We start from the raw sequence: 53349 nt of genomic DNA on the forward strand, positions 1-53349 counted from the left end.
CGGCGGCGTAAGCGCCGTGGACGTCGGACGCGGCCAGGTCCGCCATGCGCGCCTTCACCTCTGCGCCGCCCTGATTGTAGCGGTCGATGAAGCTGGGATCGCGGCTGGCGACATAGCCTCGCATGGCGTTCTGCTGCTCGACGGCGGCGGCCATCAGGCGGTCAGATGCCTTCATCACCTCGCGCGAGGTCATGTCCGCCGCGTCGGCGCGCTGCAGAGAGGCGACACACCACAGAACGATCAGGGTCGCCGCGCCGCATGCGGCGATCACCGCCATGAAGGACAGGATAAGCTTCTTGGGGACCGACAGGTTCTGCAACATGACTTCAGACTCGGGGGAGGTTCAGCCTCGCCCATAGCCCGCGCTTGTTCGACAAAGTGTTAGCGCCCCCCTCCGGGCATCTACTTAGTCGCGGTCACAGAGCCTTCAGCACCACCGACAGCGCGGTGCACAGGAGATAGACTGCGAAGGCCCGGCGCAAAATCTTGCGGTCCAACCGGTGCGCCAGCCGCGCGCCATAGGGGGCGGTCAGCGCCGTCAGCAGCCCCATGATCACCGCCGCCGGCACGTTGACATAGCCCAGAGACAGCGGCGGGCGTCCCGGCGCGTCCCATCCGAAGAAGGCGAACCCCAGCGCCGCCGCGGCGCCGATAGCCAGACCGAACCCCGAGGCCGTCGCCACGGCCTGATGAATCGGCCGCCCGCACAGGGTCATCGTCATACCGCCGAAGCTGCCGCCGCCTACGCCCATCATGGCCGACAGCAGGCCTATCGTCGTGCCGACGCCGCGCCGCCCCCAGCCTGTCGGCAGGTCTTTCCTCAGCGTGAAACGCTCGGGCATCAGTCCCATCTGCGCCGACACCAGCAACAGACAGACGCCATAGACGACCGCCAGCCCCTCCATGGAGGTGACGCCTGCCACGGCGGCGCCGACCAGGCCGCCGAACGCCACCCACGGCGTCCAGGTCTTCAGCACCTGTTCGTCCACCGCCCCATGCGCCCGGTGCGTCGCCAGCGATCTCAGCGAGGTGGCGACAATGGTCAGAAGCGACGTGCCGATGGCGACATGCAGATTGCTCTCGCCGCCCACGCCCAGCACCGAGAAGGCGTAGAAAAGGGCCGGCACCAGCACCGTCCCCCCGCCCACGCCGAACAGACCGCCGATCACCCCGGCGATGGCCCCGGCTCCAACGAGCGCGGCGAGCATCAGGGCGAGTTCAGACAGGGGGAGAGTCATGCGCCTTCGCTTAGCGGCCCGGCCCGCCAGCGTCAGCCCCATTTCGTCCGCTTAAGCCGACTGAGGCCGTGATGAGCGGCAGAGGATCAGGCCGCCTTGCGCGCCTCGGCCTCTCGCACGGCGTCGACCGCGCGATCCACCACCTCCAACCCCGCGCCGGGCTTCACGCCCTCGACCGTCAGGATGCGGCGAAAGGCGCGCGCGCCCGCACGGCCGTGCATCAGCCCCAGCATGTGCCGGGTCATGCTGGCCAGATTGGCGCCTTCGTCCAGCCGGCCCGCCATATAGGGGCGATAACGCTCCAGCGCCTCGAACACATCAACGTCCGGCGTCGTCTCGCCGAAGATGCGGCGGTCCACCTGCCCCATCAGGGCCGGTTCATGATAGGCGGCGCGGCCCAGCATCACGCCGTCCAACTGCACCCCGTCGTCGGCCTTGAGATGCGCCTCGGCCTGATCCAGGTCGCCGATCCCGCCGTTGATGCAGATGGTCAGATGCGGACGCTCGCGCTTCAGCCGGCGCACCAGGGCATAGTCCAGCGGCGGCACGTCGCGGTTCTCCTTGGGCGACAGACCCTTCAGCCAGGCCTTGCGCGCATGGACGATGAAATGGGTGATCCCCGCCGCCGACGAGGCGTCGACCGTGGCGAACAGGCTTTCCTGCGGGTCCTGGTCATCGACGCCGATGCGGCATTTGACGGTGGCGGGCACGCTGACCGCCTCCTTGATCGCCGCCATGCAGTCGGCCACCAGCTCCGGCTCGCGCATCAGGCAGGCGCCGAACTTGCCCGACTGCACCCGGTCCGACGGACAGCCGACGTTCAGATTGATCTCATCGTAGCCGTAGGCCTCGCCGATCTTCGCAGCCTCGGCCAGTTGTACGGGATCAGACCCGCCCAGTTGCAGCGCCACCGGATGCTCGACCTGGTCGAACCCCAGCAGGCGGTCGCGATCGCCGTGGATCACCGCCGGCGCCGTCACCATCTCCGTATACAGCAGGGCGCGCGTGCTCAGGGCACGGTGGAACGCCCGACAATTGCGGTCGGTCCAGTCCATCATGGGCGCCACGGACAGTCTATGAGCTTGATATATAAACATTTTTTTCAGTAAAATCAAAAGTTTGGCAGGCGACCTGCGCACTCGAACTTGCGACGTTTTCTCCGAGATTTCGACACCTCGGTTCGCACAGGGCGCGCACGAGATGGCGACGTACTTGAAACTCCCGTCAGGAACGTGGCCAGTCCAGGTGAGACGAAAGGGTCGCTATATAAGCCAGACCTTCGTCAAACGCGATGACGCGCGCCGATGGGCCACCGAAGCCGAGGGGCGGATCGATCGCGCTGAGACGCCTGCCCCCTCTCAGTCAGCCCGGCTTCGCGTTTTCGGTGAGGACGGCGCCAGCTCTGACGTCCGTTCCCGCCCGATTGGAGAGATCGGCTGATTCCAGCGTGCGTTCTCTGATTGGGGCAAGCGCGTTGGTCATGACCGCCGCCGTCCCCTTGGACAGCGGCGGCCCTCGGAGCTGGCTCAGAAGTTGAGGCGCAGCCCGATCATGTAGCGTGACCCGAACGTCTCGTACTCGGACACGCGATCGGCTTCGCCCTGATAGCGGATACCGGCCTCGTTCAGCAGGTTGTTGGCGTTGAAGTAGATCTCGGCGTTGTCGTTGAAGGCATAGCTCGCCTTAAAGTCCAACCGGCCGACCTCGTCCCAGAAGCTGTCGCCCAGGATGTCGCCGCCGCCCACGGCCTCGAGCCACTCCGAGCGGTGCTGCCAGCTGATCCGCGACGAGAACCCGTATCGTTCATAGGACAGGGCCAGGTTGTAGATCACGTCCGACGCGCCCGGCAGGCCGACCGTGCGTCCGTCCGGCGTCGTCGCCTCCGACTCGTTCAGCGTCAGATTGGCCCGCGCGCCAAAACCACCGACCCAGTCCGGAAGGCTCAGGGGTTCGACATAGGCGTCCATTGTCTGGGCGACCGAGAACTCCAGGCCGCGGATGAAGCCCTCGCCGCCATTGTCGACGGTCGAGAAGGCGTACTCAGACCGGTCGACGTCGGGCGTGTTCAGAATGTCCCGACCAAAGCGCGGCAGCCGCACGTCGAACAGGACGTCGCTCAGGTCCTTGTAATAGGCCCCGATCGACAGGAAGCTGCCATCGGGACGGTACCATTCGAAATAGGCGTCCAGGCCGATCGCCTTTTCAGGACCGGCGGCGGGGTTGCCGCCGCTGATGCTTTCGCTGGTGTCGCTGATCGAGAAGTTAGGGCGCAGGTCGCGATAGTCAGGCCGCGCGGCGCCGGTGTTGGCCGACAGGCGCAGCTTCATCTCGTCGTTCAGGTCCCAGTTCAGGTGCACGCTGGGGAAGGCCTGGAGATTGCTGTCCGAGACCTGAACCAGGCCCCAGACGCCGCCTTGCTGAACGTTGGCCTCGCCCTCAGATATTGGCCTGCTCAGGAGGCGTGGTCGCGGGGATGCCGGCCGCCGGAGCTCCGCCATCGGTCAGTGCGTCTGGAGCGACGCCGCAACCCACGCCGTAGCAGGTCATGGAAAGCGACCCCATGCTGTAGCCGTGAACCAGGGTCTGGGCCCGCCCCTCCCCGGCCGCCGCGACCCCGGCCGTATAGAGCAGCGGAATGAAGTGATCGGGTGTCGGCACGGCCAGGTCGTAGTCGGGATGTTCCGTCAGCTTCAGGATATCCTCCGGCGCCTGCGCCATCTGCTCGATCGCCGCCTCGTCGAACCGCTGGGCCCAGTCGAAGCCGGCCTCGGGCTGATCCCAGCGCACCTGGTGCAGATTGTGCACGACATTGCCGCTGCCGATGATCATCACGCCGCGGTCGCGCAACGTCCCCAGGCGGGCGGCCAGCTCCAGGTGATAATCAAGCGGCTTGAGCGCATTGATCGACAGTTGCACAACCGGAATGTCGGCTTCGGGATAGAGGTGCGCCAGGACGCTCCACGCGCCATGATCAAAGCCCCACTGGTCGCGATCCAGGCCGACCCATTGCGGCTTGACCGCCTCGACGATCTCGCCGGCCAGATCAGGCGCGCCTGGCGCGGGATAGTCGAAATCGAAGAGCGCCTGCGGAAAGCCGTAGAAGTCATGGATGGTGCGCGGCCGGGCCATGGCGGTCACCGCCGTAGCGCCGAAGAACCAGTGGGCGGACACCATCAGTATGGCTTTTGGACGCTCCAGCGTGCTCCCCAGATCGCGCCACGCCTGAGTGTAACGGTTCTCCTCGAGGGTGTTCATGGGGCTGCCGTGACCGATGAACAGGGCCGGACTTTTCATGACGCGTCTCCATGGCGAGGACCAGGAGGATAGGACCGAGACGCCCCCCAGGGAAAGGGCCGCACGACCCCATCCTGTCAGGCCGCCGGGAACCGCCGCGCGATGAAGTCGACGAAGCTGCTCAGTTTCTGAGTGCGGCGACGGTCGGGCGCGGTCAGGACATGCATCGGCCGCGCGGCGTGGGTCCAATCGGGCAGCAGAGGAACCAGCCGTCCAGCGGCTATGTCCGCGTCCAGCAGGATGCGCGGCTGCAGGATGACGCCCAGCCCGCCCAACGCCGCCATGCGCAGGGCGTGGCCCATGTCGGCGGTCAAGGGGCCGTGCACCTCGACCGCCTCGACCTCGCCGTCAGGGCCGTGGAACACCCACTGGTCGCGCGGCATCCAGTGGGCGAAACCAAGACAGTCGTGCTTGACCAGATCGGCCGGCCTCTGCGGCGCCCTTCGCTGGACCAGATAAGCGGGCGCGGCGCACAGAGCCATCTCATAGGGCCGGATCGCCCGGGCGCGCAGGGACGTGTCCGACAACTCGCCGATGCGGATCACCGCGTCGTAGCCCTCATCGACCAGATCCACCATCCGGTCAGAAATGGTCAGCTCGACCGCCACCTCGGGATGAGCCCGCAGATAGTCCGGCAGGGCCTCGGCCAGGCTGGTGCTGCCGAAAGTCACCGGCGCATTGACCCGCAACAGACCGCGCGGAGCGCCCTGGCTCTCGGCCGCCAGGTTTTCAGCCGCCTCGACCTCGGACAGGATGCTGCGGCAGCGATCGAGGTACGCCACCCCAATGTCGGTCAGGCTTTGGCGCCTTGTGGTGCGCCGGATCAGGGTGACCTGAAGCCGCTCCTCCAGGGCGCGGATATGTTTCGCCACCATGGCGGGCGACACCCCCAGTTCCGTCGCCGCTGCAACGAAGGAGCCGAGTTCGGCGACGCGCACGAAGACCTGCATGCTGGTCAGGCGATCCATGATTGAATACCCAGCGTTGTCAATCATCCAATGAAACAGCCATTAAAGCCGCACATCAATCGGATTACATCTTCATCCGAGCATCGACCCCCAGTTTTGAGAGGCACCGAGATGACCACGACCAAACGCGCCTTGGGCGGATCGAGCCTGACGCTCTCGCCCCTGGTGTTCGGCGGCAACGTCTTCGGCTGGACTGCAGACAAGGCCCGCTCGTTCGCCCTTCTTGACCGGTTCGCCGAGGCCGGCTTCGAAACCATCGACACCGCCGATGTCTATTCCACCTGGGTCCCGGGCAACGCCGGCGGCGAATCCGAGGCCATCATCGGCGAATGGATGAAGGCGCGCGGCAATCGCGACCAGATCAATCTGATCACCAAGGTCGGGATGCAGATGCCCGACGGCCAGGGCCTGTCGGCGGCGTGGATCGAGCAAGCGGTCGAGGCGTCGCTGCGCCGACTGCAGACTGATCGCATCGACCTGTATTTCTCGCACGTCTTCGACGAGGTCGCGCCGGTCGAGGAAACGCTGTCCGCCTATGACCGCCTGATCAAGGCCGGCAAGGTGCGCGCCATCGGCGCCTCGAACCATACGGCCGAACAACTGGCGACGGCGCTGAAGGCGGCCGCTGACAACGGCCTGCCCCGCTATGAGGCGCTGCAGCCGCAATACAACCTCTACGACCGCGACGGTTATGATGGCGCTCTGCGCGATCTGGCGCTGCGCGAAGGCCTGGGCGTCATCACCTATTACAGCCTGGCCAGCGGCTTCCTGACCGGCAAATACCGTAGCCAGGCGGACCTGGGCAAAAGCCCGCGCGGCGGCGGCGTGGCCGGATATCTGAACGAACGGGGCCTCAGAGTTCTCGCCGCTCTGGACGCGGTCGCCGCCGAGCATCAGGCGACCCCGGCCGAGATCGCCCTGGCCTGGTTGATCGCCCGCGAAGGCGTCACCGCCCCGATCGCCAGCGCCACCAGCCTTGAACAGCTGGATGGCCTGATCCGTTCGACCCAGATCACCCTGACCGCCGGGGACATCACCCGGCTCGATCAGGCCAGCGCGGCCTGAAGGAGACGTGACCATGCAGATCAATCTTGAAGGCAAACGCGCGGTTGTCACCGGCTCGACCGCCGGCATCGGTTTCGCCATCGCCAAGGGTTTGGCCGAAGCCGGGGCCCAGGTGACGGTCAGCGGCCGCACCCAGGCGGCGGTCGACAAGGTCGTCGCCGCGCTCAACGCCGCCCTGCCCTCGCCGCGGGTCACCGGCGTCGCCGCTGACCTGTCGACGGCCGAAGGCTCGGCGACCATGATCGCCGCCGTTCCGGAAGCGGACATCCTGGTCAACAACCTCGGCATCTACGACGCCAAGCCGGTGTTCGATCTGGAGGACGCGGACTGGGAGCACGTCTTCAACGTCAACGTCACCACCGCCGCCCGACTGTCGCGCCATTATGCGCCGATCATGAAGGCCAAGGGTTGGGGCCGACTGATCTTCGTCTCCAGCGAGTCGGCGCAGAACATCCCGGTCGAGATGGTCCATTACGGCGTGTCCAAGGCGGCGCTGCAGGCCCTGTCGCGCGGTTACGCCAAGGCCCTGGCCGGCACAGGGGTCACCGCCAACGCTGTGCTGCCCGGCCCGACGCGGACCGAAAGCGCCCGCGCCTTCCTGGCCGACCTGGCGCGGGACGGAGGAATCCCGGCGGACCAGATAGAGGCCCGCTTCCTGGCTGAAAACCGCCCATCGACCCTGATCCGCCGCTTCGCCGAGCCGGAAGAGGTGGCGAACCTGTGCGTCTATGTCGCCTCGCCTCTATCCAGCGCCACGACCGGCGCGGCGCTTCGCGTCGAAGGGGGCATCGTCGAAAGCCCTGCCGGCTGATCAAGCGGTCAACCGGCGAGGCTGACGCGTAGCCACCGACCGGCGAAAGGCTGAAACGCGGTTAGGCGCGGGCGACCTGGAAGCCGGCGAAGGATTGGCTGACCGGCATCAGCTCCAGCGCATTGATGTTGAGGTGCGGCGGCAGGGTCGCGACCCAGAACAGGGTCTCGGCGATGTCCTCGCCGGTCATCGGCGCCGCCCCGCCGTAGAGCGTGTCCGACGCCGCCTGGTCGCCCCCGGTGCGGACCAGGGTGAACTCCGTCTCGGCAATGCCCGGCTCGATGGAGGTGACGCGCACCCCCGTCCCGTGCAGGTCAGATCGCAGGCCCAGCGAGAACTGGCGCACGAAGGCCTTGGTGCCGCCATAGGCGTTGCCGCCCTTGTACGGATAGGTCGCGGCCACCGAACTGATGTTCAGGATCGCGCCCTTGCGCGCAATCAGACGCGGCAACAGACGGTGCGTCAGCGTCACCAGACCAGTGATGTTGGTGTCGATCATCTGGCGCCACTGGGCCAGGTCCGCCTCCTGCGCCGTCGCCGTCCCCAGCGCCAGGCCGGCGTTGTTGATCAGCACGTCGATGTCGCGGAAGCCCTCGGGAAGCGCGTCCAGGGCGGCGTCGATGGCGGCTTCGTCCCGCATGTCGAAGGGCGCAGCGTGGACCCGATCCGCGCCCAGTTCGGCGACCAGTGCGTCCAGACGTTCCTGGCGGCGGCCCGTGGCGATCACCTTCCAGCCTGCGCCGGCGAAGCGGCGCGCCGCCGCCCGGCCGATGCCCGAGGTGGCTCCGGTGATCAGAATGACGCCGCTCATGATGTCCGTCCTGGCTGAGGCTTTACTGTCGGGCCGACTTAATCCCGCACCAGCCCGCCGTCGACCACCAGATTCTGCCCCGTGACCGCCCGGCTCCATGGCGAGGCGAAGAACAGGGCGGCGTCTGCGAACTCTTCCGGCGTGGTGACAGAGCGCAGCGGCGTCATGCTGGCGATCAGGTCGAACACCGCCTCGGGCGTCGCCGCGCTGGCGTCGGTCGTGCGCAGCAGGCCGCCCGAGATCATGTTGACGGTGATCCCCGACGGTCCCAGATCGCCCGCCGCCGTGCGCGTCAGGCTAAGCAGGGCGGCCTTGGCGGCGGTATAGTCGTGATAGGGCACGACCGGATTCTGGAACAGGTTGGTGCCGATGTTGACGACCCGGCCGAACTTCTGAGCCGCCATGCCCGACGCCGTTGCTTGGATGACGTTCAGGGCGCCGCGGATCACGGTCGTGAACTGGCGCTCCATGTCTTCCCACGGGATGTCCGCCATCTGTGCCCGGGCGTCGCCGTTGAAGCTGTAATCCAGCGCATTGTTGACCACCGTGGTCACCGCCCCGGCGAAATGGGCCTCGACCCTGGCGACCATGGCGTCGACCGCCGCGCGGTCGGTCACGTCAGCCTGAACGGCGAAGGCGCGCTCGCCAAGTTCGGCCGCCAGCGCCTCGGCGCGTTCTCCGCTGCTGCGCCAGTTGATCGCCACCCGCGCGCCCTGCCCCGCAAAAGCCCGCGCCGCCGCCGCGCCCACGCCGCGCGCCCCGCCGGTGATGAGAACGATCTGATCGCGGATTTCCATGAGAACAACTCGCAATTAATGAACCGGGCTCAGCCATAGGCCGCGCCTGTGAGGAAGGCCAGACAGGCATGGAAGAACAGCGGTTGCATTTGCCCCTGGCCTCCACGTTAATCGACCTCAGCTAAGGAGACCGCCATGCTGACCCTCGCCGCCGCCCTCGTGCTCTCGCCGATCTCCGTGCCGGTCGAACTGCCTTCGACGCCTGCGCCGCTCCACGGAGTCCTGCTGACGCCCGAGGGCCAGACGCACGCCGCCGCCGTCATCATTCCCGGCTCAGGCCCGACGGATCGCGACGGCAACAGCCCGCAGTTCGGCATCAAGGCGGCGACCTATCGCTTGCTGGCTGAAGGCCTGGCCGAGCGGGGTGTCGCCAGCATCCGCATTGACAAGCGCGGCATCGGCGAGAGCGCCGCCGCCGGTCCCTCCGAAGCCGACCTGCGCTTCTCGACCTATGCCGAAGACGCCCGCGCCTGGGCGGCCGAGGCGGCGGCGAAGGCGGGCCGCCCCTGCGCCTGGCTGATCGGCCATAGCGAGGGCGCGCTGGTCGCCCTAGCCGCTGTCGCCGCCAATCCCGATAAAGACGGCGACGACAAGGTCTGCGGCCTGGTGCTGCTGTCCGGCGCCGGGCGTCCGGCGGGCGTGGTTCTGCGCGAACAACTGGCCGCCCTGCCTGAACCGCTGAAGGCCGAGGCCTACGCCGTGGTTGAGGAACTCGAGGCGGGCCGCACGGTCGCCAACCCGCCTGCATCGCTGGCGGCGCTGTTCCGGCCTTCGGTCCAGCCCTACCTGATCTCGTGGCTGACGCTGGATCCGGCGAAGCTGGCGGCCGCCTATGACGGCCCGGTCTTCATCGGCCAGGGCGCGACGGACATTCAGGTGACGGCGGCCGACGCCGAGGCGCTGAAGGCCGGCCAGCCGCGCGCCGAGCTGGTGATCTGGGACGGGGTGAACCACGTCCTGAAGGTCGCGCCCGCCGACCGCGCCGCCAATGTCGCGACCTATATGGACCCGGCCTTGCCGCTGGCGCCTGGCGTGGTCGAGGCGGTGGCGGAGTTCATGCTGAAACCGCGCTAGACCCTTAGTCGTCCAGTTCCGCCCGCGCCTGTTCGGCCAGGTCGAAGAAGAGGCGGCGCACCTCTGCGGCGAAGGGGTTGTCGTGCTCGATGGCGCGGAACACCGCTTCGCTGTCGTGACGGACCATGTCGACGCCCTGCATGACCCGCTCGAAACTGGTCGTGGTCATGCGCGTCGGCAGCGGCTCCATCGCCAGCAGCACCTTGGCGATCAGGTGGGTCAGGCCCTGCACCGTCGCCGCCTCGCGGTCGTGATCCTCGGGACCGACGACGAAGACCTTCAACCCCAGCGCCTTGCGGCAGAAGGCGGCGACGCGCCACGCCGCCTTGTCGCCCCGCACCGGACAGACGGCGATGCGCAGGCCGGCGATGCCGTCCTTGCCGCTCTGAGGACCGAACAGGGGATGAGTGCCGACGATCTGAACGCCCGGCGGCAAACCGTCCAGCATGACCTTGGCGGGCTTCACCTTCACCGAGCCGACGTCGAGGATCAGGGCGCCCGGCGTCACGGACGGCGCGATGGCCGCGACCGTCTCGGCCAGGACGCCGACCGGCACGGCCAGCACCACCGTCGGACAGGCCGCCGCCGCCTCCAGCGTCGTCAACCGCGCCAGCCCCTCGCCGTCGCTGACCGCCGGATCGTGGACGAGGATGTCGAACCACGGCGACAGATGCTTAGCCGTCAGCCGCCCGAAGGCGCCGAAGCCGATCAGGCCGAGTTGGGGTTTGGGGTTGTTCACCCCGCCAGCGTCTCCTGGAACCGCACCGGGCGGCCATGCGCCTGACCGATCAGTTCGCCGTCCTTCATCACCACGCGGCCGCGCACGATGGTGGCCACCGGCCAGCCGGTCGCCTCGAAGCCGTCGAACGGGGTCCAGCCGCAGCGCGTGGCCTGCTGGTCGTGGGTGATGGTCTTCTTCGCCTTCAGGTCGACGATGGTCAGGTCGGCGTCATAGCTGACGGCCATCCGTCCCTTGTTGGCCGTGCCGAACACCCGCTGCGCCCCGCCCGAAGTCAGGTCGATGAAGCGCTCCAGCGACAGCCGCCCGTTCGCCACATGGGTCAGCATCAGCGGCACCAGGGTCTGCACCCCCGGCATGCCCGACGGCGAGGCCGGATAGGGCTTGGATTTTTCTTCCTTGGTGTGCGGCGCGTGATCCGAGCCCAGCACATCGGCCACGCCCTGCTGCATCCCCCACAGCCACAGGGCGTCGACGTGCTCCTGCGACCGGATCGGCGGGTTCATCTGGGCGTAGGCGCCCAGACGCTGATACGCCTCGGGCGCGACCAGGGTCAGGTGCTGGGGCGTGATCTCGACGGTGGCGACGTCCTTGTGGAAGCGCAGGAACTCCATCTCTTCGCGCGTCGTGACGTGCAGGACGTGGATGCGCGCGCCGGTCTCTTTCGCCAACCCGACCAGACGGCGGGTAGACATGATGGCGCTTTCGGCGTCGCGGACTTCAGGATGGCTGGTCCAGTCGCCGGTGCGGGCCAGGTTGCGGCGCTCGACCAGGCGGTATTCGTCTTCCGAGTGAAAGGTGGCGCGGCGGCGCACGTTGGACAGCACCTTCCTCACCCCTTCGTCGTCGGCGATCAGCAGGTCGCCGGTCGAGGCCCCCATGAAGACCTTGACCCCGCAGCAGCCCGGCAGGCGCTCCAGATCGGCCAGATGCTCGGCGTTCTCATGCGTGCCGCCGACGTAGAAGGCATGGTCCGTCCACATCCGGTTGTTGGCCCGCACCACCTTGTCGGCCATGGTCTCGGGATCAGTGGTGTTGGGATTGGTGTTCGGCATTTCGAACACGGCGACGACGCCGCCCAGGGCGGCCGCGCGGCTGCCGGTCTCCAGGTCTTCCTTCCATTCCAGACCCGGCTCGCGGAAGTGGACCTGGGTGTCGATGACGCCCGGCAGGACGGTCAGGCCCGTGGCGTCGAACACCTCTCCGGCCGAGGCCTGGGACAGGTCCCCGATGAAGGCGATCCGGCCGTCGATGACGCCGACGTCGGCCTTGCCGCGTCCGGCGTGGTTGGCAACCTCGCCGCCCCGGACGATCAGGTCATAGGTCTGGGTCATCGCGCGCATCTCCTGAAGCTCCGGGGCTTATGCGCGCCGAAGGCTTGGAGACGCAAGCCGAGGGTCAGTCAGGAGGCCCGTTCCGCCAGCAGCTTCTTCGCCGCCTTCAGCACCCGCTCGTAGGGCAGGTCCATCATGTGCTGGATGTGCTGGTTCAGGCGCGGGTCCAGTTCCTGGAACTCCTGCAGGCTGCGAGGTCCGCGAACGGCGACGCCGGTCCAGGGGCGTTTCATCATCTCGTCAGAAGGACCAAAGACCGCCACCGCCGGCACGCCAGCCGCCACCGCCAGTTGCGTCCATAGCGAGTCGCCGCCCAGATAGAGGTCCGCGTGCGACAGGGCGGCCGCCGTCTGCAACCGCGTCAACCGCCCCTGAAGCTCGATCACCCGGTCGCGCTTGACCGCCGAGCGAATGGTCTGGGCCGCGTCGCGGTCCGCCTCCTCGCCCACGATCATCAGCCGCCCGCCCGCCAGCGGCCCGCCCTCGCCCAGCAGGGAAATGGCGACCTTGGCGTAGCGGTCGGCGGGCCAGCGCTTGCCGATCCAGTCGGCGCCCGGCCCGATGGCCAGGATCGGCCCGTCGCCCGCCGGGATCAGGACGTCGGCGGCTTCCTGAGTGTCCCGCTCGATAAACAGGCGGGGGGCCGGAATCTCATCCAGTTGCAGCGTCCGCGCCGCCTGCTCGACCAGGTGCACGCCCGCCACGGTCTTGCCCTTCACCGCGCGGCGCTGGCGCCGCAGCTTGCCCGACAGGGTGGAGCCGCGCATGTCGACCACCAAGCCCCAGTTGGTCTCGCGCACCTGGTTCCACAGGGCGATCCAGTCCCAGCGCCCGTCACGGTCCAGCGTGATCAGTCGCTGCAACCTCGGCAGGTCGGCGAACAGCGGCGCACTGGCCGGAGAACCGACAACGGTGAAGGTAGCCTGCGGGATCGCCTCGACCAGTTGGGCCAGCGCCCCGGACGACAGGACCGCCTCTTCGGCGTCCGCCTCGGCGATATAGAGGATCGGAAAACGACCATGCATGACGTCAGCCTATCCGGATTCTCAAGGCGATTCAGCGGCGAAACTGAAACAGGACCCGAAACCGGGCTTCATCGCGCCAGCGCCCGTCGCGCAGGGTCGAACGGCAGCACTTCCCTGATAGAAATCAGCGTCTTGAATGCACGTACCCGGGCGTCGTCGTTCAGCATCTCACGCGTGAAGACCTCATAGGCCTCCATCGTCGGCACCACGACATACAGGATCAGGTCGGTATCGCCGGTCACGTACCACGCGGCCTGAACCTCGGGACGGGCCGTCAGCTTGTCGATCAGGGCGTCCAGAACCGCCGTGCCTTCGCGCTCCATCTCGACCAGGACGTGCATGGTCAGGACGCGCGCCAACCGGGCGGGATCGACCACGGCGACATCGGCGATAATGACCCCTTCGTCGCGCAGCCGCCGCAGACGCCGCGACACCGCCGATTCCGACAGACCGACCTTCTCCGCCAGCAGGCGCGCCGGTTGGAGATTGTCGCGGCGCACCAGAGCCAGCAGACGACGGTCAAAGGAATCGAGGTCGGCGTTTTCTTGCATAGGACGTAACCATACGCGTGTTTCTTGCATCATCGCAGGCGAAATCGCCAAGAAAAACGAGCGGGTTTTGGATAGGTTGCCGGCCATGTCCTCCCCGGCCCTCGCCCTTCGCCATCCGCGCCTGTCAGCGGTCCTGCCCTATCTCGCCCTGATCGGCGGCATGGTGTCGCTTTCGGCCGGCACCTCCTTCGCCAAGACGCTCTATCCGTTGGTGGGACCGGCCGGGACGGCGGGCCTGCGCGTCGGACTGTCGGCCATCGTGCTGCTGGCGGTGTTTCGTCCGTGGCGCGGCGCCTTCACCCGCAGCGACCTGCGCGCGCTGGCGATCTATGGCGTGGTGATGGGGCTGATGAACCTCAGCTTCTACATGTCGCTGAACACCATTCCTCTGGGCGTGGCCCTGGCGATCGAATTCATGGGGCCGCTGGCGGTCGCCCTGTTCAACTCGCGGCTGCTGATCCACTTCGTCTGGATCGGGCTGGCGGTGCTGGGTCTGGTCCTGCTGCTGCCGCTGAACGGCAACGTGTCGGGGCTTGATCCGGTCGGCTGCGCCTATGCGGCGGCGGCGGCGGTGTTCTGGGCGGGCTATATCGTCTTCGGCAAGCGGGTCAGCCATTTGCCCAGCGGCGCGACCGTCGCCATCGGCATGACCTTTGCCGCCATGACCGTCGTGCCGTTCGGGATCGCTGGCGCCGGCGTGAGCCTGCTGGACCCGAAGATCCTCGCGCTAGGTCTGGTGGTGGCCCTGGTGTCCAGCGCCCTGCCCTACACGCTCGACATGGTCGCCCTGCGCCACATTCCCAAGCGCACCTTCGGCGTGGCGGTCAGCGGCGATCCGGCCATCGGCGCCCTGGCGGGCCTGTTCGTGCTGGGCGAGCACCTCACCAGCCAGCAGTGGCTGGCCATCGCCGCCATCATCGCCGCCTCGGTGGGCGCCGTGCTGACCTCGCCGTCAGACGAGCAGCCGCTGCAGGATCCAGCCGCCCCGGCCTGATCGCCTGCAACGTAGAGCTGGGCCCGCTCTCTGGCGGCACGAGCGTTCACAGCGCGCGCACAGATCGCTCCACCTGCTCCCAATCGCAGGCTCAAAGCCTCACCAGCTTCACCGGCCATTAACCATGATGCGGCACGGTTGGCGCAACGGTCGCGCGGCTCGCGGCCTGGGGGTCCTCCTTGCGTAATCTCGTCGCCGCCGTCGAAGCGATCGACCCGCTGGTCGTCACCGGCAAGGTGGCGGGCGTCAGCGGCCTGCTGATTGAATCGCGCGGCGGCCTGTCGCGTCTGGCCGTCGGCGCGCGGGCCGAGATCGAGCGGCGCGGCCAAGCCCCCCTGCCCGCCGAGGTCGTCGGCTTTCGCGAGGCCAAGGCCCTGCTGATGCCCTTCGGCCCGGTCGAGGGCGTGGCGCCCGGCGCCGACATCAAGATCATTAGCGCCGCCGCCAGCGTGCGCCCGACGACGGCCTGGCTGGGGCGCATCATCGATTCCTTCGGCGAGCCGATCGACGGCGCAGGGCCGCTGACGCCGGGCCTCGTCCCCTACCCCTTGCGCGCGCCGCCGCCGCCCGCCCATTCGCGCGGCCGGGTGGGCGATCGGCTGGACCTGGGCGTGCGGGCGATGGACGTCTTCACCACCACCAGCCGCGGCCAGCGCCTGGGCATTTTCGCCGGTTCGGGCGTGGGCAAGTCGGTTCTGCTGTCCATGCTGGCGCGGCAGGCGACCTGCGACGTCGTCGTCGTCGGCCTGATCGGCGAACGGGGCCGCGAGGTCCGCGAGTTCATCGAGGAGACGTTGGGCGAAGAAGGGCTGAAACGCGCCGTCGTCGTGGTCGCCACCAGCGACGAACCGGCGCTGAAGCGGCGCCAGGCGGCCTATATGACCATGGCCGTGGCCGAGTTCTTCCGCGATCAAGGGATGGAGGTGCTGTGCCTGATGGACAGCGTCACCCGCTTCGCCATGGCCCAGCGCGAGATTGGCCTCGCCGCTGGCGAACCGCCGACGACCAAGGGCTACACCCCCACCGTCTTCACCGAATTGCCCAAGCTGCTGGAGCGCGCCGGGCCGGGGCCGATCCGGCCGGACGGCACGGAGGCGGGACCGATCACGGCCCTGTTCACCGTTCTGGTCGACGGCGGCGACCATGACGAGCCGATCGCCGACGCCGTGCGCGGCATTCTGGACGGCCACATCGTCATGGACCGCAAGATCGCCGAGCGCGGCCGCTTCCCGGCCATCGACGTGCTGAAGTCCGTCAGCCGCACCATGCCCGGCAATCAGTCCCCGCCCGAGCGCGAACTGAACCGCCGCGCGCGCCAGTGCCTGAGCGCCTATTCCAACATGGAAGAGCTGATCCGCATCGGCGCCTATCGCACCGGCGCGGACCCCATCGTCGACCGCGCCATCGCCCTGAACCCGGCCCTGGAAGGCTTCTTGACCCAGGACAAGGACGACGTGACGCGCCTGAACGACAGTTTCGACAGACTTGAAACCATCCTGAACCAGGGCATGGTGGACCAATGATCGCGGGAGACGACGCATGACGGCCTGGGCCCAATCCCTGATCCGCATCTCCAACTATGAGGTCGAGACGCTGCAGAAGCGTCTGGCCGAGATCAGCGCCCGCAAGGCCGAGGCCGAGATGCGCGTCGCCGTCCTCGACGCCGAGGCCGAGATCGAGCGCGAGAACGCCCGCCATGACGCCAACTCCGGCATGATGCTGCAGGCCTATCTCAACGGCTGGAAGCAACGCCGCGCCGACGCGGAGGCTGAGATCGCCGCCGTCTCGATCGAAGAAGAAGGCGCCCGCGACGCCCTGACCGGCGCCTTTGAGGAGCTGAAGAAGTTCGAGCACGTCGCCGAGACCACCCGGCTGAACAAGCTGATGGCCGCCGCCAAGCGCGAGGCCGCCGCCTACGACGAAATGGGCCTGCGTCGTCGCGCCGAAGGCTGAGCCGTGATCGACCGCCGCGCCCTGCTGGCCTCGACCCTCGCGCTCGCGTCCTGCGGCGCAGGCGAGGCGCCTGAAACGGCGTCGTCCGGCCCCGTTCGCCCGCTGAAGTCCGTCGCCCCGTTCCCGGTCGGGACGGTCGCCATGGCCGGCCAGCTGTCGGATCAGGCCTGGTCTAACCTCGTCTCCACCCACTTCTCCCAACTCACGCCCGAGTGGGAGATGAAGATGGAGTACATCCTGCAAAAGGACGGCTCCCTGCGCTTCCACGCGCCGGACCGCATCGCCTATTTCGCGCGCGACCTCGGAGTCCGCCTCTTCGGCCACGCCCTGATCTGGTACGCGCAGGAGCATCCGTGGTTCACCGCCCTCGTCGACGACCGCGCGCGTTTCATCGCCGAGCACGACCGCTATATCGCCGAGGTCGCCGGGCGCTGGCGCAGCCAGATCGTCGGCTGGGACGTGGTCAACGAGCCGGTGGAGGATGACGGCGGCGGCTATCGCGACTGCGTCTGGAGCCAAGGCCTCGGCGGGATCGACGCCTATATCATCCGCGCCTTCGAACAGGCCCGCCTCGCCGCGCCCGAGGCGACCCTGTTCCTGAACGACTACAACCTGGAGAACACGCCGAAGAAGGGCGCCGCCTTCCTGCGCCTGGTCGAACGGCTGCTGAAGGCGAGCGCCCCGGTGCAGGGCATCGGCATCCAGTCCCACCTCGACATCGAAATCCCCAAGGGCCAGGTCGCCGCCTTCATGAACGAGGCCCGCCAGTTCGGCCTGCCCATCCATGTCTCCGAACTGGACGCTTCATTGAAGCGCGGCGGACGGATGCCGGACCTGCGCTCCCGCGCCCGGCGCCGCGAGCAGCAGAGCGCGCGCGTGGCCGAACTGGCCGAGGCCTTCATGGACCTGCCTCCGGCCCAGCGCTTCGCCTTCACCGTCTGGGGCGTGCGCGACCGCGACTCCTGGCTGCGCCGCGCTGAGAACGACGACGGCCAGGACAGCCCCCTGCTGTTCGACGATGCCGGCGGCCCCAATCCGATGTTCGGCGTGCTGAGCGAGGCGTTCGCGGAGTAACCCGTTCGTCCGCCAGGGAAGGTGAGCAAACGAAAACGCCCGCCGGGTTGCTCGGCGGGCGTCTGAGATTTCGTCCCTGAGTGGAGGCTCAGGCGGAGGCGGTTCAGGCGGCGACGGTGGCCGCGCCTTCGGCCGGGTCGCGCAGGACATAGCCACGGCCCCAGACGGTTTCGATGTAGTGCTTGCCGCCGGCGGCCGTCGCCAGCTTCTTGCGCAGCTTGCAGATGAAGACGTCGATGATCTTCAGCTCCGGCTCGTCCATGCCGCCGTACAGGTGGTTCAGGAACATCTCCTTGGTCAGGGTCGTGCCCTTGCGCAGGGAGAGCAGCTCCAGCATCTGATATTCCTTGCCGGTCAGGTGCACGCGGTGGCCGTCCACCTCGACCGTCTTGGCGTCCAGGTTCACGGCGATCTCGCCCGTGTGGATGATCGCCTGGGCGTGACCCTTGGAGCGGCGGACCACAGCGTGGGTGCGCGCGATCAGCTCGTCCTTGTGGAAGGGCTTGGTCAGATAGTCGTCAGCGCCGCCGCCGAAGGTCTTGACCTTGGTGTCGATCTCGTGGCTGCCCGAGAGGATCATCACCGGCGTATTGATCTTGCCGTTGCGCAGTTGGCGCAGAACCTCAAGCCCGCTCATGTCCGGCAGGTTCAGGTCAAGCAGGATGAGATCGTAGTCATAGATCTTGCCCAGATCGATGCCTTCTTCACCCAGGTCGGTAGTGTAGACGTTAAACCCTTCCGACTTCAGCATCAGCTCGATGCTTTGAGCCGTCGCGTGGTCGTCTTCGATCAACAGGACGCGCATTCATGCCCCTCCAGGCAAAGCTTGGGATGGCCGCGCGTGAGATGCGGCCGGGTAACCTTGTTCCAACGTTAACGGGTCAAAACCTTAAGAAGGGTTAACGGGTCCCGATATGGAACGCGTAGGGTGATTTGCGAATCGCCGTCCAGAGGCCCGAGTCAACGATTCGTTAATTTATTTGGGGCCGACGTCGCATTCCCCTGTTGACCTTTGCCGCGTCTTCCACAGGGGACGTGCACAACCATCCACGCCGATGCCGGGAAGCACCTGGGGAAGCGACCGTTTCTGACGTCGATTAGGACAACATTCCTATCTTAGCCGCCAAACGCACTCATAATGGCGGCATCCACAGGAATGGCGGGAGGAAACGCAGATCATGGAACCCTATCGCGTGCCAGTGACGGAGGGCGACCGCATCCGGGCGGACGCGGCCCTGTCGCTGTCAGGACTGGCGCTGGGCGTGCCGGTCGCCGAAATGACGCGGCGCGAGCGGGTGCGGCCCCGGGCCTGCCGCGCGCGCTGGTCGGCCATGTATCTGGCGCACGTCTCGTTCGGCTGGCCGCTGGAGCGGGTGGCCCACGCCTTCGGCCTGAACCGGGCGACGGCGGGCGCCGCCTGCCGCTGGGCCGAGGACGAGCGCGACCGACCCGACTACGACGCGCTGATGGATGGGCTGGAAGGGGCGCTGCGGACGGTCATGGGCCTGCCGCTGGTCGACCTGGCGCCCGAAACGGGAGGCCGCCGATGAGCCGTCAACTGCAACGCGCCCGCAATCTGCTGCAACGCCCTGGCGCCTGGCTGGATCAGGCGGGCGGCGCCTATTCGCTGCGGCTCGGCGGCGACCGGCGCAGCCGCGTGGTGCTGACTCTGGACGAGGCCGCCTTCCTCGCCGTGATCGAACGGCCGGGGCTGAAGCTGCGTCAGGGCGGCGGCTGGCTGCCTCGCGCCGCCAACGACCACGCCCCCGCCTCGCCCCCGCCCGGCCGGCCCGGCGTCATCGACGGGGAGCGTCCGGTGATGGAGGCGGACGGCCGGATGACGACCCGCCGCGCCAACCTGGGCGAGAGCCCGATTCTGTGGCTGGCGCGGCGCAAGGACCAGTCGGGCCGCCCCTGGCTAACCCCGGCCGAGGTCGCGGCCGGAGAGCGGTTGCGCGCCGAGGCCGAGATCGCGGCCGCCGGCCCCTCAATGACCATGCGCTGGGACGGCCTGCCCCGCAGCGTATCCGGCGGCGGCGCGGGTCGGGTCGAGCCGAGCGACCGCGCCCTCACCGCTTCCGCCCGCGTTCAGGCCGCGCTGGAGGCTTGCGGGCCGCGCCTGCGGGCCATGGTCGAAAAGGTCTGCATCCACGGCACGTCGCTGCAACTGGCCGAACAGGCCCTGTCCCTACGCCGCCGTCAGGGCAAGACCTTGCTCAAGCAGGGACTGCAGGCCTTGGCGGAGCATTACGGCCTGGGCTGAGGGCGCTTCAGAATATGCCGACCGCCGCCTCGGCCCAGATCGTCAGGACCGCCAGACCGATGAGGCCGGCCAGGACCAGCCGAGCCCAGGGCGCACGGACCGTCCACAGGACGAGTTCGAGCAGCAACCCCGCCCCAACCAGCAGCACGCCGGCGAAAAGGAAGTCTTCGAGCCCCCAGCCCACCTCTTGCGTGAACTGCATCGCCACCAGCGGCGTGAGCAGGACCATGCCGACAGCGCCCCAACCCGCCATCCGCATCGGGTTCAAGAAGGAAGTCGTGCGTTTCGTCAGGACCGACATCAGATCGCTCCACAGCGTTTGAGACGCCCGATCATGCGCCGACCGGCCACTTGCAGCGAGTAGAAAATACTCCGCCTCAGCCTGCAGCAAGCATCGACGCCTGAGCCGCCTCGCGGATGCGGCCGACCATGCTGTTCAAGCCGTTGGCGCGCTGGCGGGTCAGGGCCGAGGGTAGGCCCAGCCGATCAAGAGCGGCCTTGGCGTCGAATCCCAGAATCTCGGTCGGCAGCCGGCCTGAATAGAGCCGCAGCAGCAAGGCGATATTGCCCTTGGACAGGGCGCTGTCGCTGTCGGCGTCGAAAAACAGCCGCCCGCCCTCGGGCCGCAGGGATAACCACACCTGAGCCGCGCAGCCCGGCACCTTGTTCGCCTCGATCCGCGCCGCTTCGGGCAGGGGCGGCAGGTCCTTGCCCAGGTCGATGACGTATTCGATCCGCCCTTCCCAGTCGCCCAAGAGGTCGAACTCTTCGACCAATTCAGCCAGGGTCTTGTCAATGGAGCGATCGGGGGCGGGAGAAGTCATGGGCGCGACATAGGCCCCCGCCGCCGCGATCACAACCGGCGCCCCGCTCCCCCTACAGGCGAGCGCCCTAGGGGCTTCTGCCGACGCAGCCTAGATTACGGTTGTTTTCACTCCTGTCCGTCGCGGGCCCTTTGAAGCCTCACACCGCCCTGCTTGATCCGATCCGCCGCCCCGAGGTCCACGACGCCCGGGACGGCGCCGCCGTGGCCGCCTGGCACGCGGGCTGGGCGGCGGCCGTCGGCGTGACGGCGCTGTTCGCGACGGGCGCAGACGCAGCCACGGCTGCGACGCCCCTGCTCCTGGCGCTGGCGGTCATGGCCGCGCCGGGTCTGGCCGGGCTGACCTTGCTGCGCCGCGACGATGACGAGGCCCGTTCGGCCCTGTTGACGCTGTGGACGCTGGCGGCGCTGGCTGGCGCGGCGCTCAGCGGCGGGGCGGGCGGCCCGCTGGCGGGCTTCGTCTTCGCGCCGTTGGCGGCCGGGCTGGCGCTGGGCGGCCGCCGCCGCGTGCTGGTCGCCGCTGTAGCCGCTACGGGCGCGGCGGCCGCCGGCCTGCTGTCCGGCTGGCTGTTGGGCGCGCCGGCGGCGGAGGCCGCCACGGCCGGCGTCTCGGCCCTGGTGACAGCGGGGGCGACCACGGCGGCCCTGCTCCTCGGCGCCCGACGCGCGGCTCGCCGGATGGAGGTCGCCGAGGCCGACGTGGCCGGGGTCGAAACCCTCCTGGCCGGGCAACCCGCCCTGACCCTGGCGCTGAACCAGGACCTGCGCGCCCTGGCCGCCTATGGCGCGGCGCCCGCCGCCCTGCCGGTCGAGCCGCTGTTCAAGGACGGGCTGCTGTCGGCCGTCGACCCGGCCGACCGCCCCGCCGTCCTGGCCGCCCTGGCCCGCGCCCGCAACCTGGGCGAGGCCCAGGTCCGCTTTACGCCCCGCCTGGCGCTGGACCGCCGCATCCTTTTGACGGCGCGGCGCATGGATGACGGCTCTCGCCTGATCGTTCAGGCTCTGGACGCCACCTTGCAGTACGCCCGCGAGGCCGAGCTGGACGCCGCCCGTATGGAGGCTGAGGCCCAAAGCGCCGGCAAGTCGCGCTTCCTGGCTCACATGAGCCACGAACTGCGCACCCCGCTGAACGCCGTCATCGGCTTTTCGGACGCCATGCGGCAGGAGCTGTTCGGCCCGGTCCCCTCGCGCTACGCCGACTACGCCCGCTCGATCCATGAGGCGGGGGGCCACCTGCTGGACCTGATCAACGATGTCCTGGACGTCAGCCGCATCGAGGCCGACCGCTATGAGCTGGCGCTGGAGCGGTTCGACGCGCGCGAGGCGGTGACGGCCGGCTTGGCGCTGGTCCGCCTTCAGGCCGAGGACAAGGGGGTCGAACTGACCGCCGTCCTGCCGCAGGAGCCGCTGATGATCCGCGCCGACCGCCGGGCGCTGAAGCAGATGACGCTGAACCTGTTGTCCAATGCGGTGAAGTTCACCCCGGCGGGCGGGACGGTCACGGCCTCGGCCCAGTCGACGGGCTCCATGCTGGAGCTGGTCGTCGCCGACACCGGCGTCGGCATCGCCAGGGCCGATCTGGCGCGGCTGGGCCGCCCCTATGAACAGGCCGGCGAAGCGGAGCAGAAGGCGAAAGGCAGCGGGCTGGGGCTGGCCCTCGTCCGCGCCCTGGCCGAACTGCACGGCGGGACGTTGAGCCTGGACAGCACCCTGGGCGAGGGCACGGCCGCCGCCCTGCGCCTGCCGGTTCTGGCCGAAGCCTGACGCCGCCGTCAGACCGGTCCCATGGCCAGGAAGGCGCGGGCGGCGGCGAAATCGCCCGCCTCGAAACGCGCCGTCGCCACGCTGTCGTCGCGGAACAGGAACTCGATCAGGAAGGGTTCGCGCGGGTCCAGCGCAGCAAGCGCCTCGGCGGCGCTGTCGGGAAAGCGCCAGACCTCGCCCGTCCGCGCGCCCGAGACCAGCAGCTCGCGCGGGGCGAGATCGGACCCGGCTGCGAACACGGCCCGGCGCGCGGCGTCCGGCGGCAGTCCGTCTGCGGCGAGCCATGGTCGGGGCGAGCGCGCCGCGTCGCGCATGACGATCCGCGCGGCATAGGGCCGGGGCTTGCCGGCGAAGGAGACGACGGCCGTCGGACGCGCATCCTGGGGCGCCCTGCCGGTCAGACCGAACCGCACGGGCGAGGCCCCGGTCGCCCCGTCCTGAAACAGGCGCCATCCATCACGGGCGCTTTCGAAACGGTCGGCGCTCCAGACGGCCGTGTCGCCAGGGAAATTGATCCGCGCCGCGCGCGACCAACCGGCGAAGGCGTGGCGCACCCGCGCCTTGACCCGGTTCAGTTCGGCGTCGTTGCAAGGGGTGGCCTCGGCCCGCGCCTTGGCCCGCCCGGCTGTTGCGGCCAGTTCGGTCGCCGGGCGACCTGAACGCAAGGCCGCCCCGCGCGCCTGCAGGGTCGCCGCCTCCAGCGCCTGGGTCAGGCGCGGCTCGAACAGGCGGCACTTGTCCTGCGCGGCCCGCACGAAGGCGCGCTCATAATAGACGTCGCCAAAGTTCTGGCCGGCAGCCGTCGCCGTCCCGGCCGCGAGGGCCAGTGCGACGACCACGGCCAGCGTTCTGCTGACTATGCGAGGCGACAGCGCTATGTTCATGGCTCCACCCTAGCCGACGCCGGTTCCGGGTCCGTGTCCAAACAGGGTGAACCAATTGCTTCTTTCCACTGACGTCTGGGTCGGGGCCCTAATCCGCCGCGCCGAACTGGAAGGCGCCAACGCCGTGGTGGTGAAGAAGGGCGACGCCCGCGCCGGGGCCGTCATCGTCAAGGCCTATGACACCGCCACCCGCACCGCCCGTCTGTGGACCGAGGCGACCGGCCAGGACGGCGAGCCCCTGTGGATCCAGCCCGTCGCCAGCGAAATAGAGAGCGAACTGGACGCCTATCTGGAGCGCCAGCGCCGCTATGATCCCGACCTGTGGGTCGTCGAGATCGAAGACCGACAGGGACGGCACTTCCTGACCGAGAAGACGCAGGACTGACCCTCTCCCGCCGGGAGAGAGGGTCCATAGGTAGGCTGCCCCCGAACCGGCCCTCAAGCAGGGCGAAGGCCGGTAGGGCCGCTAAAAATGGTAACCGGCCCGTTCACCGCGTTCGTGAACCGGACCGCAAGCGCCGGCCGCCTACAACTCGTCGCCTGGGGCCAGAACGGTCCGGAAAGCGGGCGCGGTCCATGCTGTTTCTCCTGAACGACGTCGTCTTCGATCTGGACGAGGCCTGCCCGGCCCCCAGCCACGACGTGCGGCGGTTCGAGAACCTTTCGTTCGACTATGTGCTGGAGATGGGTTGCGAACTGTTCGCCGAAGACCCGCTGCTGCACCACAACGACCCGGCCCGCGCACGCCGTCTGGCCTGGCTGATCGCCCACAAGGCCGAAGGCGTCAGCGCCGCCCTGTTCGCCGCCCCTGCGCCGGGGTGCGCCCCCGAGGTGGTCGAGCCGCGCTTTTGCGCCCTGCCCCAGATCGTCGTGCGCCACCTGCATCAACGCGCGCGGCGCGGCGCCCTGGACGCGGTGACGGCCGACCGGACGGTCTGGAGCCGTCTGGCCGCCTGAGCCGAAGCGCATATTGACGCTTTACGGCGAACACGACCGACCTCTACCCTCGGCATGGTGATGGGAGGGCGATGATGGCGGGTTTAAAAATGTTCCCACGGCGCTGGGGGCCCACCAGGCCGCTGGCGATTGCGGCGGCCGCCGTCTTGGCGACCATGAGCGCCAGCCCAGCCCGGGCCGACTGGCTCAGGGCCGAAAGTGAGCGTTTCGTCGTCTACAGCGACGGCGGCGCTAACCAGTTACGGCAATTCACACAGGAACTGGAATCCTTTGACCGCCTGCTGCGGATCCGTCTGGGCGTAAGCCTCGAGGCGCCGACCTATCGGAAGCTGCCCGTCTACCTTCTAGGCTCGCGCACCGCCATGCTGCGGGTCAGGCCGGGCGCTCAGGATGGGCTGGCCGGGTTTTACATGGCGACCGACGAAGACATCTTCGGCGTAGCGCGCCGCGACGAGGAAATGCACACGCTCAAGCATGAGTATGCGCATCATTTCATGATGCAGAACTTCTCGCACGCCTACCCAGCGTGGTTCATTGAGGGCTTCGCCGAATATTTCGCCACCGCCGACTTCAAGCGCGATGAGATCCATGTTGGCAAATACAGCCAGAACCGCGCCTACTGGCTGATAAACGGCGCCTGGGTGTCAATGGAGGAGCTCTTGGCCGAGCGGCCAGGCGCGTCGGTCCGCCATCGGGAGACCTATTACCCGTTAGCCTGGCTGCTGACGCATTGGTTCATGAGCGACACCGAACGCCGTCGCACTCTGGGCACCTATCTGGCGGCCGTGGGCGACGGCGCCGACCCCGTGGCGGCCATGCGTGATGCCACCGGGCTGACGACGACCGAGTTGCAACGCGCCCTGCGCCGCTACGTCCGCGAACGCATGACCTATGTGGTGATGAAGACGTCCTTCGATGCAACGAACATCGTCGTCACCACCCTGCCGAAATCCGCTGATGATCTTCTGCTGCTGAACCAGCGATTGAAAGTGGGCGTGCCAGAGGAGCAGCGTGCGGCCACCGCACAGGATGTGCGTCGAGCCGCTGCCCGCCACCCGGACGATCCGCTGGCTCTATTGGCCCTGGGACATGCCGAGCTGCATTTCGGTGACGCCGCTGGGGCCGAGGCTCCATTGCAGCGCCTGATAGAACTCGACCCCGACCACGTCGAAGGCTTGCAATATCTCGCCCGCACGCGGATGGACGCCGCTGCGGCCTCGGACGACCGTGACGCCGCCCTGCGCCTCAAAGTCGAAGCCCAAGGCTATCTGTCGCGGGCCTATGTCGCCGATGACGCCAACTACGTCACCCTGTTGCTGATCGCAGAAAACCGGGCCGACTCACCGAGCTATCCAAACGAGAACGACGTGGCTGTGCTGGAGCAGGCCTTTGTCCTCGCGCCGCAACTCGGCGTTGTTCGGATCAATCTTGCGCAAGCCTTGCTGGCGCATGACCGGAACATCGAGGCGGCGGGGCTGTTGCGACCGTTGGTCGCCGACCCTCACGCTCCTAGTTCCACTGCCCGCGCCCTTTTGCAACGCGCCGAAGGACGCTCCGAAGCCGATGAGGATGATGTCGACGACCACGACATCTCGGTGACCCCGGCTCCGTCCGACCCTGCCGCCCGCGAATGACAGAGTCGGCCCGATTTCGCGCGCCCTAGAGCAGAATCCCGAACACCGTGTGCACGAGGGCCGCGGCGACGACGATCAGACCGAACCCGGCCAGAAAGCAGACCAGCGGGTGAATCTTGCGCTCGCCCTGCGCGGGCGCGACCTTGCCTGGGTGGACCAGAGCCATGACGTTTTCCCTTCCCTAGTGCGGCGAACTCATGGCCCGCCGTCTCCCAGAAACGAGCATGCCTCGAATAACCCTTATAGGCGAGGGGTCTCTCACGGCATCGTGAACGTCGACAATTGGACCCCGGCGCGCTAGGTCGCGCCTCCTAAAGGAAGCTCCATGTCCAAACTGACCCTCGCCCAGGAGGCCGACCGTCGTCGGACCTTCGCCATCATCGCTCACCCGGACGCCGGTAAGACGACCCTGACCGAGCATATCCTGCTGGCGGGCGGCGCCGTGCGCGCGGCGGGCGCGGTCAAGGCGCGCGGCGAGAACCGCCGGGCGCGCTCGGACTGGATGAAGATCGAGAAGGAGCGGGGCATTTCGGTCACCGCCTCGGTGATGACGTTCGAGCACGACGGCAAGATGTTCAACCTGCTGGACACGCCGGGGCACGAGGACTTCTCGGAAGACACCTATCGCACCCTGACCGCCGCCGACTGCGCCATCATGGTGCTGGACGCCGCCAAGGGCATCGAGCCGCAGACGCTGAAGCTGTTCGAGGTGTGTCGTCTCCGGGACATCCCGATCATCACCTTCATCAACAAGCTGGACCGCGAGGCCCAGGACCCGATGGCCCTGCTGGACGAGATCGCCAGCCGCCTGCAACTCGACCCCTCGCCGATCTGGTGGCCTGCCGAGAGCGGCAACCGCCTGCGCGGTCTGGCCGAGGTCGGCGGTCAGGGCCGGTTCCAGCCATATACCCGCAAGACCGCGGACAGCGACGGCCAACACCCGGTGCCCCTGCCGTTTGACGACGCCGCCCCCTTCTTCGAGGGGACGGAACAGGCCGACATGGTCGACGCGCTGGAGCTGGTCGAGGCCGGCTACAAGCCGTTCGATCATCAGGCCTTCCTGGAAGGCCATATGACGCCTGTGCTGTGGGGCTCGGCCCTGCGCCACTTCGGCATCGAAGAGCTGCTGAAGGCCATCGGCGAATGGGCGCCGCCGCCCAAGACGATGAGCGCCCGCAAGGAGGCGCCGCCTGAAACCCGCAACGCCCCCGCGCCGGAAGACATCACGGTCGAGCCGAGCAAGGACGAGGTCACCGGCTTCGTCTTCAAGGTTCAGGCGAACATGGACCCCAACCACCGCGACCGCATCGCCATGTTCCGCATGGCCTCGGGCAGCTTCAAGCGCGGCATGAAGCTGAAGGTCCAGAACACCGGCAAGCAGCTGTCGGTGAACGCCCCGATCATGTTCTTCGCCTCGGACCGCGAACTGGCCGAGGAGGCCTATGCCGGCGACGTCATCGGCATTCCCAACCACGGCGTCTTGCGCGTCGGCGACAGCCTGTCGGAAAGCGGTCTGGTGCGGTTTGCGGGCCTGCCCAACTTCGCCCCTGAAATCCTGCAGCGCGTCCGCGTCAAGGACCCGCTGAAGGCCAAGCACCTGCAGAAGGCGCTGGTCGGTCTGGCCGAGGAAGGCGTGACCCAGCTGTTCCGTCCGGAACTGGGCGCGGACTTCATCGTCGGCGCCGTGGGCCAGCTGCAGTTCGAGGTCATGGCCGACCGCCTGGGCGAGGAGTACGGCTTGGACGTCATCTTCGAGCCGTCGCCCTACGCCGAGGCCCGCTGGGTGTCCGGCGCCAAGGCCGACCTTGAGGATTTCGCGGGCAAATACCGCCCGCAAATGGCCGCCGACATCGACCAGAACCCGGTCTTCCTGGCCAAGTCGAGCTGGGAGACGGGCTATGTCTCCGAACGCTTCCCCAAGGTCGCCTTCTCGAAGACCAAGGAACGCGGCTGACCGATTACGCGCTGGCGCGGGCGGGGGAGCCTTCCCGCGCCAGACCCTGGAACCACGGCAGGAAGATCTGGATCAGCGGGCCGATGCCCACGGCGAAGACGATGGTGCCGACGCCGACCGAGCCGCCCAGCAGCCAACCTCCGGCCAGGACGCTGAGCTCGATCAGCATCCGCGACACGCGGATCGACCAGCCCAGCCGCTGGTTCAGGCCAACCATCAGGCCGTCGCGCGGTCCCGTCCCCATGCCCGCACCGATATAGGCCGCGGCGCCCACGGCGGTCAGCACAACGCCCCCCGCCATGAAGGCCAGCCGCAGCGGCAGGGTCGTCATCTCAGGCATGACCGCCAGGGCCGCGTCCATCGACAGGCCGATGACGAAGATGTTGAACAGGGTGCCGATCCCCGGCTTCTGCCGCAGAGGAATCCACGTCAGCATGACCACCACCCCCATCAGGATGGAGGCGGTCCCCAGGCTCATGCCGGTGCGCAGCGACAGGCCCTGATGGAAGACGTTCCACGGATCCAGGCCCAGGTTGGCCCGCACCATCGCGGCGGCGGCGACGCCATAGAGGCACAGGCCCAGTTGAAGCTGGATGAAGCGACGCATGAACATGGCCCCCTTCTGCCTGATCGGGCCGGGAATTACAGGTCCGGCTTTCGTCGGAGCCCGAAGGTCATGGCGAACATGATCAGGCAGACGCCGCTGGAGACGAGCAAGGCCAGCCCCGCCGAGCGATCCAGCACAACCCCGTAAAGCGCCGGAGCCGCCGCCTGGACGAACCGGGCGGGCGTCAGCACCAGGGCCTGTCGCGCGCCATAGTTCTCGCGCCCGAACAGATGCAGCGGCAGGACGCCCGAGGCCACCGCCAGCAGGCCGTTTCCCGCCCCCTGCCCCAAAGCCACGGCGCCCGCCGCCCCCTTGCCGCCGACGAAGGCGATCAGGGCGCCGAATGGATGCAGCAGGGTCGCCGTCCGCGCCGCTGCAACGGGCGAGCCCTTCCCCGGCGCCGCCAGGACGATCAGGCGCACGGCGACGGCCGCGCCCGCCATCAGTCCGGCGGCCAGAGCCGCCTCGGCCGCGCTCAGGCCCAGCCGATTCAGCAACCGCGGCAGATGGGCGCTCATGGCCGTCGCCACCCACCAGGCTCCGGCGAACAAGACGGCCAGTCGGATCATGGTCCCGTCCCACCGCACGCGCCCGGACGCAGGAGGCCTGCCCCCGGCGCGCCCGTCGGGCAGCACTGCCCAATAGAGGGGCAGGCACAGCAGCACATGCCCCCCCGCCCATACGAAGCAGGCGCCGCGCCAGCCCAGGGTCTCGATCATCAGCAAGGTCAGCGGCCAGCCCAACGCCCCGCCGAAGGCTCCCAGCAGGGAGACAGCGGTGATCGGCTTCTTCGCCGCCTCGCCATGCAGAGCCACCAGCACGGCGTAGGCCGGGCCGTACAGTCCCAACCCCATGCCTGCCCCCAGCATCAGCACGCCCGCGATCATGGCGACCGGCTCGCGCGCCAGCCCCAGCAGCGTCAGGGCCAGAGCGAAGATCACAGCCGCCGCCGACAGCACCTCGCGGCCGCCGCGCCGGTCGATCCAGCGACCGCCGAAGGGGCTGAGCGCCGCCGACACCAGAAAGGCGCCCGACAGGGCCGTGAACACCGCGCCCGGCGTCGTCCCCACGCCCGCCGCCAAGGGCTCGGCCAGCACGCCGAGCAGATAGTAGCTGGAGGCGAAGGAGACGATCATCCCCAGGCCCAGCACCGGAATGATCAGACGGGAAACGGCGGCGTGCGACATGGCGCGCTCTGTCAGCGGATTTGCCCGCGCGGCGAAAGCGACCTATCGAACGCGGGATGTTCGAAAACCTCACAACCGCAGGACCCCTGCCCTCGTTGAACGCCCTGCGCGCCTTCGAGGCGATGGCGCGCACGGGCAGCGCGACCCGCGCGGCGGCCGAGCTGAACGTCACCCACAGCGCCGTCAGCCGACAGGTCAAGACGCTGGAGGGGCAGTTGGGCCTGCGCCTGTTCGAGGGGCCGCGTCACGCCCTGACGCTGACGGAGGCAGGGCGGGGCCTCCTGCCTGGCCTGACCGCCGCCTTCGACCAGATCGCCGCCGCCGTGGCCGAGGCGCGAGGCGACGGGCGCGACCTGCATGTCGCCGCCAACGCCAGTCTGGCGGTCAAATGGCTGATCCCCCGGCTGGCGGACTTCAACCGCCTGCATCCCCAGGTGCGGGTGCATCTGGTCGAACTGGCGCCCCACGCCGTCAGCCGCCGAGGCGCCGATGTGCTGTTGCGGCTGCTGGACGCCTCGCGCATCGACAGTCTGGGCGCCCTTCGCGTCATTCCCAATGCGATCGGGCCGGTGATCGCGCCCGCCCTGGTCCGTCACGACGCCCGAGCGGATGTCCTGAGCGCGCCGCGTCTGGCTCCGCGCACCCATCTGTCCGCCTGGAAGGACTGGGCCCGCCTGACGGAGCGTCGCCTGCCCGATGCGGCCGAGCGCCCTGTCGCCCACCTGCATTTCGCGCTGGACGGCGCCCTGGCGGGCTGGGGCGCGGCGGTCCTGCCGTGGGCGCTGACGGCCGAGGCGGTGGCGGACGGGCGGCTGCTGGCGCCGTTCGGCTTCGCCCGCGACGACGGCGCCGTGGCGGCCATTCCCGGCGCAGGCGAGATGTCGAAGGGCCGCCGTCAGTTCCTGCGCTGGCTGGGCGATCAGGGGCGCGCCATGCCCGACGCCCCGGATGCAACCTGAAGCTTAGCTGAACACGTCTTTCATCCTTCACGGGGACGTGGTTCTCTATTAGGGCCAGATTGGCGCTCCCCGCGCCTTTGGAGTTCTGATGTTCATCCTTGTCGTCACCGCCGCCATGGCGCTGGCCCAGACCTCGGCGCAGGCTCAGACCTCGGCCCAGGCTCCGGCCCCAGCGCCCAGCGCCCGGCTCGTCTCCTATGACGAGGCGGTGCGTTGCGCCGGTTTGACACAGGCGGCGTCCGAACTGGAGGGCGGAGAGAGCCGCTATGGCCGTTCGCTCTATGACGCCGCCCTCTACTGGTCGCTGGCGGCCATGCAGGCGGCGACCGTCGCCGGACGCAATCCGACCGTGGCCGAAACGGAACAGACGCGCGCCCGCCTGGAGGCTGTGCGTCGCCTTTCCGCCGGGGAATCCGAGGCCCGCGCCTCATTGCAGCGCTGCCGCCAAAGGGCGCCGCGCCTGGACTGAGGCGGACGGCGACGTCGCGCAATTGAACCTCTCGCCGACGTCAGTCCGAGATTTTGTCCTCATAGCCAAGCCGAACCGTTCCAACGGCGCTGCGTTTGCTTGGTCGACGCTGGGATCATCCTCTTGATCCCGAAGCGGGACGATACAGGCGGCGATACGGGCGAATGTTCGAATTCGGCAGAGATCTCAGACGGCTGTTCGAGAAGGCGCGCGACAGCGACGACCTCGGCTGGCTTGAGCTGATCGGCGTGGGCCTGGTCGAGATCGAGGCTCGCCAGCAAGCTACCGACGCCGGGCGCGTCTCGTGCACGCGTCCGTTCGACGCAGCCCTGCGCGCCGCCGCGCTTTGGCGCGAGCACGCCCGTCGCTGCGGCGCGGCCTACAGTCTGGAGCGCGCTGAAAGCAGCGGCCGCGACGCCGCCAGGCACGCCGCCAACGGCGATCAGGCCGTGCGCGCCGCCCTCGACCTGGCCCAGAGCGCCATGCTGGCCTTCGACCTGCGCGGCGGGCCGGAACGGTTGACCGCCGCCCTTGACCTGTTGAGCGAGCTGCCCGCGGCGCGGCGGGTGGATACGGTGGCCGCCGCTGCAGCGCTGCACGCCCGCCTGCGCGCGCGGCTGGCGCTCCTTTCCGGTCGCCTGTCGGAGATGAACGAGGCCGCCAGCCTGCTGGAATCCGCCATCGCCAACCTGAAGGGCCCGCGCGCCCTCGAAGATGAAATACGCCTGGACCGCGCCGGGCTGGTGTTGGAGATCGGCCTCACCGCGCGCGACCCCAAGATGCTGGATCAGGCCGGGCGCGACCTGCGCGCCCTGGTCGAGGCCGCCGCGCCGGAACAGAGACCGCTGAGCCGCGCCCGCGCCCTGGCGCTTTGCGCGACCGGCATGGCGGCGCTGGCTGCGGTGGCCGACGCGCCGGCCGCCCGCGATCAGGCCCAGGCCATGTTCGACATCGCCGCCCAGTTGTTCACCCCCGATCACAGCCCTCTGGACTGGTCCGCCATCCAGGTGATGCGCGCCGAGCGCGAAACCCTGCCGTCCGTGGTGCTGATCCAGGCCGAGGCCCTGACCGAGGGCGGCGGCCTGATCCTGGGCGCCCTCGCGCATGAACAGCGCGTGGCCCAGGACACCGCTCGCGCCAGCGCTGGCGGCGACCTGAGCGGGTTGATGGATATTGAGACCAGCCTGAGGCGTCGCCTGGCGCGGCCTTCAGTCACGGCCACGCCGCTGGACTGGGCGGCCGAGCAGATCGGCCTGGCGCGCGTGGCCCTGACCCGGGCGCGTTGGACCGGCGAAACGCCGCGCGGCGTCGGCCTGATGTTGACCGAAGCAGCCCAGACGGCGCGCGAGTACGGCGCTCAGACGCTGGCCGAACGCGCCGAACGGCTGACCGCCAGCACCCAGTCCGCCTGAGCCGCAACCCCGCCCCGCATCGCCCCGGCCTTGACCCGGCCCCAAAGGGCGCCTAGCTCACGGGCTCCTCTAGAAGGGTTTCGACACAGTGACCGAACAAACCGCCGCCGCCGATCCCGTCCACGCCTTCATCGCCCAGGCGGTGGCTGAGCATGACGTGGTGCTCTTCATGAAGGGCACGCCGGATTCGCCGCGCTGCGGCTTCTCCTCGCTGGCCGTTCAGATCCTGGATCATGTCGGCGCCGCCTTCGTCGGCGTGGACGTGCTGCAGGATGAAGCCCTGCGCGAAGGCATCAAAGCCTTCACCGACTGGCCGACGATTCCTCAGCTCTATGTAAAGGGCGAATTCGTCGGCGGCTCGGACATCGTGCGCGAGATGTTCCAGTCGGGCGAGCTTCAGGCCCTGATGGCCGAGAAGGGCGTCGCCCTTGGTGAAGCGTAAGTTGGGCGAAGCCTGAGACCATGGCCCGGCCGCAGCTTCAGCCGCGTGAGGACCGCGAGGTCTTCGTCGTTCCGCTGGACGTGCGGCCGGAACACATCGACGAGAACAACCACGTCAACAACGTCGTCTATGTCGGCTGGCTGCAGGATGTCGGCACGGCGCACTGGAACGCGCGTTTCGACGAGGAAACGCGCGCCAAATGGGCCTGGCTGGCCCTGCGTCATGAGATCGACTACCTGCGCGCCATCGAACCGGGCGCGACCGGCGTAGTCGCCCGCACCTGGGTCGGCGACCCGCAAGGGCCGCGCTTCAACCGCTATGTCCGCATCGAGGACGCACAAGGTCGTCTGTGCGCGCAGGGTCTGTCCGAATGGTGCCTGGTCGACGCCAAGACCCTGCGCCCGGCCCGCATCCCGGCGGAGATGCTGGGACCGTTTCGGGCCTAGCGGCCGCCTGTCCCTAAAGGCTGATCGGGTTCAACACGCGCACGGGCTGGCCGCGCTCGAGGCCCAGTTCGGCGTAGGTCCAGCTGATCGTCACGCCTTCCGGCGCCAGCGCCTTGCACAGGTCCGGCGCGCGGCGCGCCAGCGTCAGTTCGGCGGGGTCGCCGTCCTGGATCTTGACCTCGAAGCTGGCGGTTTCGGTACAGCCGTTCGATCCGACGACGACGTTCAGCCGTTGGCCGTCGAAATCCACCCTACGGACGGCTTCCAGCGCCTCGACACGGGTCGCGCCCTGGTCCGTGACGATCGAGATCTTCTCGCCGCCCTCGTTCGAATAGATGACGCAGCCGCCCAGCAAGGGCAGCAGGGCGGCGGTCGCGAGAACACCAACCAGACGCATCAGTTCGTCTCAGCAGAGGCGGAGTGGATGACGCGCGTGGTCGGCTTTTCGGCAGCGATGACGATGCAGCCCGACAGCATGGGGGCTGCGACGGCGGCGACGGCGAGAGCGATGATGAAACGACGCATAGGATTTTTCCCGTGTTGATTGGCCTTGAGACTGCCAGCGTCACGGTTCCGGATCACGTGAATAATCGGAAAGGGTGGGCTTGAAACCAATCGCCACAGTCATAGCTACTGTGACCCCCTAATCTGGGTCCATTGAGAGTATCCTGCATGAGCCTGCTGTTCACGCCGCGCGCCGTCGGCCCCCTGACGCTGAGGAACCGGATCGTCATCGCGCCGATGTGTCAGTACTCCGCCGTCGACGGCGTGCCCCAGCCCTGGCATGTCCAGCACATCGGTCGCCTGGCGCTGTCGGGCGCGGGACTGGTCATCATCGAGGCCACGGGCGTCGAAGCGGCCGGCCGCATCTCCTGGGCCGACACCGGCCTGTGGAATGATGAACAGGAAGCCGCCTTCGCCCGGATCATTCGCGACATTCGGACCTACTCGGACACGCCGATCGGGGTGCAACTGGCTCACGCGGGCCGCAAGGCCTCGACCAATCCTCCGTGGATCGACAGAGGCGGCCCAGCCCCGTCCGACAAGGCGTGGGAGACGTTCTCCGCCTCGGCTCAGCCATACCGCGACGACTGGCATACGCCGACAGCCCTGGATCAGGCGGGCATGGATCGGGTGGTCGCCGCGTTCGTCGACGCCGCCACGCGCGCCGACCGCGCCGGGTTCGACCTGGTCGAGCTGCACGCCGCCCATGGCTATCTGCTGACCCAGTTCCTCTCGCCTCTGTCGAACGAACGGACCGACGAATTCGGCGGCCCACTCGAGAACCGGATGCGCTTCCCCCTGCGTGTCGCACAGGCCCTGCGTGACGCCTGGCCGCGCGCCAAGGCGCTGGGCGCCCGCTTCAACGGCTCGGACTGGACCGAGGGCGGGATCACTCCTGACGAGGCCGCAGTCTTCGGTCGCGCCTTGCACGACATGGGCTATGACTATCTGCACCTGACCAGCGGCGGCAACGTCGCCAGCGCCCGCATCCCGGGCGACCAGCCGGGCTATCAGGTTCCCTTCGCCGAGGCGGTGAAGGGGGCGGTCCCAGAAGCGAACGTCATGGCCGTTGGCCTGATCGTCGACCCGCACCAGGCCGAGGCCCTATTGGCGGAAGGCAAGGCTGATCTGGTCGCCGTCGCTCGCGCCGTGCTGGATGATCCCAACTGGGGCCATCACGCGGCGGTCGCCCTGGGGACCGCCGAGGGCCTGCCTGTCCAGTACGAACGGGCAGGCGCCGAGCACTGGCCGGGCTATGCCGCGGCGCGGTCGGCCTGATCTCCGACCGGCGGCGGCGTTTCGATCCTCGCGGCGCCGTTCGACAGGGCGTCCGCTTCGGGCTGAGGTCGGCCCAGCAGATAGCCCTGAACCTCATTGCACCCTTGAGCGCGCAAGAAGGCCAGTTGCTCTGCGGTTTCGACGCCTTCGGCTAGCACCGGGATGGAAAGGCTTTCACCGATAGTCAGGACCGCGCGGATGATGGCCCGCGACTGCGGCGTTCCCTCCAGCTCCAGCATGAACGAGCGATCCAGCTTGATCTTGTCGAAGGGGAAGGCCTTCAGCGTCGACAGCGAAGAATAGCCGGTCCCGAAATCGTCCATGGCGACGGTGACGCCCAAGGCCTTCAGCTGGCGCAGGACATGGGTGGTGCGCTCCATGTCGGTGATCATCGCCGTCTCGGTGATTTCGAGCTCCAGGCGCGACGGCGGCAGACCCGTCTCTACAAGGATCTGATGCACGAGGCGGGGCAGATCGACGTGGCTCAGTTGGACCGGTGACAGATTGACGGCGATGCGATGCGGCTCGGTCCAGGCGGCGGCCTGGCGGCAGGCCTGGCGCAGCACCCACTCGCCGATCGGCAGGATCAGGCCGGTTTCTTCGGCCACGGGTATGAAGTCGACGGGCGAGATATAGCGGCCCTCGTCGTTCTTCCAGCGAAGCAGGACTTCATAGCCGGTCGCCTTGCCCGTCTCGACCGAGGCCTGCACCTGATAGTGCAGCTCGAACTGGTCGCGCTCCAGAGCTTCGCGCAAGGCCTGGGTGACGCGGCGCCGCGCGCGGACGGCCTGGTCCATGTCCGCTTCGTAGAAGCAGATGTCCTGGGTCAGCGACGCCTTGGCCCGGTACATGGCCAGGTCCGCGTTGTTGATCAGGGCGGAGACATCCTCGGCATCCTCGGGCCACAGAGATACGCCGATGCTGGCTCCACAGGAAAGATCGGCGTGCTCAATGGTCACGGTCTCGATCACCGCCTGCCGCAGGCGCTCGGCGACCGCGCGCGCTTCATCGCGGCCAGCGACCGAGGCTAGAGCCAGGAACTCATCACCGCCCTGACGCGCGACAAACTCCCCTTCGTGCAGGGCCGCCTTCAAGCGTTCGGCGATTACGCACAGCAGGCGGTCGCCTACGGCGTGGCCGTACAGGTCGTTCACCTCCTTGAAGCGGTCCAGGTCCAGCGCGAACAGCGCCAGGGTTTCGCCGGCGGCCGCCGTCTGCTGCTGTCGGGTGAGGCGTTCAAGGAAGGAGGCGCGGTTCGGCAGACCCGTCAGGCTGTCGTTGCGGGCCAGGTGAGCGATGCGCCGCTCCTGGGCGAGACGCGCACGCAGGTCGCGCACCGCATAGATCATAGAGCGCCCGCTGGTCGTTTGATCCTGCCGGGCGGACAACTCGATCGGAATGTCTTCTACGCCCGAGCGCAGAACGGTCTGAGCCACCGCCCCGTCCGCCAGACGGCCTGCGTCCTCGACCCATTGGCTCAGGCTCGCCCCGATCAAGACGTCGCGCTCGACGCCGAGCAGGGCAGTGAGGACCTCATTGGCGGCGATGATCACACCGTCGCGTTCGATCGCCATGCCGTCGACGCCGCTCTCGATCAGATACTGCTGCCGTTCGCTGTGAAGGGCGTGCGATTGGCGGTCGAGAACGTGACTGGCGGCCCCCGCCCCCAGCACCAGCAAGCCGACGCCGGCGACGCCCAGCGCCAGCACGTGCTGGGCGGCCTCGCCGGTCAACACGCCGTCGCTCGCGGCGAAAGGAATGACCGTCATGGCCGCCATCGCCGTGAAGTGCAGGCAGACGATGCCCAGGACCATGGCGGCGGCGCCCTTCAGGCGCGCAAAACGGTCCTGCGTGCGGGCGCTCAGTTGGAAGGCTGCGGCGCCGAAGACGACCGAACCAATCAGGGCGACGGCCACATAGGCGTAGGACCAGTGCACCACGGCCTCGACCGCCATGGCGGCCATGCCGACGAAGTGCATCGCCGCGACCGCCAGTCCGAAGACGGCGCCGCCGGCCGCCGGCGCGAAGCGGCCGCGCATCGTCGCGCCCCCCAGCGCCAGTCCCGCACCGACAATGGCGATGGCCAGGGAGACGCCCGTCAGCAGAGGCTCATAGGCCACGTCGACGCCGGGTCGATAGGCGATCATGGCGACGAAGTGGGTGCACCAGATGGTGGCGCCGCCAGCCAGCGCGCCCAGAAACACCCACGATGCAAGCGAAACGCCGCGCTCTTCGCGAACGCGACGCAGCAGTCCGGCGGTGATCCAGCTACCGATCAGGCAGATGAAAGCCGCCAGGGCCACCAAACCGAAATGGTGATCTTCGGTCAGACACGAAAGCACGCGCATACTAGGGAGACGCCAAACATAGGGAAAAGGTCGCCCGTTCTATGATTTGAGGTCTTAAACGCGTCTGTTCGAGCGTGGCTAACGAAGCCTGAAGATCGGGCCGCTTGAGCCCTACTGCGCTGCGCCTGCGTCGTCGTTCAAAAGATAAGGGTTGTTGACGACGACATTGGCGCCCGGCGGCAGGCCCAGTTCCTCGAAGGTCCACTGCAACTGGACGCCGTCTCGGACCGGGCGGGTGCAACGATCCTCATCCAGGCGGCGCAGAGTGATGACCGCTGCGTCCTTCAGCTGCGTGATGAAGGGCCGTACGTCAGCCTTGTCAGTGCAGCCGTTGGAGCTGACGCGGAACACGGCGAGGTCGCGCGTGAAGGCGACAGCGTGGATCGGCTCTAACTGACCTGGCATGCCTTCGGTCCGCACCAGCTCGCCCGGCGCATGAGCGCAGGCGGCAAGGCCGGCCGCGAGAACCAGACCAAAGAAAGACCTTTTCATGTTCGGCCTCCCTCGGCGCGCCGCTGATGATTATCCATTATGCGCCGAACCGGCCCGAAAGTGAACCGGCAAGGCCGCAATATAGACAAAGAAAGGCCCCGGCGACGCCGGGGCCTTTCCAACAACCTTGGCAGGTCTGTCGAACTTACGAGGAGTAGTATTCGACGACCAGGTTCGGCTCCATCTTCACCGGGTACGGCACGTCGGACAGTTCCGGCACGCGGCCGTAACGGACCGAGAAACCGCGATCGCCCAGTTCCAGATAGTCAGGCAGGTCACGCTCGGCCGACTGCTGGGCTTCCAGCACCAGAGCCATGTTGCGCGACTTTTCCTTGACCTCGATCACGTCGCCGACCTTCACGCGGTAAGAGCCGATGTCGACCTTCTTGCCGTTGACGGTGACGTGGCCGTGCGAGACGAACTGACGGGCGGCCCAGACGGTCGGCACGAACTTGGCGCGGTAGACGACGGCGTCCAGACGCGATTCCAGCAGACCGATCAGGTTTTCCGAGGTGTTGCCCTTGCGGCGGGCGGCTTCGGCATAGGTCGCCGCGAATTGCTTCTCGGTGATGTTGCCGTAGTAGCCCTTCAGCTTCTGCTTGGCCTTCAGCTGCAGACCAAAGTCAGAGACCTTGGACTTGCGGCGCTGACCGTGCTGGCCGGGACCGTAGGAGCGCTTGTTGACAGGAGACTTGGCGCGACCCCACAGGTTTTCACCCATGGCCCGGTCGAGCTTGTACTTGGCGCTGTGGCGCTTGGACATATGTCACTCTTCATCATGATGCGGCCCGGCCCCTCCCCGATTGGAGCGGCGATCTCAACGGCGGTCCACGCATCGTCCGTAATAGACATCGCGCCTCGGGACGAGCCCGATGCGAGAAGGGCGGGCTTATGAAGGCCCGCCCCCCCGGAGTCAAGTTATCCGACGGCTCAGCCCTTGGCGGCTTCGTACAGTTCATTGACCTTGTTCCAGTTCACCACCGACCAGAAGGCCTTGAGGTAGTCGACCCGGCGGTTCTGATACTTGAGGTAGTAGGCGTGCTCCCACACGTCGGCGGCCAGCAGGACGGCGCCCTTCTCATCCGCCAGATCCATCAGCGGGTTGTCCTGGTTAGGGGTCGAGGTGACCTTCAGCTTGCCGTCCTGCAGGATCAGCCAGGCCCAGCCCGAGCCGAACTGGCCGGCGCCGGCGGCGTCGAAGTCCGCCTTGAACTTGTCCATGCCGCCCAGCTCGGCGTCGATCTTGGCGGCCAACTCGGCCGAGGGCTCGCCCGTCTGACCTTGCGGCGCCAGCAGTTCCCAGAACAGGCTGTGGTTCCAGTGGCCGCCGCCGTTGTTGCGGACCGCCTTGGGCAGCTTCGACATTCCGGCGAACAGCTCTTCCAACGACTTGCCTTGCAGCGAGGCGTCGGCGTCGATCGCCTTGTTCAGGTTGTCGACATAGGTCTGGTGGTGCTTGTCGTGGTGGAAGGTCATCGTCTCCTTGTCGATGGCCGGCTCCAGCGCGTCATAGGCGTAGGGCAGCGGGGGCAGGGTGAAGGCCATGGGAGACTCCTCTTTACGGCGTTTGATTCCTCTGGACCCTATCTAGGGCCGCGCGCGACATACCCAAGCACTGAACGTCGCCTTTGTTCATAATTTCACGTCAAAGCCGATTTTCGGAACCGAAAACGGGCAAAAGCGGTTTGCCGAAAGCCCCAGACCGCCATTCCGGTCGCTTTTCAGGACGGTGCGCCATGCCTCGTCGTCCTCCCGACGCCTTCTTTTCGGACGCTGAAGCGGAAAGCCTGCGCCTGCAGTTGCTGGAGGCGATTCCGCGCCTTCGCCGTCACCAATTGCTTGATCTCGCCGACACCCTGCACGAAGCGGCGCGAGAGCGGCGCTGGTCGCCGGAACAGCGCCTCGACTTAAGAGCCTGACAGCACGCTCTTAAGCCGCGTGTAGTTCCTGCTTCACGCGCTCGGCCAGTGTCTTGATGTCCAGGGGCTTGGGCAGGAAGGACACCCCGACCTCGTCCTGAAGCAGGTCCGAGAAATCACTCTCGGCATAGCCGGAGATGAACATGACGGGCGCGTCGCCAAGGAACGGCCGCGCCTTCCGCAGCAGCGACGGCCCGTCCAGCCCCGGCATGATGACGTCCGAGATCAGCATGTCGATCTGGCCGGCCCATTCCTCGGCCAGGATGAGAGCCTCCTCGCCGTCGGCGGCCTCGATCACCTCATAGCCGCGCTGGCGCAGCAGGCGGGCGGCGATGCCGCGCACAGCCGCCTCGTCCTCGACAAACAGAATGCGGCCGGCGCCCGACAGGTCGCGCGGCGCCTTGACGACCTTCTCAACCACGGGGGTCTCGACCAGCTCCTCGGCCGAGGCGGCGGGCAGGAAGATGCGGAAGGCCGCGCCGGCATTCTCAAGATTGGCGACAGTGATGTGGCCCCCCGCCTGCTGGGCGATGCCGTAGACGGTGGCCAGGCCCATGCCCGTCCCCTCGTTCACCGCCTTGGTGGTGAAGAAGGGCTCGAAGATCTTGTCCAACAGGGTCGGCGGCACGCCGGGGCCGGTGTCCGACACCTCGATGAAGGCCACCTCGTCCGTCGCCTCGCGCCAGCCCAGGTCGCGGGCCTGCGCGCCCGTCAGGCGCCGCGTCTTGATGGTGACGACCCCCGCGCCCGGCTCGACCACGCCGCGCATGGCGTCGCGGGCGTTGACGGCCAGGTTCATCACCGCCGTCTCCAGCTGGCTCTTGTCGGCTAGCACCAGCGGCAGGTCGCGGCCGTAGTCGGTCTCCAGCCGCACGTCCTCGCGCAACAGGCGGCGCAGCAGCACGGCGAACTCGCCGACCAGTTCGCCCAGGTCCAGCCGCTCGCGCCGCACCGTCGACTTGCGCGAGAAGGCCAGGAGCTTGCGCACCAGATCCGCGGCGCGGATGGCCGTCTGGCGGATTTCGTTCAGCCCTTCGTAGGAGGGATCGCCGACCGGGTGGCGCTCCAGCAGGCCGCTGAGTTGCAGCTGGATCGCCGTCAGCAGGTTGTTGAAGTCGTGCGCCACCCCGCCCGCCAGCTGGCCGACAGCCTGCATCTTCTGGGCCTGGGAGAGTTGCAGCTCCATCGACTTCTGCGCCGCCACGTCGAACAGCCAGACGCGGCGTCTGTCGCCTTCAGGAGCGACATAGAGGTGCAGCTGGCGGTCCGGGTGGGCGCGAGCGATCAGCTCGATCGGGCCGGACGATCCGGCCTCCAGCTTGGCCTTGGCCTCGGCCACGCCCGCCGGATCGAACAGGTGGCCGAAGGCGGCGTCGCCGGAGGCCGCCGGGCCGGTCAGCAGGGCCAAGGCGGCGTTCGGCTCCTCGACCCGGCCGGCAAACAGGTCTTCGCCGCCGATCACGGCCGAGCCGAAAGGCGCCCCGGCCGCCATGGCGCGGGCCTCGCCGGTCGGGGCGGCCGGCTGCGGCGCCACGGGCGCGCTGGGGGCGAGCGGCAGGACGGCGTCGGGCGCGGCGCGCACCAGGAAGCGCCCCTGCCCCGCCTGGCCTATCAGCACCTCTTTCTCTCGCGGGCCGATCTGAACGATGGCGCGCCCCTGCTGACCCTCACGCGCCTGTGCGAAGGCCATGTAAAGGGCCTGGGCCGACTTGCCGCCTCCCTTACCGGACCTGGGGAGCGTGGTGACGGTTCCGTTCTCCTCGGCCCAGGCGGCGTTGTACGCCAGCACTTGTCCCGACGGCCAAACCAAGGCGGCGGGCTCGGCCAGGGCGTCCAGCATCTCGACCGCCGTATCGCCATTGGCGCGCCGCACCTCGGCCCGGCCGAAAGCGAACAGCCAGATCAGGGCCGTAGCGCCGGCCGCGAAGATCAGCATCAGACCCGGCGCGCTGAAGGCGTTGGTTCGAAACGCCGGATAGGCGATGGCGGCGACCGCCAGGGTGAAGCCCACGGCCATGATCACCAGCAGGGGATCAAACGTCGGACGGCGCGTCGCCTTCGCCTTCAACCTGTCTTGGGGTCGGGAAATGATCATGGCGTCTCGCCCGCGCGAATCAGGGTTCGTCAGCATACCGAAGCTCTTTCGCCGGCCCTAACGCGCTGGCGGCTCATCGCCGTTTCCGCTGTTGCATGACGAAGCCGATGACCTTGGCCGCCGCCTCGAAATGTTCGCGCGGGATGATGTCGTCCACCTCCACCGCGGCATACAGGGCCCGGGCCAGAGGCACGTTCTCGACGATCGGCACCTGGTGCTCCTTGGCCACCTCGCGGATGCGCAAGGCCAGGGCGTCGACGCCCTTGGCGACGCAGACAGGCGCGCCGTCGCCCTGATCCGGCTCGTAGCGCAGGGCCACCGAATAGTGGGTCGGGTTGGTGATGATCACCGTGGCGTCCGGCACGGCCTGCATCATGCGCTGGCGGCCGCGCTGCATGCGGATTTGGCGCAGCTTGGCCTTGACGTGAGGATCGCCGTCGGACTGTTTGAACTCGTCCTTCATCTCCTCCTTGGTCATCCGCATCCGCTTGGCGAAGCGCATGCGCTGCCACAGATAGTCGGCGCCCGCCGTCAGCCCCAGGAACACCAGGGCCGACATCATCAGCGCCAGCGCCAGGTCCCGCGCGAACGGCAGGATGTAGGCCGGGCTCATGGCAGCCAGCTGCTCGAGCTCGCGCACGTGCGGCTTCAGCACCCAGAAGCATACGGCGCCGATGGCGACCAGCTTGATGAAGGTCTTGAGGAACTGCACTACGCCGTCCGGGCCGTAGATGCGTTTGAACCCCTCCAGGGGGTTCACCTTCGACCATTTCGGCTTGACCTTCTCGACGGTGAAGATGAGGCCGGACTGGGCCAGATTGCCGCCCGCCCCGCCCAGAATGACCGCGAACATCAAGGCCGCCAAAAAGGGCGCCGCGGCCCACACGGCCTGCATGGCGATCTCCACGCCGGCTCCCGCCTCCAATCCGCCGATCATCGCGTGCGGCTGAGCAAGGAAAGGGGTCAAGGCCTCGGCGATCCGGGTGGAGAACCAGCCGCCGCCCGCCAGCAACACGCCCGCTGCCCCCGCCAGAGACAGCGCCGCCGCAACGTCCGGCGACTTGGCGACGTCCCCCTTCTTGCGCGCCTGTTCGAGTTTTCGCGGGGTGGCTTCTTCTGTTTTCGACTCGGGATCGGGACCGTCAGCCAACGGCGCCTCCCGTGAAGAAGGCCGCCACCGAGCGGTAGCGGTCGATGAAGACGGTCCCCAGCACGCCCAGGCTGAGCGTGAACACCGACAGACCGAGGATGACGCTCAACGGCGCGGCGGCGAAATAGACCTGAAAGCTGGGCATCACCCGCGCCACCAGGCCGGAGGCCAGATTGAAGATCAGGGCGAACACCAGGACCGGCGCCGCCAGCTGCACCCCCAGCATGAAGCTCTGGCTCAAGGTGCGGATCGCCAACTGGGTGAAATCGCCGACGATCAGAGGCTTCGCCGGCGCGATCGCTTCATAGGATCCGACCATGCCGCCGATGAACAGGTGGTGGGTATTCGTCGCGAACACCAGCGTCACGCCCAAAAGCATCAGAAAGGCCGACAGGGTGGTGCCCGGCTGGGCCTGCATCGGGTTTGCCGTCTGGGAGAAGCCGAGAGTGGTCTGCAGCGAGACGATCTCGCCCGCCGTAGTCATCGCGGTCATGAAGCTGCGCAGGATCGCTCCAATGGCCAGGCCGGTCAGCACCTCTCGGATAACCCAGCCGACGGTCGCGCCCAGAGTGGCGGGCAGAGCCGGCAGGCTGCCGGCCACAATCGGCCACAGGGCCAGCGACAGCACGAGGGCGAGCGACAGACGAACGCGCGGTGGAACGTAGGATTCGCCGAAGCCCGGCAGCAGCATCAGGATCGCCCCGATGCGGGCGAAGATCAGCCCCCCGGTCCAGACCTGTTCCGCCGTCGCATAGGGATCCACGCGCCCGCTCGCCCTACATTCCCGCGATGCGGGCGGCGATGTCCTTCATGAACCCGCCCAAAAGCGCGCCCATCAGCGGCAAGAACAGCAGCAGGGAAACGAAGACGGCCACGATCTTGGGCGCATAGACCAGGGTCTGTTCCTGGATCTGCGTCAGGGCCTGGAACAGACCGATGGACACGCCGACGGCCAGAGCCACGGTCAGAACCGGCAGGCACAGCTGGATCGTCAGCCACAGGGCGTCGCGCCCGATATCCAAAACTTCCGCGCCGTTCATCGCCAATCCCCAGGGCCCGCCGAACCAGAGGCGGGACAGTGGGCAGAAAATGCCGACAGGATGGTTAACGTCGCGCTAACCGTTTCGACAAAACGGCTGTTGCGCTGGCCTCTGGCCTTCGGCGGCGGCTCGGGGCTATGAAGCGCCCATGACCGATCACGCCCATACCCCGCCCGTCTCGCAGGAAGAAGCCGAAGCCGCCGTCCGCACCCTGATCCGCTGGGCCGGCGACAATCCCGCGCGCGAAGGCCTGATCGAAACGCCCAAGCGCGTCGCCAAATCCTATCGCGAGCTGTTTCAGGGCTATGAGGTCGAGCCGCGCGACTATCTGGAAAAGACCTTCGAGGAAGTTGGCGGTTATGACGAGCTGATCGTCCTGAAAGACATCCGCTTCGTCAGCTTCTGCGAACACCATATGCTGCCGGTCGTGGGCAAGGCGCACGTCGGCTATCTGCCGACCGACCGGGTCGTGGGCATCTCCAAGCTGGCGCGCGTCGTCCGCGGCTACGCCCGCCGCCTGCAGATCCAGGAAAAAATGACGTCGGAGATCGCCAACGCCATCCAGGAAGTGTTGCGCCCCGTCGGCGTCGGCGTCGTCATCGAGGCCGAGCACAGCTGCATGACCATGCGCGGCGTCGATGTCCCGGGCGCCAGCCTGTCGACCAGCTGCCTGCTGGGCGCGGTCCGTGAAGACCCGCGCACGCGGGAAGAATTCCTGCGGCTGGTGCGGGGCTAAAATCGGCTCAGCGCCGTGCAGAGGCCAACGCCGCTTCAGCCGCCTCCAAAACTGGATCCCGCCCCGCCTGGATCAGAGCCAGTGTCGGCGCGGCGTGAACGTCGGGCTCGACCCCTGCGCCTTCTATGCGTCGACCTGCAGGATCATACAGGTCGTAGACCGGAACCTGAAGACTGCCGCCGTCGGGCAACCGAAAAGCACGCGACGTAAGAGCTGCTCCGGCGCTGCCGCGCCCAACCAGCACGGCCCGTCCATGATGTCGTAAGGCGCTGGCCGCAACCTCAGCCGCGCTCGCAGAACGAGGACTGATCAAAAGCAGCAAAGGGCCCGTGTAGGCTTCGGCCCCACGTTGGGTGAACAGCATGGTCCGGCGACCGTTGACGATACGCGACCCAATCAAGGAACGAGCCGGCAGAAGCGCGCCCAGCAGCCGCTCATTCTCAGTTACGGCGCCGCCGCTGTTGTTGCGAAGATCAAGAATGACCCCCTCCGGCGGCGCCTTCTTCAACTGCGAGAGGACCCAGTCGATCTGCGGCTTCTCAAAGGCGTCGAAGCGCAACGAAAGGGCGCCGCTTGGCAGGAAGCGCCGTTCATAGGGCATGCGCGGCGGCGGCGGTCGACGATGGTCAAGGGTCAAGCTCCGCAGCTCTCCAGACGCCTGGCGGAACCAGTAGCGGCGCTCGTAGCGGCCGGCCCCCGGTGTTATCTGGTCGACGCGCCAGCCGATCTCGACTCCCGCGCGTTCAGCCGCCCCGCCCTTGATCAAATCAATCACCTCGCCACTAGCGAGGGACACCCCGATGTCACGCAACATGTCGCCATCCGAGACATTTCCCGGCGCGATGAAGATACGCGGGCGCCCAGCAGAGGCGCTCGACTGAAGTTGCGGCCAATTCCGCTCATATCCTACGGGCGGCGATGCGCCGACATGGGATTCGCCCGTCGCGTTCAACATCGGCGCCAGCACTTGATAATAGAGCCCCGCAGTGTCCGACGCCTGAAGGGCCAACGGCAGGTGACGCGCCCGAGCAGATCGCCAGGCGGCGCGGCGGGAAGCCCTTTCAAAATGCCTTTGGTTCAGCTGCGTCCATACCCGATCGAACACGGCGCGATTGTAAGCTTTCTGTTCGGCAACCGTTCGCGGCTGCCGCCAAGGCATAGGTTCCGCCGTACGCCAAGCCGCAGCCAGAAAAGCCGACAAGGTCACCGCTCCCAACGCACGAGCCAAGCTCGCCCATTTAATGATCATCATGCCCCTCACCCGACGCAACAGTGGCTGACGAACACGGGTCCCTCAAGGCCACCATGCGGCCCCTTTCCTGCATGCCCCACACTGAACCTAGGAGGTCGCCATGCTGCAGGCCGTGTTTTCGTCCCGGAATGAGCCGCCGCCGATCGCGCGCGGCGGTTGGCTGGACGCGCTGCGGTTCATCGTGGCCGCCTTGATCATCCTGCATCATTTCCAGATGTCGGCGCCTGTACCCCTCGCCGAAGGGCTGCATCCCGTGTTCGAGCGGGGCGGTTTCCTGCTGACCAACTTCTTCCTGATCGACAGCGGCTATGTGCTGATGCGGGTCTATGGCCGCGCCGTCGGCTCGGGCCGGATGTCCAAGACGAACTTCTTCCTGAAGCGAGCGCTGAGGGTGTTTCCGGCCCACCTGATCGTCCTGGGCCTGCTGGTGGCGCTGGTGCTCGTCGCAACGGCCGCAGGGATGCCGCCCAACCATCCCGAGTGGTTCGCCTGGGACCAACTTCCCGCCCAGGCCGCCCTGGTGCAGTCGTTCGGCGTGCACGGCGGCATTGGTTGGAACGCGCCGACGTGGTCGATCTCGGCGCTGCTAGGCTGCTACGTGGCCTTTCCCTTCGTGCTGCGCGGCCTCAGCCGGATCGGGCCGTGGACCGCGTTGGCGCTGGTCATTGTCGGCTATCTGGCGGCCAATGAGCTGAGCTGGGCGATCCTGAACTATCCCGTCTATCAGATGCCGCTGAACCTGGGCATCTGGCGCGCCCTGCCCCTGTTCATCCTCGGCATGGGGCTGGCCTGGTTTGCGCAAGGGGTGTGGATCAACCCGCGCGTCGCCGGCTGGGCCGGCGTGCTGGCCGCCGTCGCCCTGGCCGGCGTGCAGTATTTCGACAAACACGCCCTGATCTCGCTGGTCTTCATCAGCATCATCATCCTGGCGGCGGGCGCTTCGCCGGGGCGCAACCCGTCGAAGCTGGTCGAGCAGGCGGCGATGGTGTCCTTCTCCATGTTCATCTCGAACGAGGTGGTGCGCATCGCCTGGTTCGGCCTGGCCGACGCGGCAGCGGGCAAATTGGCGCTGGGCGAAGCCTGGCGTTGGGGCCTGTGGGGCCTGGGCGTGGCGGCAGCCTTCGTCTTCGCCTTCGGCCTGCACTATCTGATCGACCAGCCGATCCAGAACCGCATCCGCGCCTGGCTCAAGGCGCGCGGTCGCGGGGCCGCCGTCAGCCAGCCGGTGGTGTCGCTGGAAGGCTAGGCGTCAGCCAGCGCCGGCGCCGCCGACCAGATGCAGCACATTGCCGTCCGGGTCCTTGAACCACGCCAGGCGCAGGGACCCGCACACGTGGATGTCGCCATCGTGCTCCATGCCGTCATAGCGCTCAAACGCCACGCCCTTGGCCTTCAGAGCGGCGACGATGTCGTCCAACTCGACCCCGACGTCCCACGAGACGGCGTTGGCCTGGTTCGTTCCGGCGAAGTCGGACTTGTAGACGGTCAGCCAGGTGTTGCCGGTGCGGTAGCCCAGCATCCCCTCCATCCCGCTATCGGCCAGGTTCAGCTCCAGCACGTCTGAATAGAAGGCTCGGGCGCGATCCAGATCCTTGACCGCCACGATGGCCGAGGAGTTCTTGTCCTTGAGCATGGGTCTTCCTTTCACTGTCGGGAAAGAAAGCGTGCGGCGCGCGGGTTCGATCCGCGCTCATCAGGAAATGGAGAAGCCGACGCTAGATCGGCATCCTCATGATCTCCTGATAGGCCGAGATGACCTGGTCGCGGACGGCCATCACCGTCTCCAGCGAGGCCTCGGCCGACGAGATCGCCGTGACGACGTCGATCAGGTTGCCCTGGCCCTGGACGGATTGGGCCATCTGGGCCTCGGCGACGCGGGTGGCCTGCGTCGTCTGCGTCATGACGTTCTGCAGCAGGTCGGCGAAGCCGCCCGCCGCGTTCGGACCGGCGCTCGCGGCAGCGTTGGCCGAGGTGGTGACGCTGACGCCGCCCCCGCCCTGAACGGCGGCGTAGGCGCGGGCGGCCATGATGGGGTTCATGCCTTAGCCCCTTACTTCTTGATGATGTCGAGGGTGCGCGAATCCATGTTCCGCGCCGTCTCGATGACGTTCAGGTTGGCTTCATAGGCGCGCTGCGCCTCGCGCATGTCCATCGCCTCGACCAGGGTGTCGACGTTGGGCCTCATCACATAACCCTCGGCGTTCGCCGCCGGGTGCGAGGGATCGTAGTCCATTCGGAAATCGCGCTGATCTGGCCGAACCTCGGCCAGGGCGACGCCGGTCGCGCCGTCTACGTCGCGGCTCTGGAACACCGGCACCTGGCGACGATACGGCTGTCCGCCCGCGACATTGGCCGTCGATTCCGCGTTGGCGATGTTCTCGGCGATGACGCGCATCCGCGACTGCTGCGCCTTCAGTGCGGTCGAAGCGACGGCCATGGCGGTGTTGCGAGGGGTCACGGGGCGATTGTTGATCGGGTCAGGCATGGTTCACTCCCCCTCAGGCCGCGGGCTTCTTGGCCGCCAGGCGGATCATCTGCATGGACTTCTGGTAGAAGCCGATGGCGGCGTCATAGGCCATGCGGCTCTCGGCCATCTTGAGCATCTGCTCTTCGACTACGACGGAATTGCCGTCCAGGGTGGTCTCGGAGTCCGGCGCCGCCATGCCCTCGAACTGCGGCGCCCGCGCCGGCGGAGACACATGCTGGGCGTTGGTGGCGACCATCCGCAGCCCTGCGTTCTTGCGCACCGCGACGGCAAAGTCGGTCGGCGTCTTCAGGTCGCGGGCGACATAGCCCGCGGTGTCCGAGTTGGCGACGTTCTCGGCGATCACCCGCTGACGGTCGTCCAGCCACGCCAGACGGCCCTTGATCTGATTCAGCAGCGGCAGGTCGGTGACGGACATGCGAATCCCTCGGACGAACGGATCGGCAGAATTTGCCGCCTGCATGGTTAATATCCCGTATCCCTAAACGCGCCGTTAACCACGTCCGTTGAAACATGGCTCGAAGCGTGGCGGCCAAACGCCGGATCGTCGCGCGTCTGGGGCTGCATCCGCATGAACTTACTTGATCTGTTCCGGGCGATCTTCGGCCTGGCCATCACCCTGGGCATTATCGGCCTGGCCGCCTGGGCGGCGCGTCGCTACGCGCCCGAGATCCTGGCCCGCTTTCAGGGGCAGCAGGGTCAGGTCCGGCGGATGAAGGTCGTCGAGACCCTGGTGCTGGACCCGTCGCGCCGTCTGGTCCTGATCCGCGTCGATGACGAAGAACGGCTGATCCTGCTGGGCGAAGGCCGCGAACTGATCGAGCCGCGTCAACCGGGAGGCGTGAAGTGAGCCGCCCCGCCCTGTTCGGCATCCCCACCCGCGCTGAGCTGAAGCGCGCGGCCCTGTTGTCGCTGATCACCACCGCCCTGTGCCTGATCTGGCCGCTGGGCGCCCTGGCGCAAGAGGCGGCGCAGAGCGGGTCGGCCATCAACATCGACTTGGGGACCGGCGCGGGCCTGACGCAGCGCGTGGTGCAGCTGGTCGGGCTGATGACGGTGCTGTCGCTGGCGCCGTCCATCGTCATCATGACCACCAGCTTCGTGCGAATCATCGTCGTGCTGTCCCTGCTGCGCACGGCGCTGGGGATGCAGCAGTCGCCGCCGAACGCCGTCCTGGTGTCCCTGGCCCTGTTCCTGAGCGCCATCGTCATGGCTCCGACCTGGCAGGACGCCTATGATTCGGGGGTCCGCCCCCTGATGGATCAGCAAATGGAGCTGCCTCAGGCCTTCGATGCGGCGTCCGAACCGGTAAAAACCTTCATGCTGTCCCAGGTGAAGCCTGACGACCTGTCGCTATTCACCCGACTGTCGCGCGTAGAGCCCCCGGCAGACGTGCAGGACCTGCCCCTGCGGGTGGTCACCCCAGCCTTCATGATCAGCGAGTTGAAGACCGCCTTCACGATCGGATTTCTTCTTTTTGTTCCGTTTCTTGTGATCGATTTGGTGGTCGCCAGCGTCCTGATGTCGATGGGCATGATGATGCTGCCGCCGGTGGTGGTCAGCCTGCCCTTCAAGCTGATCTTCTTTGTGCTGGTCGACGGCTGGAGACTGGTGGCCGGAAGCCTGGTCGAGAGCTTCCAGAGAGCCTCCGGCGCCGGATAAATCCCCAGCCTGCAAGGCCTTCTCGCCGATGCGGGCTTGCCAAGCCTGCCAAAACCGTCGTTGATCCTCCCGTCCTCGCCCGGCGCTTCTTTCCGGGCGACCACCATCGGGAAAATGCCCTCATGACCACTCAAGCTGAACTGATCGCCGCCGTCGCCAAGGACGCGGGCGTTTCGCAAGCTGACGCCGGCAAGGTTCTGACCGCCATTGTCGAGAACATCCACAAGGCTCTGAAGTCGGGCGACGACGTCCGTATCTCGAACCTGGGCGTGTTCGACACCGCTGAGCGCGCTGAGCGCGAAGGCCGCAACCCGGCCACGGGTGCGACGATCAAGATCCCGGCCTCCAAGGCCGTGCGCTTCCGCGTGTCGAAGCCGCTGAAGGACGCCGTCAACGGCTAAGCCTTTCAGGCGCGTTCGTTCCTCTTCGGCGGGACAGACGCAAAAGACCCCTCTCCCGTCGGGAGGGGGGTTTTTTATTGGCCCGCGCCGGTCTTCGCCCGGAACTCGGCCTTGGTCTGGGCGATCCAGCCGGCGTAGGCGTCAGCCCCGGCGCTGAGGGCCGCGAAGTCCTGCGGTCGGCCCGCATCGCCGCCGTCCAGCCCCGCCAGCGCCACCCGGATCGCGCCAGGCGAGCGCGCCCCTTCGGCGAAGCGCGCGTAGTTCTTCGCCAGTCGGCTCAAGGCGCTTGCATCGCGCGCCAGGGAATAGCCCGCCCCGGCGCGGATCAGACGCGTCTCCTCGGCCTCGCTGAGCGGCGTGGCCGCGTCCTTCCAGCGGTCGCCGAGGCGCTGCTCATACAGGGCGGCGGCCGCCCCCCACTGCTGCTGCTTCCACAGGATGTCGGCGCGCACGTCGCGGGCGGCGGGCGAAGCGTCCTTGCCCAGCACCTCCAGCGCGTGGTCATAGCGCCCCAGCTCCATCAGAGCGCGAGCCTCCAGCGCGCGGCGCTCCAGGTTCATGGCCATCGGCAAGAGCGTCGTGCGCGAGGACCACAGGGCCTTCAGCGCCTCTTCCGGCTGGCGGTTCATCAGATAGACGGCGGCCAGATTGGTCGAGACCTGGGCCTTTGCGACCCCGTCCAACCGGTTCTCGGCCTGATACTTCAGCAGCTCGGCGGCCTGATCCAGCAAGTCGACATCGATCAGGCGTCGCGCCAGACGCCGCACCATCTCGTCGCCGTCGGCGCCCACGGGCGTCAGCTCACGGAAGTCGAAGAACAGCGCCAGGGCCTGCACCGGCTGCAGACCGTCGGCCGCGCCGTCCAGGAACAGGGCGCGGAAGGCGTTGTCGAGATCGGCCTGAAGCCGGTCGCCGCCTGGCAGGGTGACGATCTTCGGCCCCGCGGTCTTCAGCGTGGTCAGCGCCTCGCGATAGCGGCCCTGCGACAGATAGAGTTCGCCCAGGGTGCGGATAACCGCCAGCTCGGTGGCATCCCCGCGCCAGCGCCATTTCAACGCCTCCAGCTGGGCGGCGGCGGCATCGGCCTTCAGCGTCCCCTTGGCCAGCTCCAGCTTGATGACGCCCAGACGCGCGGGGGTGGCGACGCCATCCAGAGGCGCGCGCGCCACGGCCTTGTACAGGGCAAGCGCGCGGTCGGGAGTCTGATCCAGCTCGAACAGGCGGGCCTGCACCAGACGGGCCGTCAGTTGGTCGGGAGCCGAGACGTTCGGTTGACTGAAGACATAGGCCAGCAACTCGCGCGCGGCCTCGGCGTCGCCGGTCTCGACCGCCGCCATGGCGTGGGCCGCGCCGAACCGGGCGCGCCATTCGGGGGCGAAGCCGTCGACCACGCCCGCACCGGCCGCGAACAGGCGCCGCGCATTGCCCCAATCGCCCTGCTGGGCGGCGAGATAGCCTTGCCATACCTTGGTCGAGGGATCGCCCGCCAGCGCGCCGGACGAGAAGTCGGCCTCGGCCTCGGCGAAGCGGCCGATGGAGGCGCGTGCGGCGCCGCGCAGGCCGCGCACCTCGGCCACGCCCTGCATGGCGGGCGTCTGGTTGATCAGGGCGTTCAACACCCCGACCGCCTCGAACCCCAGACCGTGCCCGACCAGGAAGCGGGCATAGGCCAGCCGCGCCTCGATCGGCGCGCGCGGGTCTTCGACAGCGCGGCCGCTCTCGCGCTCGGCAGCCTCTCGCAGGACACGGTGCCGAGCGATGAAGCCGCCCTCTTCCGCATCGGCGGACCAGTCCGCCGGGATCAGGGCCGGTCGCGACGCGGCGCGGGGCGCGCCCGCGCCCTCCATCGCCGTTTCCAGCCCCGCGGTCGGCGAAGACAGGGTCAAGCCGCGCGGGCGCGTCACCGTCACCAGATCGCCGTCTGCGGTGACGCTCAAGTCGTCGGTCGGCGTCTCGACGGCCAGGCCGTGAGCGGTGGGCAGGAAGCCCGCATCCACCGTGCGCCGCCCGGTCTTCAACCCCTTGCCGGGGGCCAGGGCGGTGACGGCGGCGAAGCGGTCGCCGATCATCGGATCGGTCAGCCAGATGGTGCGGGTCGCCCCCGCCATCCGCGCGGTCAACGACGCCTTGACCGCGTCGTCGCGCTGAATGTCCACACCGCTTGGCGAAGGCGCGCTGCCCCCGATGGTCACCACCCAGGTCGAGCCATCGGCGCGCGCGGCCACCGCCTGGCCCGGCTCGACGGGTATGCGCACCGCGGTAAAGTCTGGCCCCGCCGCCCAGCGGACGCCGTTCAGCCCCTCGCCCTTCATCTCCATCCGCGCGGCGTGGTCGAAGATGGCCCATACCGCCTCCCCGCGCCGGAATACGGCTGCGCCGACCGGCCCGTTCCAGGCGAAGCGCATCACCGTCTGCTGGCCCTTGACCTCGGCCGCCACCGGCACCGCCCCGCCAATCG

61 protein-coding genes (2 of these 61 only partly in view) are annotated in these 53349 nt (G+C 67.9%); 26 read left to right on the forward strand and 35 right to left on the reverse strand.

Annotation, left to right across the window (positions count from 1 at the left end; all coding sequences use genetic code 11):
• The 6 genes from H9656_RS06810 to H9656_RS06835 all read right to left on the reverse strand — a co-directional run.
• A protein-coding gene (locus H9656_RS06810; protein WP_191743412.1) for a methyl-accepting chemotaxis protein crosses the window boundary here: on the reverse strand, positions 1 to 322 show its 5' portion. 1502 nt of this gene lie to the left of the window's left edge; only the first 322 of its 1824 coding nucleotides appear in the window; the start codon lies at positions 320 to 322; its stop codon lies off the left edge, out of view.
• Positions 323 to 416: 94 nt separating this feature from the next.
• Positions 417 to 1238 carry a sulfite exporter TauE/SafE family protein gene (locus tag H9656_RS06815; protein ID WP_191743413.1) on the reverse strand — a complete coding sequence of 274 codons (822 nt, stop codon included), beginning with the start codon at positions 1236 to 1238 and terminating at the stop codon, positions 417 to 419.
• Between the two features lie 86 nt (positions 1239 to 1324).
• On the reverse strand, positions 1325 to 2335 hold the full coding sequence (gene dusA, locus H9656_RS06820; protein WP_191743414.1) for a tRNA dihydrouridine(20/20a) synthase DusA: 1011 nt from the start codon (positions 2333 to 2335) through the stop codon (positions 1325 to 1327).
• A 429-nt stretch (positions 2336 to 2764) separates the two neighbouring features.
• Positions 2765 to 3736 carry a TonB-dependent receptor domain-containing protein gene (locus H9656_RS06825; RefSeq protein ID WP_225212254.1) on the reverse strand — a complete coding sequence of 324 codons (972 nt, stop codon included), beginning with the start codon at positions 3734 to 3736 and terminating at the stop codon, positions 2765 to 2767.
• Entirely contained in the window at positions 3675 to 4532 is an 858-nt protein-coding gene (ygiD, locus tag H9656_RS06830; protein ID WP_191743416.1) for a 4,5-DOPA-extradiol-dioxygenase, read from the reverse strand. The genes H9656_RS06825 and ygiD overlap by 62 nt, the downstream gene beginning before the upstream one ends.
• Positions 4533 to 4609: 77 nt before the next feature.
• Positions 4610 to 5500 carry a LysR family transcriptional regulator gene (locus H9656_RS06835; protein WP_191743417.1) on the reverse strand — a complete coding sequence of 297 codons (891 nt, stop codon included), beginning with the start codon at positions 5498 to 5500 and terminating at the stop codon, positions 4610 to 4612.
• Positions 5501 to 5611: 111 nt separating this feature from the next.
• Between H9656_RS06835 and H9656_RS06840 the strand changes: the two genes are divergently transcribed.
• The gene (locus H9656_RS06840) at positions 5612 to 6565 is read left to right on the forward strand and encodes an aldo/keto reductase (protein WP_191743418.1); all 954 of its coding nucleotides are present in this window, start codon (positions 5612 to 5614) and stop codon (positions 6563 to 6565) included.
• Between the two features lie 13 nt (positions 6566 to 6578).
• A complete protein-coding gene (locus H9656_RS06845; RefSeq protein WP_191743419.1) occupies positions 6579 to 7376 on the forward strand; it encodes an SDR family NAD(P)-dependent oxidoreductase in 798 nt (265 codons plus the stop codon).
• 61 nt (positions 7377 to 7437) lie between these two features.
• Here H9656_RS06845 and H9656_RS06850 read toward each other — a convergent pair whose 3' ends face one another.
• Together H9656_RS06850 and H9656_RS06855 are read right to left on the reverse strand one after the other, a co-directional pair.
• Entirely contained in the window at positions 7438 to 8187 is a 750-nt protein-coding gene (locus H9656_RS06850; protein ID WP_191743420.1) for an SDR family NAD(P)-dependent oxidoreductase, read from the reverse strand.
• A 38-nt stretch (positions 8188 to 8225) separates the two neighbouring features.
• Entirely contained in the window at positions 8226 to 8984 is a 759-nt protein-coding gene (locus H9656_RS06855; protein ID WP_191743421.1) for a 3-oxoacyl-ACP reductase, read from the reverse strand.
• 135 nt (positions 8985 to 9119) lie between these two features.
• Between H9656_RS06855 and H9656_RS06860 the strand changes: the two genes are divergently transcribed.
• Positions 9120 to 10058: an alpha/beta hydrolase gene (locus H9656_RS06860; RefSeq protein WP_191743422.1), complete on the forward strand. Its 939-nt coding sequence runs from the start codon at positions 9120 to 9122 to the stop codon at positions 10056 to 10058.
• Positions 10059 to 10062: 4 nt separating this feature from the next.
• Here the strand turns inward: H9656_RS06860 and H9656_RS06865 are convergent, their stop codons facing one another.
• The 4 genes from H9656_RS06865 to H9656_RS06880 form a co-directional block, all read right to left on the reverse strand.
• The gene (locus H9656_RS06865) at positions 10063 to 10797 is read right to left on the reverse strand and encodes a prephenate dehydrogenase/arogenate dehydrogenase family protein (protein ID WP_191743423.1); all 735 of its coding nucleotides are present in this window, start codon (positions 10795 to 10797) and stop codon (positions 10063 to 10065) included.
• Positions 10794 to 12131: a dihydroorotase gene (locus H9656_RS06870; RefSeq protein WP_191743424.1), complete on the reverse strand. Its 1338-nt coding sequence runs from the start codon at positions 12129 to 12131 to the stop codon at positions 10794 to 10796. The genes H9656_RS06865 and H9656_RS06870 overlap by 4 nt, the downstream gene beginning before the upstream one ends.
• A gap of 68 nt (positions 12132 to 12199) precedes the next feature.
• Positions 12200 to 13156 carry a glycosyltransferase family 9 protein gene (locus H9656_RS06875; protein ID WP_191743425.1) on the reverse strand — a complete coding sequence of 319 codons (957 nt, stop codon included), beginning with the start codon at positions 13154 to 13156 and terminating at the stop codon, positions 12200 to 12202.
• 68 nt (positions 13157 to 13224) lie between these two features.
• Complete coding sequence (locus H9656_RS06880; protein WP_191743426.1) at positions 13225 to 13707, reverse strand: Lrp/AsnC family transcriptional regulator; 483 nt, start codon at positions 13705 to 13707, stop codon at positions 13225 to 13227.
• Positions 13708 to 13792: 85 nt separating this feature from the next.
• Between H9656_RS06880 and H9656_RS06885 the strand changes: the two genes are divergently transcribed.
• The 4 genes from H9656_RS06885 (at position 13793) to H9656_RS06900 (ending at position 17728) form a co-directional block, all read left to right on the forward strand.
• Complete coding sequence (locus H9656_RS06885; RefSeq protein ID WP_191743427.1) at positions 13793 to 14701, forward strand: EamA family transporter; 909 nt, start codon at positions 13793 to 13795, stop codon at positions 14699 to 14701.
• A 179-nt stretch (positions 14702 to 14880) separates the two neighbouring features.
• On the forward strand, positions 14881 to 16224 hold the full coding sequence (gene fliI / locus H9656_RS06890; protein ID WP_191743428.1) for a flagellar protein export ATPase FliI: 1344 nt from the start codon (positions 14881 to 14883) through the stop codon (positions 16222 to 16224).
• 16 nt (positions 16225 to 16240) lie between these two features.
• Positions 16241 to 16654: a flagellar export protein FliJ gene (locus H9656_RS06895; RefSeq protein WP_191743429.1), complete on the forward strand. Its 414-nt coding sequence runs from the start codon at positions 16241 to 16243 to the stop codon at positions 16652 to 16654.
• A gap of 3 nt (positions 16655 to 16657) precedes the next feature.
• Positions 16658 to 17728: an endo-1,4-beta-xylanase gene (locus H9656_RS06900; RefSeq protein WP_191743430.1), complete on the forward strand. Its 1071-nt coding sequence runs from the start codon at positions 16658 to 16660 to the stop codon at positions 17726 to 17728.
• 103 nt (positions 17729 to 17831) lie between these two features.
• Here the strand turns inward: H9656_RS06900 and ctrA are convergent, their stop codons facing one another.
• The gene (gene ctrA / locus H9656_RS06905; protein WP_191743431.1) at positions 17832 to 18533 is read right to left on the reverse strand and encodes a response regulator transcription factor CtrA; all 702 of its coding nucleotides are present in this window, start codon (positions 18531 to 18533) and stop codon (positions 17832 to 17834) included.
• Positions 18534 to 18906: 373 nt separating this feature from the next.
• Here ctrA and H9656_RS06910 point away from each other — a divergent pair, with 373 nt between their 5' ends.
• Positions 18907 to 19278, forward strand: coding sequence for a chromosomal replication initiator DnaA (locus H9656_RS06910; RefSeq protein WP_191743432.1), 372 nt, complete (start codon positions 18907 to 18909; stop codon positions 19276 to 19278).
• Positions 19275 to 19991, forward strand: a complete 717-nt coding sequence (locus tag H9656_RS06915) for a DUF6456 domain-containing protein (RefSeq protein WP_191743433.1) — start codon at positions 19275 to 19277, stop codon at positions 19989 to 19991. Before H9656_RS06910 ends, H9656_RS06915 begins: the two co-directional genes overlap by 4 nt.
• Before the next feature lie 7 nt (positions 19992 to 19998).
• Here the strand turns inward: H9656_RS06915 and H9656_RS06920 are convergent, their stop codons facing one another.
• Positions 19999 to 20292: a hypothetical protein gene (locus H9656_RS06920; protein ID WP_191743434.1), complete on the reverse strand. Its 294-nt coding sequence runs from the start codon at positions 20290 to 20292 to the stop codon at positions 19999 to 20001.
• 76 nt (positions 20293 to 20368) lie between these two features.
• Positions 20369 to 20815 carry a SufE family protein gene (locus tag H9656_RS06925; protein WP_191743435.1) on the reverse strand — a complete coding sequence of 149 codons (447 nt, stop codon included), beginning with the start codon at positions 20813 to 20815 and terminating at the stop codon, positions 20369 to 20371.
• A gap of 131 nt (positions 20816 to 20946) precedes the next feature.
• Between H9656_RS06925 and H9656_RS06930 the strand changes: the two genes are divergently transcribed.
• Positions 20947 to 22578: a sensor histidine kinase gene (locus tag H9656_RS06930; protein ID WP_225212255.1), complete on the forward strand. Its 1632-nt coding sequence runs from the start codon at positions 20947 to 20949 to the stop codon at positions 22576 to 22578.
• An 8-nt stretch (positions 22579 to 22586) separates the two neighbouring features.
• On the opposite strand, the gene H9656_RS06935 is transcribed toward H9656_RS06930, so the two are convergent.
• Positions 22587 to 23462: a hypothetical protein gene (locus H9656_RS06935; protein ID WP_191743436.1), complete on the reverse strand. Its 876-nt coding sequence runs from the start codon at positions 23460 to 23462 to the stop codon at positions 22587 to 22589.
• A 55-nt stretch (positions 23463 to 23517) separates the two neighbouring features.
• Between H9656_RS06935 and H9656_RS06940 the strand changes: the two genes are divergently transcribed.
• The 3 genes from H9656_RS06940 (at position 23518) to H9656_RS06950 (ending at position 26053) form a co-directional block, all read left to right on the forward strand.
• A complete protein-coding gene (locus H9656_RS06940) occupies positions 23518 to 23847 on the forward strand; it encodes a DUF1491 family protein (RefSeq protein ID WP_191743437.1) in 330 nt (109 codons plus the stop codon).
• Positions 23848 to 24038: 191 nt separating this feature from the next.
• Positions 24039 to 24419 carry a hypothetical protein gene (locus H9656_RS06945; protein WP_191743438.1) on the forward strand — a complete coding sequence of 127 codons (381 nt, stop codon included), beginning with the start codon at positions 24039 to 24041 and terminating at the stop codon, positions 24417 to 24419.
• Positions 24420 to 24493: 74 nt separating this feature from the next.
• On the forward strand, positions 24494 to 26053 hold the full coding sequence (locus H9656_RS06950; RefSeq protein WP_191743439.1) for a tetratricopeptide repeat protein: 1560 nt from the start codon (positions 24494 to 24496) through the stop codon (positions 26051 to 26053).
• A 25-nt stretch (positions 26054 to 26078) separates the two neighbouring features.
• Here H9656_RS06950 and H9656_RS06955 read toward each other — a convergent pair whose 3' ends face one another.
• A complete protein-coding gene (locus tag H9656_RS06955; protein WP_191743440.1) occupies positions 26079 to 26219 on the reverse strand; it encodes a hypothetical protein in 141 nt (46 codons plus the stop codon).
• A 159-nt stretch (positions 26220 to 26378) separates the two neighbouring features.
• Here H9656_RS06955 and H9656_RS06960 point away from each other — a divergent pair, with 159 nt between their 5' ends.
• Entirely contained in the window at positions 26379 to 28007 is a 1629-nt protein-coding gene (locus H9656_RS06960; protein WP_191743441.1) for a peptide chain release factor 3, read from the forward strand.
• Between the two features lie 4 nt (positions 28008 to 28011).
• On the opposite strand, the gene yczE is transcribed toward H9656_RS06960, so the two are convergent.
• Both yczE and H9656_RS06970 read right to left on the reverse strand, forming a co-directional pair.
• A complete protein-coding gene (gene yczE, locus H9656_RS06965) occupies positions 28012 to 28620 on the reverse strand; it encodes a membrane protein YczE (RefSeq protein ID WP_191743442.1) in 609 nt (202 codons plus the stop codon).
• Positions 28621 to 28649: 29 nt separating this feature from the next.
• The gene (locus tag H9656_RS06970; protein WP_191743443.1) at positions 28650 to 29801 is read right to left on the reverse strand and encodes an MFS transporter; all 1152 of its coding nucleotides are present in this window, start codon (positions 29799 to 29801) and stop codon (positions 28650 to 28652) included.
• Between the two features lie 95 nt (positions 29802 to 29896).
• Between H9656_RS06970 and H9656_RS06975 the strand changes: the two genes are divergently transcribed.
• The 5 genes from H9656_RS06975 (at position 29897) to H9656_RS06995 (ending at position 33529) form a co-directional block, all read left to right on the forward strand.
• Entirely contained in the window at positions 29897 to 30760 is an 864-nt protein-coding gene (locus H9656_RS06975; RefSeq protein ID WP_318240603.1) for a LysR family transcriptional regulator, read from the forward strand.
• 88 nt (positions 30761 to 30848) lie between these two features.
• Positions 30849 to 31229: a hypothetical protein gene (locus tag H9656_RS06980; protein ID WP_191743445.1), complete on the forward strand. Its 381-nt coding sequence runs from the start codon at positions 30849 to 30851 to the stop codon at positions 31227 to 31229.
• 164 nt (positions 31230 to 31393) lie between these two features.
• Positions 31394 to 32641, forward strand: a complete 1248-nt coding sequence (locus tag H9656_RS06985; RefSeq protein WP_191743446.1) for a hypothetical protein — start codon at positions 31394 to 31396, stop codon at positions 32639 to 32641.
• Between the two features lie 88 nt (positions 32642 to 32729).
• Positions 32730 to 33083 carry a Grx4 family monothiol glutaredoxin gene (grxD, locus tag H9656_RS06990; RefSeq protein ID WP_191743447.1) on the forward strand — a complete coding sequence of 118 codons (354 nt, stop codon included), beginning with the start codon at positions 32730 to 32732 and terminating at the stop codon, positions 33081 to 33083.
• Positions 33084 to 33103: 20 nt separating this feature from the next.
• Complete coding sequence (locus H9656_RS06995) at positions 33104 to 33529, forward strand: thioesterase family protein (protein ID WP_191743448.1); 426 nt, start codon at positions 33104 to 33106, stop codon at positions 33527 to 33529.
• Positions 33530 to 33542: 13 nt separating this feature from the next.
• Here H9656_RS06995 and H9656_RS07000 read toward each other — a convergent pair whose 3' ends face one another.
• Together H9656_RS07000 and H9656_RS14210 are read right to left on the reverse strand one after the other, a co-directional pair.
• A complete protein-coding gene (locus H9656_RS07000) occupies positions 33543 to 33926 on the reverse strand; it encodes a hypothetical protein (RefSeq protein WP_191743449.1) in 384 nt (127 codons plus the stop codon).
• Entirely contained in the window at positions 33926 to 34054 is a 129-nt protein-coding gene (locus tag H9656_RS14210) for a hypothetical protein (protein ID WP_263598608.1), read from the reverse strand. Before H9656_RS14210 ends, H9656_RS07000 begins: the two co-directional genes overlap by 1 nt.
• 147 nt (positions 34055 to 34201) lie before the next feature.
• Here H9656_RS14210 and H9656_RS07005 point away from each other — a divergent pair, with 147 nt between their 5' ends.
• Positions 34202 to 35311, forward strand: a complete 1110-nt coding sequence (locus H9656_RS07005; RefSeq protein WP_191743450.1) for an NADH:flavin oxidoreductase/NADH oxidase — start codon at positions 34202 to 34204, stop codon at positions 35309 to 35311.
• Here H9656_RS07005 and H9656_RS07010 read toward each other — a convergent pair.
• The 4 genes from H9656_RS07010 to H9656_RS07025 form a co-directional block, all read right to left on the reverse strand.
• Complete coding sequence (locus tag H9656_RS07010) at positions 35287 to 37659, reverse strand: bifunctional diguanylate cyclase/phosphodiesterase (protein ID WP_191743451.1); 2373 nt, start codon at positions 37657 to 37659, stop codon at positions 35287 to 35289. The genes H9656_RS07005 and H9656_RS07010 overlap by 25 nt on opposite strands.
• Before the next feature lie 111 nt (positions 37660 to 37770).
• Positions 37771 to 38151, reverse strand: coding sequence for a lipoprotein (locus tag H9656_RS07015; RefSeq protein ID WP_191743452.1), 381 nt, complete (start codon positions 38149 to 38151; stop codon positions 37771 to 37773).
• A gap of 145 nt (positions 38152 to 38296) precedes the next feature.
• Positions 38297 to 38914, reverse strand: coding sequence for a 30S ribosomal protein S4 (gene rpsD, locus H9656_RS07020; RefSeq protein WP_191743453.1), 618 nt, complete (start codon positions 38912 to 38914; stop codon positions 38297 to 38299).
• Positions 38915 to 39081: 167 nt separating this feature from the next.
• The gene (locus H9656_RS07025) at positions 39082 to 39696 is read right to left on the reverse strand and encodes a superoxide dismutase (RefSeq protein ID WP_191743454.1); all 615 of its coding nucleotides are present in this window, start codon (positions 39694 to 39696) and stop codon (positions 39082 to 39084) included.
• A gap of 191 nt (positions 39697 to 39887) precedes the next feature.
• Between H9656_RS07025 and H9656_RS07030 the strand changes: the two genes are divergently transcribed.
• On the forward strand, positions 39888 to 40070 hold the full coding sequence (locus tag H9656_RS07030; protein WP_191743455.1) for a hypothetical protein: 183 nt from the start codon (positions 39888 to 39890) through the stop codon (positions 40068 to 40070).
• A gap of 10 nt (positions 40071 to 40080) precedes the next feature.
• Here the strand turns inward: H9656_RS07030 and cckA are convergent, their stop codons facing one another.
• From cckA to fliQ, 4 genes are all read right to left on the reverse strand, one after another.
• The gene (gene cckA / locus H9656_RS07035; protein WP_225212256.1) at positions 40081 to 42165 is read right to left on the reverse strand and encodes a cell cycle histidine kinase CckA; all 2085 of its coding nucleotides are present in this window, start codon (positions 42163 to 42165) and stop codon (positions 40081 to 40083) included.
• Between the two features lie 73 nt (positions 42166 to 42238).
• Positions 42239 to 43315 carry a flagellar biosynthesis protein FlhB gene (gene flhB, locus H9656_RS07040; RefSeq protein WP_191743456.1) on the reverse strand — a complete coding sequence of 359 codons (1077 nt, stop codon included), beginning with the start codon at positions 43313 to 43315 and terminating at the stop codon, positions 42239 to 42241.
• A complete protein-coding gene (gene fliR, locus H9656_RS07045; protein ID WP_191743457.1) occupies positions 43308 to 44078 on the reverse strand; it encodes a flagellar biosynthetic protein FliR in 771 nt (256 codons plus the stop codon). Before fliR ends, flhB begins: the two co-directional genes overlap by 8 nt.
• 13 nt (positions 44079 to 44091) lie before the next feature.
• Positions 44092 to 44355 carry a flagellar biosynthesis protein FliQ gene (gene fliQ, locus H9656_RS07050; RefSeq protein WP_191743458.1) on the reverse strand — a complete coding sequence of 88 codons (264 nt, stop codon included), beginning with the start codon at positions 44353 to 44355 and terminating at the stop codon, positions 44092 to 44094.
• Between the two features lie 148 nt (positions 44356 to 44503).
• Between fliQ and folE the strand changes: the two genes are divergently transcribed.
• Positions 44504 to 45091, forward strand: coding sequence for a GTP cyclohydrolase I FolE (gene folE, locus H9656_RS07055; protein ID WP_191743459.1), 588 nt, complete (start codon positions 44504 to 44506; stop codon positions 45089 to 45091).
• 7 nt (positions 45092 to 45098) lie between these two features.
• Here folE and H9656_RS07060 read toward each other — a convergent pair whose 3' ends face one another.
• Complete coding sequence (locus H9656_RS07060) at positions 45099 to 46343, reverse strand: S41 family peptidase (RefSeq protein WP_191743460.1); 1245 nt, start codon at positions 46341 to 46343, stop codon at positions 45099 to 45101.
• 100 nt (positions 46344 to 46443) lie between these two features.
• On the opposite strand from H9656_RS07060, the gene H9656_RS07065 reads away from it, so the two are divergent.
• Positions 46444 to 47589 carry an acyltransferase family protein gene (locus H9656_RS07065; RefSeq protein ID WP_191743461.1) on the forward strand — a complete coding sequence of 382 codons (1146 nt, stop codon included), beginning with the start codon at positions 46444 to 46446 and terminating at the stop codon, positions 47587 to 47589.
• A 3-nt stretch (positions 47590 to 47592) separates the two neighbouring features.
• On the opposite strand, the gene H9656_RS07070 is transcribed toward H9656_RS07065, so the two are convergent.
• From H9656_RS07070 to H9656_RS07085, 4 genes are all read right to left on the reverse strand, one after another.
• Positions 47593 to 47976 (reverse strand): VOC family protein, encoded by a 384-nt coding sequence (locus H9656_RS07070; protein ID WP_191743462.1) that lies wholly within the window; start codon positions 47974 to 47976, stop codon positions 47593 to 47595.
• An 82-nt stretch (positions 47977 to 48058) separates the two neighbouring features.
• On the reverse strand, positions 48059 to 48382 hold the full coding sequence (fliE, locus tag H9656_RS07075; protein WP_025978475.1) for a flagellar hook-basal body complex protein FliE: 324 nt from the start codon (positions 48380 to 48382) through the stop codon (positions 48059 to 48061).
• Positions 48383 to 48393: 11 nt separating this feature from the next.
• Positions 48394 to 48780 carry a flagellar basal body rod protein FlgC gene (flgC, locus tag H9656_RS07080; RefSeq protein WP_191743777.1) on the reverse strand — a complete coding sequence of 129 codons (387 nt, stop codon included), beginning with the start codon at positions 48778 to 48780 and terminating at the stop codon, positions 48394 to 48396.
• Between the two features lie 61 nt (positions 48781 to 48841).
• Positions 48842 to 49246, reverse strand: a complete 405-nt coding sequence (locus H9656_RS07085) for a flagellar basal body protein (RefSeq protein WP_191743463.1) — start codon at positions 49244 to 49246, stop codon at positions 48842 to 48844.
• Between the two features lie 153 nt (positions 49247 to 49399).
• Between H9656_RS07085 and H9656_RS07090 the strand changes: the two genes are divergently transcribed.
• From H9656_RS07090 to H9656_RS07100, 3 genes are all read left to right on the forward strand, one after another.
• Positions 49400 to 49678 carry a FliO/MopB family protein gene (locus H9656_RS07090; protein WP_191743464.1) on the forward strand — a complete coding sequence of 93 codons (279 nt, stop codon included), beginning with the start codon at positions 49400 to 49402 and terminating at the stop codon, positions 49676 to 49678.
• Positions 49675 to 50490, forward strand: coding sequence for a flagellar type III secretion system pore protein FliP (fliP, locus tag H9656_RS07095; protein ID WP_191743465.1), 816 nt, complete (start codon positions 49675 to 49677; stop codon positions 50488 to 50490). Before H9656_RS07090 ends, fliP begins: the two co-directional genes overlap by 4 nt.
• A 122-nt stretch (positions 50491 to 50612) precedes the next feature.
• Positions 50613 to 50891: an HU family DNA-binding protein gene (locus tag H9656_RS07100; protein WP_003170475.1), complete on the forward strand. Its 279-nt coding sequence runs from the start codon at positions 50613 to 50615 to the stop codon at positions 50889 to 50891.
• Positions 50892 to 50965: 74 nt separating this feature from the next.
• Here the strand turns inward: H9656_RS07100 and H9656_RS07105 are convergent, their stop codons facing one another.
• Positions 50966 to 53349, reverse strand: partial view of a tetratricopeptide repeat protein gene (locus H9656_RS07105; protein ID WP_191743466.1) — the 3' portion only. 445 nt of this gene lie beyond the right edge of the window; the window shows 2384 of its 2829 coding nt (coding positions 446-2829); the start codon falls outside the window, past its right edge; the stop codon is at positions 50966 to 50968.

It is taken from the genome of Brevundimonas guildfordensis, assembly GCF_014836405.1.
In the GTDB taxonomy this organism is placed as follows: domain Bacteria; phylum Pseudomonadota; class Alphaproteobacteria; order Caulobacterales; family Caulobacteraceae; genus Brevundimonas; species Brevundimonas guildfordensis.

What these genes read in the sequence shown, in the direction of transcription:
- H9656_RS14210 (WP_263598608.1), bottom strand. Translation starts at nt 34,054, where the DNA reads ATGCGTCGTTTCATCATCGCTCTCGCCGTCGCCGCCGTCGCAGCCCCC.
- H9656_RS06970 (WP_191743443.1), bottom strand. Translation starts at nt 29,801, where the DNA reads ATGTCGCACGCCGCCGTTTCCCGTCTGATCATTCCGGTGCTGGGCCTG.
- H9656_RS06945 (WP_191743438.1), top strand. Translation starts at nt 24,039, where the DNA reads ATGCTGTTTCTCCTGAACGACGTCGTCTTCGATCTGGACGAGGCCTGC.
- H9656_RS07000 (WP_191743449.1), bottom strand. Translation starts at nt 33,926, where the DNA reads ATGCGTCTGGTTGGTGTTCTCGCGACCGCCGCCCTGCTGCCCTTGCTG.
- H9656_RS07010 (WP_191743451.1), bottom strand. Translation starts at nt 37,659, where the DNA reads ATGCGCGTGCTTTCGTGTCTGACCGAAGATCACCATTTCGGTTTGGTG.
- H9656_RS06950 (WP_191743439.1), top strand. Translation starts at nt 24,494, where the DNA reads ATGGCGGGTTTAAAAATGTTCCCACGGCGCTGGGGGCCCACCAGGCCG.
- ctrA (WP_191743431.1), bottom strand. Translation starts at nt 18,533, where the DNA reads ATGCGCGTCCTGTTGATCGAAGACGACCACGCGACGGCTCAAAGCATC.
- H9656_RS07015 (WP_191743452.1), bottom strand. Translation starts at nt 38,151, where the DNA reads ATGAAAAGGTCTTTCTTTGGTCTGGTTCTCGCGGCCGGCCTTGCCGCC.
- H9656_RS06860 (WP_191743422.1), top strand. Translation starts at nt 9,120, where the DNA reads ATGCTGACCCTCGCCGCCGCCCTCGTGCTCTCGCCGATCTCCGTGCCG.
- H9656_RS07100 (WP_003170475.1), top strand. Translation starts at nt 50,613, where the DNA reads ATGACCACTCAAGCTGAACTGATCGCCGCCGTCGCCAAGGACGCGGGC.
- cckA (WP_225212256.1), bottom strand. Translation starts at nt 42,165, where the DNA reads ATGATCATTTCCCGACCCCAAGACAGGTTGAAGGCGAAGGCGACGCGC.
- H9656_RS06960 (WP_191743441.1), top strand. Translation starts at nt 26,379, where the DNA reads ATGTCCAAACTGACCCTCGCCCAGGAGGCCGACCGTCGTCGGACCTTC.
- H9656_RS06980 (WP_191743445.1), top strand. Translation starts at nt 30,849, where the DNA reads ATGTTCATCCTTGTCGTCACCGCCGCCATGGCGCTGGCCCAGACCTCG.
- H9656_RS07085 (WP_191743463.1), bottom strand. Translation starts at nt 49,246, where the DNA reads ATGTCCGTCACCGACCTGCCGCTGCTGAATCAGATCAAGGGCCGTCTG.
- H9656_RS07070 (WP_191743462.1), bottom strand. Translation starts at nt 47,976, where the DNA reads ATGCTCAAGGACAAGAACTCCTCGGCCATCGTGGCGGTCAAGGATCTG.
- H9656_RS06955 (WP_191743440.1), bottom strand. Translation starts at nt 26,219, where the DNA reads ATGGCTCTGGTCCACCCAGGCAAGGTCGCGCCCGCGCAGGGCGAGCGC.
- H9656_RS06935 (WP_191743436.1), bottom strand. Translation starts at nt 23,462, where the DNA reads ATGAACATAGCGCTGTCGCCTCGCATAGTCAGCAGAACGCTGGCCGTG.
- H9656_RS07030 (WP_191743455.1), top strand. Translation starts at nt 39,888, where the DNA reads ATGCCTCGTCGTCCTCCCGACGCCTTCTTTTCGGACGCTGAAGCGGAA.
- H9656_RS06885 (WP_191743427.1), top strand. Translation starts at nt 13,793, where the DNA reads ATGTCCTCCCCGGCCCTCGCCCTTCGCCATCCGCGCCTGTCAGCGGTC.
- H9656_RS06875 (WP_191743425.1), bottom strand. Translation starts at nt 13,156, where the DNA reads ATGCATGGTCGTTTTCCGATCCTCTATATCGCCGAGGCGGACGCCGAA.
- fliE (WP_025978475.1), bottom strand. Translation starts at nt 48,382, where the DNA reads ATGAACCCCATCATGGCCGCCCGCGCCTACGCCGCCGTTCAGGGCGGG.
- rpsD (WP_191743453.1), bottom strand. Translation starts at nt 38,914, where the DNA reads ATGTCCAAGCGCCACAGCGCCAAGTACAAGCTCGACCGGGCCATGGGT.
- ygiD (WP_191743416.1), bottom strand. Translation starts at nt 4,532, where the DNA reads ATGAAAAGTCCGGCCCTGTTCATCGGTCACGGCAGCCCCATGAACACC.
- flgC (WP_191743777.1), bottom strand. Translation starts at nt 48,780, where the DNA reads ATGGCCGTCGCTTCGACCGCACTGAAGGCGCAGCAGTCGCGGATGCGC.
- H9656_RS06855 (WP_191743421.1), bottom strand. Translation starts at nt 8,984, where the DNA reads ATGGAAATCCGCGATCAGATCGTTCTCATCACCGGCGGGGCGCGCGGC.
- H9656_RS06825 (WP_225212254.1), bottom strand. Translation starts at nt 3,736, where the DNA reads ATGGCGGAGCTCCGGCGGCCGGCATCCCCGCGACCACGCCTCCTGAGC.
- H9656_RS07090 (WP_191743464.1), top strand. Translation starts at nt 49,400, where the DNA reads ATGAACTTACTTGATCTGTTCCGGGCGATCTTCGGCCTGGCCATCACC.
- H9656_RS06925 (WP_191743435.1), bottom strand. Translation starts at nt 20,815, where the DNA reads ATGACTTCTCCCGCCCCCGATCGCTCCATTGACAAGACCCTGGCTGAA.
- H9656_RS06840 (WP_191743418.1), top strand. Translation starts at nt 5,612, where the DNA reads ATGACCACGACCAAACGCGCCTTGGGCGGATCGAGCCTGACGCTCTCG.
- H9656_RS07005 (WP_191743450.1), top strand. Translation starts at nt 34,202, where the DNA reads ATGAGCCTGCTGTTCACGCCGCGCGCCGTCGGCCCCCTGACGCTGAGG.
- H9656_RS07060 (WP_191743460.1), bottom strand. Translation starts at nt 46,343, where the DNA reads ATGATGATCATTAAATGGGCGAGCTTGGCTCGTGCGTTGGGAGCGGTG.
- H9656_RS07025 (WP_191743454.1), bottom strand. Translation starts at nt 39,696, where the DNA reads ATGGCCTTCACCCTGCCCCCGCTGCCCTACGCCTATGACGCGCTGGAG.
- folE (WP_191743459.1), top strand. Translation starts at nt 44,504, where the DNA reads ATGACCGATCACGCCCATACCCCGCCCGTCTCGCAGGAAGAAGCCGAA.
- yczE (WP_191743442.1), bottom strand. Translation starts at nt 28,620, where the DNA reads ATGTTCATGCGTCGCTTCATCCAGCTTCAACTGGGCCTGTGCCTCTAT.
- fliQ (WP_191743458.1), bottom strand. Translation starts at nt 44,355, where the DNA reads ATGAACGGCGCGGAAGTTTTGGATATCGGGCGCGACGCCCTGTGGCTG.
- H9656_RS06920 (WP_191743434.1), bottom strand. Translation starts at nt 20,292, where the DNA reads ATGTCGGTCCTGACGAAACGCACGACTTCCTTCTTGAACCCGATGCGG.
- H9656_RS06915 (WP_191743433.1), top strand. Translation starts at nt 19,275, where the DNA reads ATGAGCCGTCAACTGCAACGCGCCCGCAATCTGCTGCAACGCCCTGGC.
- H9656_RS06985 (WP_191743446.1), top strand. Translation starts at nt 31,394, where the DNA reads ATGTTCGAATTCGGCAGAGATCTCAGACGGCTGTTCGAGAAGGCGCGC.
- H9656_RS06835 (WP_191743417.1), bottom strand. Translation starts at nt 5,500, where the DNA reads ATGGATCGCCTGACCAGCATGCAGGTCTTCGTGCGCGTCGCCGAACTC.
- H9656_RS06895 (WP_191743429.1), top strand. Translation starts at nt 16,241, where the DNA reads ATGACGGCCTGGGCCCAATCCCTGATCCGCATCTCCAACTATGAGGTC.
- H9656_RS06845 (WP_191743419.1), top strand. Translation starts at nt 6,579, where the DNA reads ATGCAGATCAATCTTGAAGGCAAACGCGCGGTTGTCACCGGCTCGACC.
- H9656_RS06815 (WP_191743413.1), bottom strand. Translation starts at nt 1,238, where the DNA reads ATGACTCTCCCCCTGTCTGAACTCGCCCTGATGCTCGCCGCGCTCGTT.
- H9656_RS07065 (WP_191743461.1), top strand. Translation starts at nt 46,444, where the DNA reads ATGCTGCAGGCCGTGTTTTCGTCCCGGAATGAGCCGCCGCCGATCGCG.
- dusA (WP_191743414.1), bottom strand. Translation starts at nt 2,335, where the DNA reads ATGTTTATATATCAAGCTCATAGACTGTCCGTGGCGCCCATGATGGAC.
- H9656_RS06850 (WP_191743420.1), bottom strand. Translation starts at nt 8,187, where the DNA reads ATGAGCGGCGTCATTCTGATCACCGGAGCCACCTCGGGCATCGGCCGG.
- H9656_RS06870 (WP_191743424.1), bottom strand. Translation starts at nt 12,131, where the DNA reads ATGACCCAGACCTATGACCTGATCGTCCGGGGCGGCGAGGTTGCCAAC.
- H9656_RS06880 (WP_191743426.1), bottom strand. Translation starts at nt 13,707, where the DNA reads ATGCAAGAAAACGCCGACCTCGATTCCTTTGACCGTCGTCTGCTGGCT.
- H9656_RS06995 (WP_191743448.1), top strand. Translation starts at nt 33,104, where the DNA reads ATGGCCCGGCCGCAGCTTCAGCCGCGTGAGGACCGCGAGGTCTTCGTC.
- H9656_RS06910 (WP_191743432.1), top strand. Translation starts at nt 18,907, where the DNA reads ATGGAACCCTATCGCGTGCCAGTGACGGAGGGCGACCGCATCCGGGCG.